Genomic DNA, 57,671 nt, shown 5'->3' with positions numbered 1-57,671 from the left:
TGGTCCGCAACGGGGACCGTCCGGCCGAATCGTCACGACTTTCGGGGCAATTCATGTTCTACTCGCCCCTGCCCACCCGATTCGAAAAGGAGAAGGCCTCATGAGCACATCGCACCTTTCTGCCCTGAAGTCCCGTCACGCGGACCTCGACGCGAAAATTGCGAATGAAGAACGGCGCCCATCGCCCGATGCGGCCCTGCTGGCGCAGATGAAAAAGCAGAAGCTGAAAATCAAGGAAGAGATGCTCGCGTTCGATTGAGCGAGCCCCCGACTGCTACCGCCGGCTGATGCCTTCCATCGCGAAGCGCGTCAGCGCGGGCGGTAGAAAGGCCCCCGGTTGAGCGCTGAAATGTGCGGGGGAACCTCCATTTTGCGAACCACCTGACGGCGCACCGCCTGCGGATCGACCGGCCGGTCGAACGCGACGCCGAACTTGCCGTCGCCGATCCAGACGATCCGCCCCGGCACCGGGCCGATGTTGCGCAGATCGACTTCGACCGCCCCGCCCTGTTCAAGCCCCCTGATCCGGCCCTGCACCTCGGCGAGCATGCCGCCCGCCGACAGGTTGCGGACGCGGACGAGCACCGTGTCGGTCGCCCCCGCGAGTTGCAGCCGCGCCTGCATGAACAGGCTGTCGCGGTCGGCGCTTCGCGACAGCGCCGCCACTTCCTCGTCGACCGATGTGTGTTCGTGGGATTCCATGCGACCCGTTCCCCCTTCGATTCAGGGGACGAATCTAGGCAGCAGCCCTTGCGATATTGTAAATGGCGCCGGCGCCTTCCGGGCCGGCCGCGATCAATCCTCGCGCGAAATGCGCTCGTTGCGCTCGTGGCGCTCCTGCGCTTCCAGCGTCATCGTCGCGATCGGGCGCGCCTGAAGCCGCGCGAGCGAGATGGGTTCGCCGGTGACCGCGCAATAGCCATATTCGCCTTCGTCGATGCGGCGGATCGCGGCGTCGATCTTGGCGATCAGCTTGCGCTGGCGGTCGCGGGTCCGCAGCTCGATCGCCCAGTCGGTCTCGCTCGACGCGCGGTCGGCGAGGTCGGGCTCGCGCAGCGGACCGTCCTGCAGATGCGCCAGCGTCGATTCGGCTTCGGAAAGGATCGACTTCTTCCAGGCGAGCAGGAGGCCGCGGAAATAATCCTGCTGCCGTTCGTTCATGAACGGCTCGTCCTCGTTGGGGACATAATCCGAATCGAGATTGGACCTGGCTTCGCGGAGGGCGTCGGCGCCAACATCGGCAATCTTGGTCGGCATAAGGGGCTCTCGCGTCCTTTCCTGTCGCCTTGCCGCCGAAATGGCGGTCCAAGGAATGCGCCGCGCCTATAACCAGCCGCAGGTTGGGACACAAGCGCCAAGGACCGATAGGCGACCTCGGGTGAAGCGCCGCTGAACCGGTCCGATGCTCTCCGCAAGCCCACCGCGCTCACCCTATTCGAGCGCCCAGCCGTTTACCAATGGACATGATTCGGTAAAAATCCGTGCTGTTTTGGGACAAAGTAGCGCTTTAGAGTTGATTTCGATCCCATTTTCCCGCTCTCGGACAGGCAAACGCGGTTAACGCAATTGCCGTGTTCACAAAGCATTGGCCTTTTGCTCTTAGTGAAAGGCGCAATCGGTGCCGGCGGCAGCGCTGAGGGCACCTGCAACGGGAAAAGAGAGAGAAACCTATGTCTGTCCGAATGGCCCTCGCAAAGCTTTGTGCCTGCACATGCGGCGGCGCGATCATCGGCACCGGCGCGATGCAGGTCGCCGACGTGCCGCGAGCGAAGGCGCAGACGGTGCAGAACTGCTGCACCAAGAAGGTGGTGCGCAAGCGGCACGTGGCGCGCAAGCCGGTGAAGCGCGTCCGCCGCGTGGTCACGACGAAGCGGGTCATCCGCACCGCCACCCCGCAGACGCAGGTGGTGACGCAGACGGTTCCGCTGCCCCCCATCCCCTATGCGCCCTTCCCGCAGCGCGGCGGCTTCGAAGGCGGCGGTGGCGGCGGCGGAGTCACCGTGATCGGCGGCGGCTTCGGCGGCGGTTTCGGTGGCGGCTTCTTCGGGGGTTTCTTCGGCGGCAGCAGCGGCGGCGGGAGCAGCGGCAGCGTCGTCATCACCTCGACGACCACGGGCGGGCTCAGCTCGACCACCAGCAGCACCTCGGGCGGGGTTTCCACTTCGACTGGCGGGGTCAGCACCTCGACCTCGACGGGTGGCGTCAGCACGTCGACCGGCGGCGTTTCGACTTCGACGGGCGGCGTCTCAACCTCGACGGGTGGCGTCTCGACCTCGACGGGCGGGGTCAGCACCTCGACCGGCGGCGTTTCGACCTCGTCGGGCAATGTCAGTTCCTCCTCTTCGAGCAGCAGCAGTTCCTCTTCGTCGAGCAGCAGTTCGTCCTCCTCGTCGTCGAGTTCCTCCTCGTCGGGCGGCGGCAGTTCGTCGAAGGGCGGAAGCTCGCACGGCGGGTCGTCACGCGGCGGCAGCTCGCATGGCAGTTCGTCCCACGGCGGATCGTCGCATGGAAGCTCGTCGAAGGGCGGAAGCTCGCACGGCAGCTCGGGCTGGGGCGGCACGTCGGGCGGTTCGGGCGGTTCGGGCAGCAGCTCGTCGAGCAGCAGTTCCTCCTCTTCGTCGTCTTCCTCGTCGTCGAGCGGTTCGAGCGGCGCGTCGACCTCGACCGGCGGCGCATCCTCGTCGTCGAGCAGTTCTTCCTCCTCGTCGTCCTCGTCGAGCAGCAGTTCGTCGAGCGGCGCGACCTCGTCTGGCGCGACGGGCGGCAGCAGCAGCTTCGGCGGATCGACGGGCAGCTCGTCATCCTCGTCGAGCAGCAGTTCCTCGTCGTCGTCGAGCAGTTCCTCTTCTTCGAGCTCCTCGTCTTCGTCGAGTTCGGGCGGCAGCACGAGCAGCGGGTCGTCGGGCGATCCGACCCCGGTGCCGGCACCGCCGATGATGCTGCTGTTCGGCGCCGCCGCCGCGGCGCTGGTGATGCGCCGCCGTGCGGCCAACCGCGACGGCGACGACAGCGAAGCGGCGTAACGGGCCACTGGCGGCAGACGGCCTCGCGCCGGATGCCGAATGATGGGGGCCGTCCCTTGGGGCGGCCCCCTTTTTCGTGGCGGTCATGATTTCGGCCCCGGGATCGCCCCGCGTCGTCATTGCGAGCGGAGGGGCGAACACGGGCTTGCACCGCCCGCTCCGCGCCGCCATAGCGCGGCCATGCACGATATCCGCCTGATCCGGGACGACCCCGCCGCGTTCGACGCGGGCCTCGCGCGCCGCGGCCTTGCCCCCCTGTCCGAAACCATCCTGGCCGCCGACGCCGCGCTGCGCGCGTTGCAGACCGACATGCAGGCCGCGCTCGCGCGCCGCAACGAGGCGTCGAAGGCGATCGGCCAGGCGATGGCGCAGGGCGACACGGCCACCGCCGAAACGCTGAAGGCAGAGGTCGCGGCGCTGAAGCAGTCGCTCCCCGAACAGGAAGCCGCCGAGCGCGCGCAGCTTGCTGCATTGCAGGACAGCCTCGCCGCGCTTCCCAACCTGCCCGCCGCCGACGTTCCGGAGGGCGAGGACGAAGAAGGCAATGTCGAGATTTCGCGGTGGGGCACCCCGCGCACCTTCGCCTTCACGCCGCGCGAGCATGCCGATTTCGCCCCCGCGCTCGGCCTCGATTTCGAGACTGCGGCGCGGATGTCGGGCGCCCGCTTCGCCTTTCTGAAAGGGTCGATGGCGCGGCTCGAACGCGCGCTCGGCCAGTATATGCTCGACCGGCAGACCGGCGAGGCGGGTTATCGCGAATGCGCGACGCCGCTGCTGGTGCGCGACGAAGCGGCGTTCGGCACCGCGCAGCTTCCCAAGTTCCGCGAGGACCTGTTCCAGACCACCGATGGCCGCTGGCTGATCTCGACGTCGGAGATGAGCCTGACGAACGCGGTGCGCGAGGAGATATTGCCCGAGGCCGACCTGCCGCTGCGCATGACCGCCCTCACCCCCTGCTTCCGGTCGGAGGCGGGCGCGGCGGGGCGCGACACGCGCGGCTATATCCGCCAGCACCAGTTCTGGAAGGTCGAGCTGGTGTCGGTCACCCGCCCGGAGGACAGCGACGCCGAACTCGAACGCAAGACGCGCGCCGCCGAGGCGATCCTCGAGGCGCTCGAGCTGCCCTATCGCCGGATGCTGCTGTGCGCAGGCGACATGGGCTTTTCGGCGCGCAAGACCTATGACCTCGAAGTGTGGCTGCCCGGCCAGGGCGCCTACCGCGAGATTTCGAGCTGTTCCAACTGCGGCGATTTCCAGGCGCGGCGCATGAACACCCGCTTTCGCCGCGAGGGCGCGAAGGGCAACGAGTTCGTCCACACGCTCAACGGCTCGGGGCTGGCGGTCGGGCGCACGCTGGTCGCGATCCTCGAAAATTATCAGCAGGAGGACGGCAGCGTCGATATTCCCGCGGCGCTGTTGCCTTACATGGGTGGGGTCACGCGGCTGACACCCATCACCTGACTACCCTCGTCACCCCGGCCTTGGGCCGGGTGACGAAAAGAGAAAGACACAAAGTGCGCATCCTTCTCACCAACGACGACGGTTATCACGCCCCCGGCATGGCGGTGCTCGAAGCGATCGCACGGCAGCTTTCGGACGACATATGGGTCTGCGCCCCGTCGGAGGAGCAGTCGGGCGCCGGCCATTCACTGACGCTGTCCTATCCGGTGCGCGTCCGCCAGCATGGCGAGCGGCGCTGGTCGTGCACCGGCACCCCGACCGATTCGGTGATGATCGCGATCGGCAAGCTGATGCCCGAAAAGCCCGACCTGATCCTGTCAGGGGTCAACCGCGGCGCCAATCTGGGCGACGACATCACCTATTCGGGCACGGTGTCGGCGGCAATCGAGGGGGCGCTGGCCGGCATCCCGGCGATCGCACTGAGCCAGGTCTATGCGCGCGAGGGCATGGGCGACACCGTTCCCTTCGGCGCGGCCGAAGCGTGGGGGGCGAAGGTGCTGGCGCCGCTGCTCGCGATGCGGATGGCGCCGCGGACGCTGATCAACGTCAACTTCCCGGCCGTCCACGCCGACGCGGTGCGCGGGATCCGCGTCGTCCGGCAGGGCTTCCACGACTATAGCCGCGGCTCGATCGTCGAGGGCATCGATCCGCGCGGCTACACCTATTACTGGTTCGGGCTGCACGGCATCGAGCATTCGCTGGGCGCCGACAGCGACCTCGAGGCGATCGACGCCGGCTATATTTCGGTGACGCCGCTGCAACTCGACCTGACCCACGACGCCTCGCTCGCGGCCTTGCGAAGCGCCTATCAGGGCTGAGCGGAAGCGAGGCGATGGCGATCCGATGCTCGATGCATTGGCGCGATCACTCTTGAATATGACACATCGTATCCCCGCGCAGGCGGGGTCTATGGCTGTGGGGATTCGGGTTTCGGCACGGTTTTCCCTTCCGCCACCCTGACCTTGTTTGGCAATGATCCCTTTTCGACAAGTCACCGTTCCCCGGCGAAAGCCGGGGTCCACGTGGGGCAGCGCCGCCTCGCATGGACCCCGGCTTTCGCCGGGGGACAGTTCCTGATTTGCCTGAAGGACATATGCGCCAACTTGTTTCAGAGCCTGCCCCGGACCCGATCCGAGGGTCCATGGTCCCCCCTCGAATGAAAGGCGGCAAAAAAGGGAAGGTTCGGCCATGGATGCTGAACGAGTTCAGTATGACGGACGAGGCAGCGCGCCGAACGCCGACTCCCCATAGACCATAGAGCGTCTTGACGCCGACGCCGGCTTTGCTTTGCGCTGGGCTCCCGCCTCCGCGGGAGCACACGAGTATTTTCGCGATCCGCTTCGCTGAAACGGGCGTCCCATGCCCTCCGATCGCTCAGTTTCTGTTCCGAAATGAAACAGATGGCTGGTGTTCGCTGCCTGGCTTTGGCAAGGAAGCGGTGTGGGGGCGCTTATTCACCGTATCGGGCCGCTTGTGGGCGCGGCATTGCTGGGCGGCTGTATTCCAGCGGCCATGTCGCCGACGCCGCGCGCGACCGCACCGGTAGCCAGCGCGTCGGCGCCGTCTACCGCGCGTGACGATTTCGAACGGCGCTCGCTGGGCGAGGTCGTTGGCGGCGACGCGCGGCAGACCTGGACGCTGAAACCCGTCACCGCCGACGCGCGCGCGGTCACGGCCGGCACCTATACCGTGCGGCCGGGCGATACGCTGCGCGCGATCGGCGCGATGACGGGCGCGGGTTCGGAGGCGATCGCGATGGAGAACGACCTCGCGCCGCCCTATACGCTGCATCCCGGCCAGACGCTCCGCGTTCCCGCGGGCCTCTATCATCGCGTCGCGGCGGGGGAGACGGGCATCGGTATCGCACAGGCCTATGGCGTCGACTGGGGGGAGATCGTCACGATCAACGCGCTCGGCGAACCCTATATCCTGCGCGTCGGCCAGCGGCTGCGCCTGCCGGCCGAGGCACGGGCCCAATCGCCGCGCGCCGTCGACGTGGCGGCACGCGCGGCATCCTTCACGCTCGACATCGACGACATCGCGACGGGCAGCCAGCCCGCGCTCGCCGAAAGCGGGCGGCCTGCCGCGGCCAGCGCGGTGCCAAAACACCCGGTGACGACGGCAATCGCGGCGCCGGCCGCCTTTTCCGGCCGCTTCCGCTGGCCGCTCGCCGGTCCGGTCATCGCCCGCTTCGGTCCGCTGGCGCCCGGCAAGGTCAACGATGGCATCAACATCGCTGCGGCGCAGGGGACGCCGATCCACGCCGCGGCGGACGGCGTCGTCGCCTATGCCGGCGACGAGATCGCCGTCTATGGCGGCCTGATCCTGATCGACCACGGCGGCGGCTGGATGAGCGCCTATGGCCACGCAGGCGAAATCGCGGTGCAGCGTGGGCAGGCGGTGAAGGCCGGCACCGTGATCGGCCGCGCCGGCGCGAGCGGCCAGGTCCAGTCGCCGCAACTCCATTTCCAGCTCAGGAAGAATCGGTTACCTGTCGATCCGATGAAGCAGTTGCCGCCCCGATAGCCGCCGATGGCCAGACGACTACCCCGGAGCGTCCAGCGCCAGTTCGACGTCCTGCGCCGCGCGACCCGCTGGCCGATCTGGGCCGACCTGGTCACACGGCTGGGTGTCGCCTTCCTGCTGATCGGGATCGCGGTGGCGATCCACTGGGTCGGGCGCGACGGGCTGGTCGATCACGAGGACGGTGCCATCAGCTTCCTCGATGTCGTCTATTTCACGATGATCTCGGTCACCACCACCGGCTTCGGCGACATCACCCCGGTGTCCGACCGGGCGCGGCTGGTCGAGGCGGTGGTGGTCACGCCGATCCGCATCGCCGTGCTCTTCATCTTCGTCGGCACCGCCTATCAATTCGTCCTCAAACGCACATGGGAAAAATGGCGCATGGCCCGCATCCAGGCAAAGCTCACCAACCATATCGTCGTTCTCGGCTTCGGTGTCAGCGGCAGCGAAGCCGTCAAGGAACTGATCGTGCGCGGCACCGATCCGTCGAAGATCGTCGTCATCGACCCGGCGCGCGGGCGCGTCGCCGCCGCCGAGCATATGGGCTGCAACGTGATGGAGGGCGACGCGTCGAACGACGACACGCTGCTGCACATCCGCATCAACGAAGCGAAAAGCGTGCTCGTTTCCGCCGGGCGCGACGACACCTCGATCCTGATCGTGCTCACCGTACGCCATCTCGCGCCGCACGTTCCGATCAGCGTCGTCATCCGCACCCAGGACAATGAACTTCTCGCGCGGCAGGCGGGCGCCAACAACGTCATCAACCCGGTCAGCTTCACCGGCCTGCTGCTCGCGGGGTCGGCCGAGGGCGCGCATGTCGCCGACTATATGGCCGATCTGGCGGCCGCCGGCGGCCGGGTGCAGCTGAGCGAGCGCCGGGTCAGCCCCGAGGAGATCGGCCGCGGCCTCGATACGCTCGCCAGCGGCGGGCGCGGCCTGCGCCTCTATCGCGGCGGCAAGCCCTACGGCTTCTGGGAACCCGAAGCCCAGGCGCTGCAAGCGGGCGACCTGGTGGTCGAGGTCGTCCCCTGCAAGGATAGCGAAGCGCAGGCGTAGCCCGCCCGACGCGCGACAATCCTCGCATACTACTGCGTCGCGGTTTCAATTTACTGCATGACAAGAAGTCTCGTGAACCGCCTGCAACGGCGCCTTGGCGCGCAAAATGCCGACGGAATGTAAAAAGGCGCTTGCTTTTCTCGCGAATGACTCGCAATAGCGCGCCATTATTTCCATCATGGATCAAAAAGGGGGCATGAATGTCATTCTTGCGTTTGCGTGAATCACTGGCGGCAGCGGCGCCGGCCTATCTGGCTCTGGGTTGCTTCGGCCTCGCCGTTTCGCCCGCGGCTGCTCAGGACAGCGGATCGGAAGCGAAGGCGCCGCGGCTCGGCGGGGTCACCGTGACCGACACCGCGATCGACGACGAAGGCTATAAGGTCGACCGTCCGTCCTCGCCGAAATTCACGCAGCCGCTGCGCGACACGCCCCAGACGATCCAGGTGATCGACAAGCAGCTGTTCAACGAACAAGGGGCGACGACGCTGACCGAGGTGCTGCGCAACAGCCCCGGCGTCGGCACCTTCTATGCCGGCGAGAACGGCAATACGACGAGCGGCGACGCGATCCGCATGCGCGGCTTCGACACGTCGAACAGCATCTTCGTCGACGGCATCCGCGATCTGGGCTCGATCTCGCGCGACATCTTCAACACCGAAGCGGTCGAGGTTCAGAAAGGACCGGCAGGCACCGACAATGGCCGCACCGCACCGACGGGCGCGATCAACATGGTGTCGAAGCGGGCGTCGCTCGAAAGCGCGCTGTCGGGCACGCTTTCGGTCGGCGTCGACGGGCAGAAGCGCGTGACGGCCGACGTCAACCAGACGCTGGGCGACCTGAGCAACAGCGCGTTGCGGCTGAATGTCCTGTGGCAGGACAGCGATGTTCCCGGCCGCGATCATGTCGAGAACCAGCGGCTCGGTCTCGCCGCCTCGCTCGGCTTCGGTCTCGAAACCGCGACCCGCGCCTGGCTCAATCTGCTCTATGTCGATCAGGACAATATTCCCGACGGCTATGTCCCGACGATCGCCCTGCCCGGATGGCAGCCCCAGTCCGGACAGGAAGCGCTGGCCGGCCATCCCGTCGATTCAAGGAATTTCTACGGCACGCGCAAGGATCATGACGACGTCAGGGCGCAGATGGCGACATTCATCGTCGAACATGATTTCTCCGATAATGTGCGGCTGTCCAACGTCGCGCGCTGGGGCGAGACCAGGCAGGACTATCTGCTGACCGCATTCATGTCGACGAACGCCAACATCGTCGGCGATCCTGCGAATCCCAACGACCTGTCCGCCTATACGATGACGCGCGGCAACCCCACGATCCGCGACGCACGAAACCGCATCCTGACCGACCAGCTCAACCTGCGGGCCGATTTCGCGACCGGAGCGATCGAGCATAATCTGAGCGTCGGTGCCGAGATCACCAGCGAAAAGCAGATCACCTACGGCCACAGTTCCTCGGGCACCCTGCCGGTCGCCAATCTCTACGATCCCGACTGGAACGACACGAGCAACTACACCCATTCGCGCAACGGCACCGCTTCGCGGGGCAAGACGAATACGCTGGCCTTCTATGCCTTCGACACCGCGAAATTCTTCGACGGGCTCTTGCTGGTGACCGGCGGCATTCGCCTCGATCATTACAAGACGACCTATGTCAGCACGGCCGTCTGCAACAACGGAACCGGCCGCGGCGCCGTGCCCTGCGGTACCGCGCCCGTAGGCTCGATCGTGACCACCGCCGACCTGACGGCCAAGGACACGCTGTTCAACTGGAAGCTGGGAGCGGTGCTGAAGCCCAGCGAGCCCGTCAGCCTCTATGTGAACTATGCGCTGTCGCAGCAGCCCCCGGGCGGCGACAACTTCACCCTGGCCACTGGCAACAGCGCCAACAACCCGGACTTCGCTCCCCAAAAGGCCAAGACGATCGAGGCCGGCGTCAAGCTGGACGCACTGGACGGCGCACTCGCCTTCAACGCGGCGGTGTTCCAGACCAAGGTGCTGAACGAGGTCAACGCCGCCGACCCGTCCGACATCCAGAGCGGATCGAAGCGCGTGCGGGGCTTCGAACTGTCGGTCGTGGGCAACATCACCGACGACTGGTCGATCTCCGCCGGATACGGGCATCAGAAGACCAAGGTCACGAACGGCGGCGCGGTCGCCGTCGACGGCAGCACCGGCCTGACCTACGCCCCCGACGACAGCTTCTCGTCATGGACCAGCTATCGCGCGCCCTTCGGGCTCGAGATTGCCGGCGGCGTCCGCTACACCAGCGGAATGCGGCGCGGAACCGACGGCGCGGCCGGCACGCCGCCCCGCACCCAGGGCTACACGGTCGTCGACGCGCTGCTGGGCTATGCGGTCAACGACAATGTCACGCTGCGGGTGAATGCCTATAACCTGTTCGACAAACATTATGTCGCGGCGATCAACAAGAGCGGCTATCGCTACACGCCGGGGCAGCCGCAAACCTTCCTGTTCAGCGCCGACTTCCGTTTCTAGGTCGGCGCGGAACGGGCCTGGGCGGGGGACGTGGCGCGCCCCCGCCTTCGCCGTTTGAAAGGATCTGGATCGGCATGTTGCTGCATATTCCGAACATCCTGTCGGCCGAGGAGGTGGCGGCGGTCCGCGCCCGGCTCGACGACGCCGAGTGGACCGACGGGCGCGAGACGGTCGGAGCGCAGGGTGCCCGCGTCAAGCGCAACGAGCAATTGCCCGATAACCTGCCGCTGAAGGCCGAACTGGGAGCCACGGTGCTCGCCGCGCTGCAGCGATCGCCGCTGTTCTTCGCCGCCGCGCTGCCGCGCAAGATCCTGCCGCCGCGCTTCAACCGCTATGCGGGCGGCGGCGAATATGGTTTCCACGTCGACGGTGCGGTGATGCGTCTGGGAGAGGGCGAACATCTGCGGTCGGACCTGTCCTGCACCCTCTTCCTCAACGATCCGACCGACTATGAGGGCGGCGCGCTGGTCATCAGCGATACTTATGGCGAGCATCGCGTCGCGCTGCCAGCGGGGGACGCCATTCTCTATCCTTCGAGCAGCCTGCACCGCGTCGAACCGGTGACACGCGGCGCGCGCATCGCATCCTTTTTCTGGATTCAAAGCCTGGTGCGGGACGAAAGCCTGCGGCGAATGCTTCTCGAACTGGATACGGCGATCCAGAAACTCACCCTCGATGGGGCCGATAATGATGCTGTCCTTCAACTCACCTGCGTCTACCACAACCTGCTGCGACGCTGGTCGGAAACCTGAACGCGAGGCCCGAGAGCGCTTCGCCGCCGTGCCCCTGCCCCGGTCCGTCCGCCCGGTCGAGGCGGCCGGAGGGCCCGGCGGCGCCGTGCATCGCTATGGCGAGGCATCGCGCCCCAACCCGATCGCCGCCGGACTGGCGCTGTTGCTGACCGCGGTGCTGATCGCCGCGCTCGTCCACAGCGGGATTCGCCACGCGCACACGAAGGCGACCAGGCTGGCGGTGGTCAACCTGTCGATGGCGCCGCCGCCGCCACCGCCCGCACCCGCCGAGACGCCGCCGCCGCCGCAGCCGCGCGCCACCATGCCGCAGCCGCTGGTCGTGCTGCCCAATCCCCGGCCGTTGCAGATTGCGGTTCCCGACCCCGAACCGGCCGCGCCGATCGCGGTTTCCGTTCCGGCCGCTCCCCCGGCGCCGCCCGCTCCGCCGGCACCGCCGTCGACGATCCAGGCCGACGACCTTGCGACGCGCATGCTGTCGGGGCCTCCGCCGCGCTATCCGACCGAAAGTCGCCGCCACCGCGAGCAGGGAACGGTGCTTCTGTCGGTGACGCTGGGCGTCGACGGATCCGTCGCGGCGATCAGCGTTGCGCGAACCAGCGGCTTTCAGCGCCTGGACGAAGCCGCGCTGCGCGCGGTGCGGAAATGGCGCTGGGCGCCGACCATCCGCAACGGCGAAGCCGTGCGCGTCAAGGGCGTCGTCGAAATCCCCTTCATCCTGCGCGGATAGGGTATCAATCGAGCATCGCGCGCCACGCGCGCGACACATATTCGCGCTCGTCCGCGATCAGGCAGGCAGCGAGCCCGTGGGCGTCGGCCATGTCGAGCGCCGCCGCCGGCCCGGCGACGGTCAGCGCGGTCGCCCAGCCATCGGCCATCATGCAACTGCGATGGATCACCGTCGCCGACGTTATGCCGTTGCGGATCGGCAGACCGGTGCGCGGATCGAAGCTGTGCGAGTAGCGGCGGCCCTCTATCTCCAGACCACGCCGATAATCACCCGACGTCGCCACCGACAGGTCGTGCAGCGCAATGCGCCAGGGCAGCCCGTTCCAACCGGGCGGCGGCTCGACATCGACCCACCATGGATGACCGTTGGGCCTGATCCCCTCGCCCCGCAGTTCGCCCCCCACCTCGATCAGGAAATGGCGTACGCCGGCGTCGCGCAGCCGCTCGGCCGCGAGGTCGACGCCATAGCCCTTGGCGATGCCTGACAAATCGAGCGATGCGCCCTCCTCGCGGCGCAGCTTCCCGGCCTGCCGGTCGAAGGCGATGCCGCCGCGCGGCGCGGCGATCGAGGGGTCCGGGCGCGCCGCCACCGGCCCCGCGCTGCCGAAACCCCACGCCTCGGTCAGGCGCCCCAGTCCCGGATCGAAAGCGCCGCCGCTGGCGTCGGCGATGGCGAGCGCCGCCTCGACGACCTGTAGCAGTTCGGAAGGGACCGCCTGCCACGCCCCGGCCGGGGCGCGGTTGAAGCGCGACAGGTCGGAGTCCGGCTCCCACTGGCTCATCTGCGCGACGACGAGATCGAGCGCGCGCTGGACGACGGCCGCCGCATCGCGCGGCGGCGCGACGGCCTGCAGGCTCCAGTCGGTCCCCATGCTGGTTCCCGAAAAGCGCTCGATCCCCGCCGGCGCATCGCGCTTCGCAAAGGCGGCGGGGGTCAGCGCCCGCGGGATGAGGACGCGGTCGTTCAGGGCGCCATCACCTCGAGCGTCGTGACATAGCTCGCCCGGCGCTGCGGCTGGGCCGGCGCCGCGCCCTCTTCGCCCTGCTCGGCACGCGGCGTGGTGACGTTGACCCAATAGAGGCCCGCCTCGGGCCACGTCACCGTGACGCGGCCGTCGGCACCGGTCGTCAGGTCGATCTGACCGAGCTGGTCGCGATAGCGGATGCCGCCGGGGATCACGGTCACCGTCAGGCCCGCCGCGGGCTTGCCGTCGAGCAGGAACTGGAAGGTCGCCGCCTCGCCCGCATAAAGGTCGTTCGGATGCGTCACCGGGACCAGTTCGATCCCCTTGCCGGTCGTCTGGAACACCGTCGTCGTCGGTTCGCCGACGGTGACGAAAATCTCGTTGCGGTTGTTCGATTCCGCCGTCCGCACATTGGTCGCGCCGGCGGGCAGCCGCTCGGCAAGGTTGGCGGTGGTGGTGCCGCGCGGCAGGCGCTCGGTCTTGCCGTTCAGGTCATAGCTGCCCATCAGCGCGTCCGACGCGGTTCCGATCTTCCACGTCCCCTTCTGCGTCAGATGGACGTCGAACGTGCTGCGATAGCGGCCGGTCGAACCATGCTCGATCTGCGCCTCGCTGCCGTCGGGCGCCCAGGCCTTGATCCCGTCGAGCCGCAGCGGCTGGTGCTCGAAATAGAAGAGGTCGTTCGACACCGCCGCATCGACCGTGACCCAGACGTCATCGCCCGACAGCACGGTCGCCGACGGCATCATCCACTGCCGATGCGCGCTTGCCGGCGTCACGGCCAGCGCCGACAAGGCGATCGTCGCCGCCAGTCCCAGGATTCGCTTCTTCATCGTTCGCCCTTTCGTATCAACGGAATGAGATGGAGACGGCGCCCAGCTCGCTGGTGCCCGCGGCGCGGCCGCCCGCGCCCGCCTTCGCCGGCCAGGTGAAGGGGATGCGCAGCAGCTCGCGCCCCCCGACCTCGCGCGCCGCCTCTATGACCAGCGTATATTGCCCCGGCACCGTCGCGCCGAGCTGCGCGCGCGAAAAGCTGACCTTGTGCGTCCCGGGTGCACGCGTCGCGCCAGTGACGCCGTTCGCGGGAAAGGTCATCGAGCGGCCCGACACGCGCCACCACTGGCGAACGTCGCGGAGCCATTTCGTGCCCTCGCCATTCTTCATGTCGTAATCGTACCAGACCGCGACCGTCTTGGCCGGGGCCCCCTCCTTCTCCACCCAGATGGCGACATAGGGCCGATGATATTCGGCGACCTTGAGCCGCGGGATGGTGACGGTCACGTCCATCGTGCCCGGCGCGGCGGCCAGCGCCGGGGCCGCGAGTACGGCTGACAGCGTTCCGCCGATCAGGATCGTCCGCATGGGTGAAGTCATGGCTGTTGCCCTCCTAGTGAATAGAGACGATGGCGATTGCGGCGGGGATCGCAAGCCCGGCCGCGACGATCGGCCAGGTCGATCTGCGCTTGGCCGCGTGAAGCTGAAGCAGGAACAGCCCGGTGATCGCGAAGACCAGGCAGGCGAAGGCGAAGATGTCGATGAACAGGCTCCACGCGCCGCCCGAATTGCGCCCCTTGTGCAGGTCGTTGAGGTAGGAGATCCAGCCGCGGTCGGTAATCTCCGCGCTGACAGCACCGGTGGCGCGGTCGATCGCGACCCAGGCGTCGCCGCCCGGACGCGGCGCGGGCAGATAGACTTCGCCGTCCGACCATTCGGCATCGGCCGACACCTTGACGGGGAAATGCGCCTCGACCCACGCGGCGACGGACGGGGGCAGCGGCGCCTTTTCATCCGCCTCGCCGGCGGGGGCCGCCCTGGCGAGCTGATCGAGCAGCGGGGGGGGCAATTGCGCCGTCCGCGCCGACACCTGCGGCGCCGCCTCGATATCGGCGGCATGGTTCAGCGTGAAGCCGGTGACCGCGAACAGCAGCAGCCCGATCAGACAGATCGCCGAGCTCATCCAGTGCCACGTGTGAAGCTGTTTCAGCCAAAAAGCCTTGCGCCCGCGCTTCGGACCGGCTTGACGTGACGATGATCGGGACATGATAGGCGAAAGGTTCCGTTGCACAGCGCGATGGCAGTCGCCCTATCCAGAACGATTCTCAATAGCAACAGAGAGATTGTCGCAAATCCTCTCAAATTCCGCGAAATGAGGCCGGTCAACTTCGATAGCTGTCCGCTGCTGGCGGCCGGAAGGATCACCGTCTTTGTGAGGAGCCGTAGGCGTCGGAGCGACCTCCAGCCATCGGCTTGCCTTGCCGATGGCCGGAGATCGCTTGCCCGGCCGGCGTCGGAGGACGGCTTCGGTCAGCCCCCGATCGTTGCAGCCTGACGCCGCGAATTCTGCGGCGGCGTTTCGGGCTCGGCCGGCAATTCGGCCGCAGGCCGGACGGTCATCCCCAGCGCCGCGGCGACGCCGGCCCCATAGGCGGGGTCGCAGCGGGTGCAATTGTCGATGTGCCGCTGCTTGATGAAGGCCGGCGCATCGCCCATCGCCCGCGCCGTATTGTCGAACAGCACCTGCTGTTGCTCCGGGCGCATCTGCTGGAACAGCTTGCGCGGCTGGGTGAAATAATCATCGTCGTCGTCGCGGAAATTCCAGTGCGCCGCGTCGCCGCTGATGCGCAGCGGCGGTTCGCCATAGTCGGGCTGCTGCTGCCACTGGCCGAAGCTGTTCGGCTCGTAATGCGGGCGGCTGCCGTAATTGCCGTCGACCCGTCCCGCGCCGTCGCGCTGGTTGCTCATCACCGGGCAGCGCGCGGCGTTGACCGGAATCTGGTGATAGTTGACCCCGAGCCGGTAACGCTGGGCATCGGCATAGTTGAACAGGCGCGCCTGCAGCATCCGGTCGGGCGACACGCCGATTCCCGGCACCAGGTTTGACGGCGCGAAAGCGCTCTGTTCGACATCGGCGAAGAAATTGTCCGGATTGCGGTTGAGTTCGAACTCACCGACCTCGATCAGCGGATAGTCCGCCTTGTACCACACTTTGGTCAGGTCGAAGGGGTGGAAGCGATAGGTCTCGGCATCGGCCTCCGGCATGATCTGGACATACATCGTCCATTTCGGGAAATCGCCGCGCTCGATCGCCTCGTACAGGTCGCGCTGGTGCGATTCGCGGTCGCCGCCGACCAGCGCCGCCGCCTCCGCATCGGTCAGGTTCGCGATGCCCTGCTGGGTCCTGAAGTGGAACTTGACCCAGAAGCGCTCGCCCGCCTCGTTCCAGAAGCTGTAGGTGTGGCTGCCGAAACCGTGCATGTGGCGATAGCTTTTCGGGATGCCGCGGTCGGACATCACGACGGTCACCTGGTGGAACGCCTCGGGCAGCAGCGTCCAGAAATCCCAGTTGTTGGTGGCGCTGCGCATGTTGGTGCGCGGGTCGCGCTTCACCGCCTTGTTGAGGTCGGGGAATTTGCGCGGGTCGCGCAGGAAGAAGACCGGGGTGTTGTTCCCCACCATGTCCCAATTGCCTTCCTCGGTGTAGAATTTCAGCGCGAAGCCGCGGATGTCGCGCTCGGCGTCGGCCGCGCCGCGCTCGCCCGCGACGGTGGTGAAGCGCGCGAACATCTCGGTCTTCTTGCCCACTTCGCTGAAGATTTTCGCGCGGGTGTAGCGGCTGATGTCGTGAGTCACGGTGAAGGTGCCGAAGGCGCCCGAACCCTTGGCGTGCATGCGCCGCTCCGGGATCACCTCACGCACGAAATTGGCGAGTTTCTCGTTGAGCCACACGTCCTGGGCGAGCAACGGGCCGCGCGGGCCGGCGGTCAGGCTGTCCTGATTGTCGGGCACGGGCGCGCCGAATGCCGTCGTCAGATGGGAAACCGGGCACTGGCCGGCGTCGGGATGCGTCTTGGTCATGGCAGTTCCTCCTCTCGAAATGGCGATACCCCCTGTTAGACCGGCAAGCTCAATTCATCAGCTTCATAAAAATCGTCATTCTCATCGAAAAAGTCGATCAAGATTGATCGCAACGCAAGGTAAGGCTGATGAACCCGGGCAGTTCCTTCGAACTATCCGCGCAGGATTTTCGCCATGGCCTTCCCGCGGGCCAGTTCGTCGACGAGCTTGTCGAGATAACGGATCTCCCGCATCGTCGACTCCTGAATCTCTTCGACACGAACGCCGCAAATCACGCCCGTAACCAACAACCGCAAGGGATTCATTCGAGGCGCCTGGGCGAAGAAATCCTCGAAGCTCGTCTGCTTCGCCAGTTGATCGTCCAGCGCCTTCTGGCTGTATCCTGTCAGCCAACGGATGATCTCATCCACCTCGGCCCTGGTGCGCCCCTTCTTCTCCGCCTTGGCGATATAGTGGGGATAAACGCTCGCGACGCTGACCGAATCGATGCGATGCTTCGCCATGCGTCCTCCTCCCTCCGCACGAAACGCGCGCCGGCTGCGCCGACCTGCCGATCATAGCATGAAAAGGGAGGCTTGACCGCTATGGTGAACTCGGCCCGCTCTATGTCGACCTCGACGCCGCCGCACCAGACGCGGAACGGTCGAATGGCCGGAAGCGGGCTTCGTCCGCGTCCGGCCACGATGCGGGATTTGCGTGCGGCCGTCGGCGCGCCGAATGCGAGCGCCTATCGGAACTTGAAACTCATGTTGACGCCATAGGTCGCGGGCATGCCGGCAAACCGGATCACCGCATCTCCGCGCCGCGCCGCCGTATGCCAGTAATATTCGTCGGTCACATTCTGCGCATAGAGGCTCGCCGTCCATTTCCCATCAGCGTCGCCGATTCCGGCGCGCAGATCGAGCAGTCCATAGTCGTCTATGAATAGCCGCGCGTCGGGCCTGAAATCGCCGTAGGTCGAGCTGCGATAGCTATAGTTGGCGCCAAGGAACGCCTGCTTTGCTCCCCCGATGGCCCAGCGATATTCGAGGTCGGCGTTGAGCTGCCATTTCGGCGTGTAGGGAAAGCGATAGCCGTCGAAGTCGGTGACCGCGCCGAACGCCGAATAGTTGGTGAAGGACCGCGTCACCTTACTGTCGATATAGGTCGCGCCGAAGTTGGCGCGCAGGCCGTCGACGGGGGTGACCACAAGCTGCAGTTCGGCGCCCTTGATCCGCGACTTGGGCACGTTGACCAGCGCTTCGAGCGGACCGAACACGGGAACGATCGTGCGCCCCTTCAGCTGCTTGTCGAGATAGTCATAATAGAAGAGCGCCCCGTTGAGTTGCACGCGGCGGTCGAGCAACGCCGATTTGAAGCCGATTTCATAAGCCGTGACCTGTTCCTGCCGCACCGGAGTATATTGCGAGAAGCGATTGCCGGCGAGCGTCGCGAACGAGCCGCTCTTGTAGCCGCGACTGACGCTCGCATAGAAAAGCTGGCCGCCCGACGGCTTCCACTGGAGCACGCCGCGCCACGATATATTGTCTTCGGGCAGGCTGCCTTCGAACAGCGCGGGTTGCCCGGCATCGTTGAAGGTCACGCAGCCGCCGAGCGGGATCGTGCCCGACGGCAGACCGAAAATCAGCTCGAACCCCCTGGCATAGGTGCCGTTGCCGGCATTCAGCGTGCAGCCGGCGAAATCGACCTTGGTGTCGGTGTAGCGGATGCCGCCGATCAGCGTCAGCGTATCGACGATCGGCACGCTGACGTCGGCGAACGCGGCGATGCTGCGATACCGCGTGTCGCCCAGCTGCGGCACAAGCTCGATCGACGGAAAGCCGAAGCGGTCGAACACATGGGCCGACGACTGGTCGTCGAGCCGCTGGGTCAGCAGTTCATGGGTCTTGCCCCACTCGTAATTGCCGCCGACGATCCACGAGCCGTCGCCCATGAGCGACCCGGCAAGCCGCAACTCCTGGCTGAAGGCCCTGATGTCGCCTTCGAGGAAGACGTCGGTCAGCCGCAGCGCGGTGCCGTCCGACTCCTGGCCGTAAGCTTCCTTGAAGCGGCTATAGGCCGAGATCGAGGTGAGCGTGATGTCGTCGCTAAGGTCCACTTCGCCGCGCAGCGCGGCCTGCACCTGCCAATTGTCCTTCTTCAGCGCAAAGCTGTCTCCCCAGTCGGCCGCGCGATTGCTGGCCGGCGCGGTCGGGTAGGCGACCAGCCGGGGATCGAAGAAGCCGGCCGATTGCTGAAACGGCGTGACGAGTTGCGGCGCCTGGGTGTCGCCATGATCCTGGTTGGCGTTGATCATCAGGTTCACGCGCACCGTATCGACCGGACGCCAGGCGAGCTGGAGGCGGCCCTGCGTGAAGGCGCGCTGGCCCAGGCTCGCGTTGCGGGTATAGCTTTTCTGCCAGTCCCCGCCGCCCTCGTGGCGAAGCGAGATGCGGGCGGCCAATGTCTCCGACAAGGGGCCGCTGGCATAGCCTTCGGCGCTGAAACGGTTGAAGCGGCCATAGGAGAGCGCAAGGCCCGCCTCGGGCGACCAGGTCGGCTTTGCCGCGATATAGTTGATCGCGCCCCCCGTTGCGTTGGAACCGAACAGCGTGCCTTGCGGGCCCTTGAGGACCTCGACCCGCTCAAGATCGAAGGATGCCCCGGCGGTCATCACCGAATAGGGGATCGGAACCTCGTCGGTGTAGACGGTGACCGTCGGCTTGGCCGCGAGGCTGCTGTCGAAGAAGCCGATACCGCGCAGGAAATAGACGGGGGTTCCGAAACCGCTGTCGATCGCATTGAATCCGGGGGTGACCTTTGCCAGCCCCGCGACGTCTGTCACGCCCTGCGCCTGCAGATCGCCGCCCGACACCGCGGTGATCGACAACGGAACGCTGTTGACGCTCTCACTGCGCTTCTGCGCGGTGACGATGATATCGGTCGTGCCCGGGCTTTCGGTTTCGGCCGGCGCGCCGCTTTCCTGCGCAGCCGCCTGCGTGGCGAAGCCGGCCAGGACGATCGCTGCCAACGACGGCGACCAACGCCTCTTGCTATGCGTCATCGATTCCCTCCCATTATAGCGATGCGCGTCCGGTCCGGTTTCGAATCCACCGCTCATCATTTTGTTACCGTCCGGTCGGTAATAAAACATAATAAGCTTGTCAATGGCGACAATATAGCACCATCTATTGACCATCTAGTCGTCGTGGACCTATGCGTCGGCCAAAGGTTCGGCATCGGTCGCAAGGCAGACCGCGCAGGACCGGCACAGGGGACAAGGAAAGCAAGCGATCGATGGCGGAAGCAGCAAGACAGAAACGGACCGGTGCAGCGACGGCGGCGCGCAGCGACGCTCGGACCAAGGCGGGCCAGAAAGGCGGGCGCAAGCGGGGCACCGTCAACAAGGAGCTGATCATGACGATCGCCTCCGCGATGTTCCGCGAGCGCGGCTACGACCGCACCAGCCTCGACGACATCGCCACGGGCCTTTCGATCACCAAGCCCAGCCTCTACTATCACTTCGCGAGCAAGGAAGAGATATTGCTCGAGTGCATCTCGCGCGGATACATTCTTTTCCAGCAGAAAATCGCCGATCGCGACGATGTCCGCCTGTCCGGACGCGAACGCGTGCGGATTTTCGTCGAGGCCTATGTCGACCTTCTCCAGGACACGGTCCTGTCGATGATCGTCGCCGACGAGCGCGTGATGAGCGAGGCCGGAAAGGCGAAATCGCGCAACTACAAGCGCATGCTCAACCGCGACCTTCTCGAACGGATTGAGGTCGGCCGCAAGGACGGATCGCTGGCATTCGACGACGCCCGCATCGTCGCGTTCGGGATCTTCGGCATGATCAACTGGATGACGCACTGGCAATCGGCCGCCCTCCAGATTGCGCCGGAAACGGTCTCCGAGCAATTCGTCAGCCTGATCCTCGACGGCATCGGCACATCCGCCCGCCGGACCTAGAACTCTCCGCCGCCATCGCCGGAATCCTCCAGCCAATCGCCGCCTCTCGACGGCGCATTGACAGCTGCTCCATGCATATCTATTGAAGTTACCGTCCAGTAGGTAACTAAGGGTATGTCATGGCTGATTTCCAGTATCTCATCACGAATATCGACGAGGGGGTCGGCATCCTTCAGCTCCACCATCCCGAGAAGCGGAACGCCCTCGGCTGGGAACTGCACGAAGAGATCATCGCCGCCCTGAGGGCCTGGGAGAATGACGACGCAGTCTCCTGCGTCCTGTTCATCGGCAACGAGGACTATTTCTGCTCAGGCTGGCGCGTCGACATCCTGAACACCACCGACGATGACGGCCGCCGCCGTTTCAACGACCTCGCGCTTGCGTTGATGAAAGCGATCTATGATTTCGGAAAGCCGTCGGTCGCTGCGGTCGCGGGCGTCGCCCCGGGCTATGGCATGGACGTCGCCAACATGTGTGACATCACGGTCGCGTCGGAAAATGCGCTTTTCGGATCGACGCAGGTCAAATATGCTATGAACGGCTTCTATCATGGCCTGATGTCGCGCGTCGGCAAGCAGCACGCCCGGCGTCTTTACTATACCGGCGACCCGATCGACGCGCACGAAGCGCTGCGCATCGGTCTCGTCAGCGAGGTGACGCCCGTCGGCGAACTGCGAAGCCGTTCGCTTACCCTGGCGAAACAGATCGCCGAAATGGGGCCGGAGCTCGCGAAAATCTTCAAGGGCGTCGCGCTGCGCGCGTCGAACATGGATCATCTGGGCGCGCTTCAATACGAGCTGACGGTCACGCAGGACCTGCTCCAGCGCGGTATCTTCCGCGAACGCATCGCGCGGGGCTTCGATCGCCTGAAGGCGGGGGATAGCGTGGCGATCGAGCGTGCGCATTTTCCGCAATAATCCGATCCGGACATCTCCGACGGCGCGGGCGCTGAATGAAGCGATGCACCGCACGCACGAACACCTGAATTACATCACAAGCCTGGGAGCAGAAACATGGCAAAGCACGGCACGATGCGCAGCGAGGTGAAGGGCGGGGTCGCCACCCTCTTCCTCGACCGGCCCGACAAGAAGAATGCGCTCAGCACGGAGCTGTTCGAGGACCTCGTCGAAACGCTGAGCGCGTGGCGGCGCGACGACAGTGTCGCGGCGGTCGTCATCACCGGCACGGAGGATTATTTCTCGGCCGGCCTCGACCTCGACACGATGAACTGGAAGAGCGAGGAGGAGCGTCTTCGCTGGTACGACGCGACCTATTACGGCTATCTCGAACTGCTCGAATATCCGAAACCGACGATCGCGGCGGTTGCCGGCCCGACCTTCGGCGGCGGCTGCGACATCGCGGTCTTCTGCGACATCCGCATATCGAGCCCGAATGCGAGATTCGGCTTTCCCCAGATTCGGTTCGGCCTGACGCCGTTCGTCGATCCGCTGCAGCGCATCGTCGGCCAGAGCCAGGCGAAGCTCCTCGTCCTCACCGGCCGCCGCATCGACGCACCCGAAGCGCTGCGGATCGGGCTGATCGATGAAATCGCGCCCGAAGGTCGGTTGCTTGCGACGGCGCAGGGCATGGCGGCCGAGATCGCCTCAACCACGGTGCCGACGGTCGTGCGCACCACCGAAATGCTGCGCCGGAGCTGGGCGATGGATCCGATGGCAGCCTATGTCTACGGCCACGTCCAATATCGCGACGTGCACTGGAATCCGGAGATTTCGGATCGCATGCTCGCCGCGCGCGCCAAGGTCGGCGCGGGGTCGCGCTGACCGGCCCGATGACGGACCTTCCTCCCCTGCCCTCCGTCGATCTGCGCGGATCGACCATCGTGGTCGTCGGGGCCAGTCGCGGAATCGGCCGGCAATATGCCGTCGATCTCGCGCAGGCGGGCGCCAATCTGGTGCTCACCGGCCGGGGTGCGGGCATCGCGCCGGTCGCCGAGGCGATCCGGGATGATGGCGGCGCGGCTGTGTCGGTGCAATGCGACATCCGCGATCCGGCGCCGTTCGTCGACGCCGCGCTGTCGGAGTTCGGTGCGATCGACGGGCTGGTGGTCAACGCCGGGATCGTCCGCGACCGCAGCTTCGCGAAAATGAGCACCGAGGAATGGTCGGAGGTGATCGACGTCCATCTCGGCGGCAGCTTCGCCTGCGCGCAGGCGGTGTGGGAGGTGATGGCGGCGCAGCGCCGCGGATCGATCGTGCTGACCACATCGGGCGCGGGCCTGCACGGCGCCTTCGGTCAGGCCAATTACGCGGCGGCCAAGGGCGGCATCATCGGCCTGACAAAGACGCTCGCGATCGAGGGTCAGCGGCTCGGCATCCGCGCCAACGCCATCGCTCCGATGGCGCTGACCGAGATGACCGGCACTGTTTTCAACGACCGGATGAAGGCAAAACTGCGGCCCGAACAGATATCACCCTTCCTGATGGCTCTCCTCGATCCGCGGTCGACGCTGACTGGAGAGATCGTCGAATGCGGCGGCGGCTGGGGCGCGATGATGCGTTGGCAGCGGTCGACAGGCGCCGTCTGGGCCCACGGGTCGGTCGATACGACCGCACTGGCCTTCGGGGCCGAATTCGACCTGCCCGCTACCACGGCGGATTCGCTGGGAGCCGCGCTCGGCGACCCGCGGACGATGCACAAGATGTGATAAGGAGAGCGACATGGCTGCAAAACCCGACCTCGAAGGCACCGAACTGACCTGGCCCGCCCTGGCCCCCGAAGAACGCTATCGCCGCTGCGCATGGGAGGGTCTGCTCATCATCCAGCGCACCGACGAGCATGTCTGGGAAAACCAGGGACCCGAAGCGTGGCTGCGCTTCTCCGACGAGACGCGGCCCGGCTGGTCCGGTCCGATCGGCCGCAAGCTGGCCGAGGATCATCCGGACGATTTCACCGCCGACATTCCCGGCGCGCTCAAGCTCATGGCCGCCTATGGCGCCGAGGTCTGGGGCAGCGGCTATCGCGGGGTGACCCATATCCGGCAGATCGACGAGACCGAAGGCCGTCTGACGATCACCGATCACGGCTGTCCGCAATGGCGCGCCTTCTCGGCAGAGATGCGCGGCCGGTTCCCGTGCAACAAGGCGTGCGGCCGCGAAATGGACAGCGTCGTCAAGGCAGGCCTCGGCGAAGATTTCGAGGTGGAGACCACCCACGGGCGACCGCTCGGTGACGACGATTGCGTGTGGCGCGTACGGAGGAAGGAAAAGGCATAGTGGAGTTCGCTAGTCCCCCTCCCCCAAGCGTCACGCTCGAACGCCGCGAAGACGGCAGCATCATCGCCCGCTCGCCGCTGCCGCTCGGTCCCGTGCCGCAGTCGCTCGCGCATCTGTTCGACGAACAGGCGGCACGAATGCCGGACGCGATCTTCATGCGGCAGCGCGCCGTCGACGGTAGCTGGCGCAGTATCCGCTATGGCGAAGCGCGGCGCGCCGCCGACGGCCTGGCGCAATGGCTGATCGATCGGGGGCTCGGCTTCGGCGACACCGTGTCCTTCCTTTCCGAACCGTCCATCGAGCACGGCATCGCCGCGATCGGCGTTCAGCGCAGCGGCGCCGCGATCGCGCCGGTCAGCGTCGCCTATTCGCTGCTGTCGCAGGATCATGCCCAGCTTCACCAGTGCGTGTCCGTGGTCGGCGCGAAGGTGGTGATCGTCGACGATGCGGAGCGCTACGCCGCCGCGCTGCGCGCGGTCGCCCCGCTCGGCGTCACCATCGTCGCGGCATCGGGCCGTGTCGACGGCCTCGACATCGTGCCGTGGGCCGAGGTAATCGCGACCGCTCCCCGCCACGGCGTGACCGAGCGGATGAACGCCATCCGGCCCGACCATATCGCCCGCATCATCTATACCTCCGGATCGACCGGATCGCCCAAGGCGACGCCGCAGCCGCACGCCAACCTCAACATCACCATCGCGCAGAACCGGGCGCTCGGCCTGCTCGATTTCGGCGGCGAAGCGCCGCAGATCCTCGAAGCGATGCCGTTCAGCCACATCATGGCGGGCAACTTCAACTTCAACAACACAATCGCCGCCGGCGGAACCGTGTGGATCGACGACGGCAAGCCGACGCCCGAACTGTTCGGCAGGACGATCGCGAACCTGCGCGACGTCGCCCCTTCCTATTTCATCACCGTGCCGCTCGGCTACACGATGCTGTGCCAGGCGCTCGAGGCCGATGCGCAGCTCAACCGCCATTTCTTCTCGCGCCTCAAGTTCCTCGGCTTCGGGGGCGCCGTCCTGTCCGAAGATGTCCGCGACCGGCTCATCGCCCTGTCGATCGAGGCGCGCGGCGCGGCGGTGCCGATCTTCTCCTTCTATGGGGCAACCGAATATCTGTTCGGCACGCTCAAATATTGGGCCGGCGGCGGAACCGACGTCATCGGCCTCCCCCTCCCCGCGACCGATCTCAAGCTGGTGCCGACGGGCGACCGCTATGAACTGCGGGTCAAGGGGCCGACGCTGATGCCGCGGAGCGGCTACATCGGTGCACCCGCCGCCTCCGCATCGCTGTTCGACGAAGAAGGCTATTTCCACACCGGCGACGCCGTGCGCTTCGCCGACCCGGACGAGCCGCGCGCGGGTCTGGTGTTCGCCGGCCGCCTGTCGGAGGATTTCAAGCTCGATTCCGGAACCTATGTCACTGTCGAGGCGCTGCGGCAGGCCCTGCTTGCGGCGTGCGGCGACCTGGTTTCCGAAGCGGTCGTCTGCGGCCTCAACCAGCCCTATCCCGCAGCCTTGCTCTGGTTGAAGAATCCGGGCGCCGCGGTCGGCGTGCGCGAACGGATCGCGGACGCGATCCGCGCCTTCAACAGGACGCAGGGCGGAACCGCCCGCCGCATCGGCGCTGCGCTGATCCTTGAGGAACCCGCATCCTTCGAAGCCGGCGAGATCACGGTCAAAGGCAACATCGCACAGCGCGTCGTGCGCGAACGGCGCGCCCGCGACGTCGCGCGCCTTTATGCCGACGCACCGGACGATGCCGTGATGCTCTTCGACGATGCCGGGCGGCCGGCGCCCAAGACTGTCGCGGCACGCTGATGCTCTGGCAGCTTCCGCCTTCGGTCGCCGCCTTCCAGGCCCTGTTCGAGGGTACGGCATCCGGAATCGCTACCTGGCTCCGCGACGACGTCGCGTTGCGCCCGCCGGATTATGGCAAGACATGGACGGGCAAGGAGCTGGTGTGCCGCCTCCTCGGCTTCGCATCCGAAGAATTCGGCGGCCTCGTTTATACCGACGCATGGAGCAACGGCGACCGTTACGCGCTGCGCTTCGAGGGGGAGATCGACCGCAAGCCTTTCCAGGGCATCGATGTCGTCCATCTGGACCGCGCCGGGAATATCGCGCTGATCGAGATATTCGCGCGTCCGCCGGCAGCGATGCTGGCTCTGCGCGACCGCATGAGCCTTCATGTCCGGAACGACCCCGTGGCTTCGCGACTCATGGGTCTCGCGGCGTGACGCATCGCACGCCGGGGGACTGGGGAGCGTTGCGGTTCGCGGATCCTTTTTGCGAGCATATCGGCGGGATGCAGATGCTTTATACCGGCGACGCGGCCGAGCCGGTCCGCTTCGGGCTGGAAATCGAACCGCGGCACTGCAACCGCCTCGGCTTCTGTCACGGCGGTCTTTTGTCGACCTTCCTCGACATCGCGCTCGGCGTCTGCGCGATCGAGGTGTGCGGTCACGACTGGGGCGGGCCGACGATCAACCTGAGCATCGACTTTCTGCAGGGCGCACCGCAAGGCGACTGGATCGAAAGCCGGGTCACGCTCGAACACACCAGCCGCAGCCTGATGTTCGCCACCGGTTCGGTCGTCGGCAGCCCGGGCAAGATCGCGCTGGCGTCGGCGCTGTTCAAGCAACCGCGACCCAGGCCCGAAAAATAACCGCCGGCGGCTACTTCCCCTGTGCGGCCAGGACGCGCAGGATGTTGCCGCTCCACATCTTCTCGATATCGGCGTCCGAATAGCCCGCCTGCTTCAGCCGTTCGGTGACCTTCGGCAGCGCCGAAATATCCTCGATCCCCTTCAGCCCGCCGCCGCCGTCCCAGTCAGCGCCGAAGCAGACATGATCGACGCCGCCGACCGCGATCGCGCGCAGCACCATTTTCATATAATCCTCGAAGTCCGCCGCCCACATCGTTTCGGTCTTGTCGAGTTCGCGCCACTGGCGCGTCAGTTCGGCCTGCGCTTCGGGGGCCAGTTCGCCGATCCGCTCATAGTCGGCGAACAGCTTCGCGCGCGCCGGCGACATCTTCATCTCCGACATGTAGATGGTCGAGATGCACATCGCGCCGCCCTTCGCCGCGAGCGCCTTCAACCGCCCTTCGTCGAGGTTGCGCGGATGGTCGTGCGCCGAGCGCAGGCTCGAATGCGAAAGCAGGATCGGATATTTCGACAGCGCGAGCAGTTGATCGAACGTCGCGTCGGACGAATGGCTCGCGTCGATGACGATACCGAGCCGGTTCATCTCGGCCACCCACTTTTCGCCGAGCGGGCTGAGGCCGTTCCAGCGCGGCTTGTCGGTCGCGCTGTCGGCGAACTGGTTGTTGAGCCCGTGCACCGGCCCCGCGAGACGCACGCCCTTGTCGTAGAACTCGCTGAGCAGCGACAGGTCCTCGCCCAGCGGATAGCAGTTCTCGATCGACTTGAAGGCGATCAGCTTGCCTTCCTTGTCGAGCCGCCGCGCATCGTCGGCGGTGCGCGCCGCGCCGATGGCGCCGCTGTTGGCGGCGATCATCCGGTCGATGCTGTCCGAACGCTTGCGAGCGTGCGCGAGCGCGGCGGCATAGCCTGCGGCGGTCAGCGGTCCCTGATCGGTGTAGATGGCGAAGAAGCCGCCATCGAGATGGCCGTCCTTCATCCGCGGGATGTCGAGTTGCGACAGGTCGGTCGCGAGGATGTGGCGGTCGGCGAAATTCCATCCCTGCCGATCGAAATGGAGCGGCGTGTCGAGGTGGGTGTCGAGCACGAGCATCCGGCTGTGCAGCGGTGCCTCGGCGGCCTTCGGCTTGTCGCCGCCGGTCGAACAGGCAGCGAGCGCGGTCGCGCCGAGCAGAATGGCGATGCGTTTCACTTCTTGTCCTCCACAGGCTTCAGGTCGAGGTCGTGATAGTCCCAACTGAAATCGGCGATCTGGCTGACCGCTTTCATCGTCACCCCCGTCACCTTGCCCCCGGCATCGAGCGCGAAGGTGACATAGGCGGGCTCTATCGCCGGATCGTCGAAATCGGTGACGAAGCTGTCATACTGCCAATGCTTGAGGCGCCCCGCCATCCGCGGCGTCGAGGTGAAGTCGACGGTCAGCCCCTTCGCACCCGCCCCGATCACGACGTCGCCATACCAGGGATCGCGATAGCGCCCCGCATAGCCCGCGAGCGGCAGCGACGGGCCCGATTTGGCGGGTGACGCCTTCGCCTGCTTGAGGAACTCGACGCCGCCCGCAAGCCGCGCCTGATACCAATCCTCCCACTTGGTGGTCCAGCCATAGTCGGGCTGGTCCAGATAATGATCGAGCAGTTCATAGGTCAGGCCGAGCAGCATACCGCTGTCCTCGCTGTTCATCATGATCGCGAAGCCGACATTCCTGTCGGGAATCATCACGACGCGGGTGATCGATCCGAAGACGCCGCCGCCGTGCTGGATGATGCGGTGGCCGCGATAGTCCTGCACCTGCCAGCCGAGCGCATAGGCCTGCTGCGTCGGCTGCGCGGGTTTCAGCGTATCGGGCAGCGGGGTGATCGGCATCGGTGTCACCGGCGCCCACATCTCGGCCGCCTGCTTATCGCTGAACAATCGCCTGCCGTCGGGAAGCGCGCCGTGCGCGAGCTGAATCTTGAGCCACGCCGCCATATCCTCGGCGCTGAGCGCGAGCCCGCCCGCGGGCGCGCCGTTGCGGCCGAGCTCGTCGCGCTCGTCGAGCGCCTGCTGCGGCCCGATCCCGCGCAGCACGCCCGACAGGCGCGCGTGCGGCCAGCTCCGGTTCGCGATGCGGAAGCGGTCTTCGCTGTCGCTCGTCGCATTCTTCATGCCGCCCGCGCGCAGCACGCGCTCGCGGATGAAATCCTCCCAGGTCTGACCAGTGACCTCCTCGATCAACTGCCCCGCGACCGCATAGAGGATATTGTCATAGGCATAGGCCGAACGGAAGCTCGTCCGGGGCTTGAGGAACGCGACGCGTTCGGCGGTCTGCCTGCGGGTCAGGCTGGTGCGCGGCACGAACATCAGGTCGCCCTGCCCCAGTCCCAGTCCGCTGCGGTGGACGAGCAGGTCGCGGATCGTGATCTCGCGCGTTACCCACGGGTCGTACATCCGGAACCACGGCATATGCTCGATCACCGGGTCGTCCCACCCGATCCGACCTTCGTCGACGAGCACCGCGAGCGCCGCGGCGGTCATCGCCTTGCCGGTCGATCCGGTCTGGAAGATCGTCTGACCGTCGATGGGCGCGCTCTCGCCGAGCTTGCGAACGCCCCAGCCGCGCGCGAGCGTGGTCCTGCCGTCCTCGACGATCGCGATCGAGACGCCGGGCGCGCCGACCTTCTGCCGCAGCACCTCGACGCTTTCGCCAATGTCGGCGGGCGGGTCGGCCCAGACGGGCGCGGCCGCCGACAGCAGCAGCGACAGGGCAAGCAGGCGAACGGGTTTCATGGCAAGACCTCCCTTCGAGGAGCGGACGACGGACGCAGCAAGCGCCAGGTGCCGAGAGTGATGAGCGGCACGACAAAGACAGCGAGGAACAGCCAGGCAAGGAGGCGGTATCCGCTGGCGATGAGCTCGACGAGGCCGATCTCGCCCGCGACGAACATGCAGCCGGTCAGGATCACCGCGCCGATCAGCGCCCGCGCGCCGGCGCCGAGCGCAGGCCGCCCCCGGCTCTCGACCGCGCCCGAGATGCGTTCGTTGATCGCGTGCACCGCGCCCGCGCCGCTTTCGAGCAGCGCCGCAAGGATCATCAGCTGGAACAGGATGTGAAAGCCCGGCACCTTCATCTGGCGCAGCAGGAAATCGGACGGCAGCGTCTCTGCCCCGATCGCGGGATAGAAGGCGATCATCGCGACGAAGAAGAGGATCGCCGGCAGCATCGACAGCGGCCCCGCGATCAGCCCCGCAACGACCGCGTCGCGCTGGCTGGTCAGATGCCGCAGCACCGGCAGGATAACCACCGCGCCGACGATATTGTAGCTCGCATAGGTGATGCCCCCCGCCATCCAGCCTGCCGATGGCGGCGGCGCGGCGGCGAACCCCTGCCCGATCAGCCCGCCGAAGCTGGCGAGCGCAAGGATCAGGAACAGGCCGTAGACGGTATAGAGAAGGATCGAGACATATTTGAACATCTGCTCGACGGCGCCCGTCCCCCAGGCGGTGACCGCGACGATCGCCACCGCCAGCAGCGCCGATCCCGCCCATTCGGGCCAGCCGAAGGTGGCGGCGCCGATCGCCGCCGCCGCCGCGCCGAACACTGCGAGGATCAAGATGACGAAGACGATATAGGCCGCTTCGAACGCGACCCAGGCGGGGCCGAGAAGCCCCTTGAAGAAGGCGCGATAATCATATGCGCCAAGCTGGCGCGCGAGCGCGAAGGTCAAGACGGCGACGACGCTCCAGATGCCGGTCGCGAGCAGCATTGCGGCGAGCCCGCCCCACGGCCCCGAGGGCACGAAATATTCGGCAAGCTCGCGCCCCGTCGCATAGCCGCCGCCGATGATGACGGCTTTCAGCGCGAAGCCGGGGAGCAGGAAGCGCTGGAACCGGTTGGGGTTCGCCGCGCCCGCCGTCATGCGAGAATGGCGTCCACGAGCGCGGCGAAGCCCGGACCGCCGCGGATCGGGTCGGCGACCGGCAACCCGAGCCGGTTGCGCTCGGCCGCCATCAGCGCTTCGGCGCCGTCGGCGTCGAAGATCGAGGTGTTGAGGCTGACACCGCCGCAGCGGATCGCGGGATTGGTGCGGCTGCCGAGCCGGACTGTCAGGTCGATCACCTCCTCGATGCTCGGCAGGGCGAAATTCTCCATTCCCAGGATCACCTTGCGGGTCGGGTCGTGGCAGACGACGAACACGTCGGGCTGGCTGCCGTGCAGCAGGCCGAGCGACACCGCGGCATAGGCGGGGTTGAAGATCGATCCCTGCCCCTCGATCAGGTCCCAATGGTCGTCGGGCGCGTCGGGGCTGAGCATTTCCGCCGCCCCGGCCTCGAAATCCGAAACCACCGCGTCCATCGGCACGCCGCCGCCGGCGATCATGATGCCGGTCTGGCCGGTCGCGCGAAAGTCGGCGTCGATGCCGCGTTCGCGAAACGCCCGATGCAGCGCCAGCGCAGTATATTTCTTGCCGAGCGCGCAATCGGTGCCGACGGTGAGCAGCCGCTTGCCGCTGCGCTTGCGCCCGTTGCCGATGGGGATCGTCGGCGGCGGGGTGCGGACGTCGATCAGCCGCCGCCCGGTCCGCCGGGCGGCCTCGACGAGCGCGGGAACGCTCGTCAGCCTGGTGTGCAGGCCGCTGACGATGTCGAGCCCGGCCTCCATCGCGTCGACCAGCACCGCCACCCACGTATCGCCGATGACGCCCCCCTGGTTCGCAACGCCGATCACCAGCGACCGGGCCCCGGCCGCGCGGGCATCGGCGGGCGACAGGCGCGGCAGGCCGGTGCTGACCGTGCAGCCGGGCGCCGACCATTCGCCGACGCAGCGGTCCGCGGCCCAGTCGGCGAGGCCGAAGGCGGTCTTGGCGTAGCCCGCCTCGGTCGTATCGCCGAGGAACAGGAGATAGGGTTGCGGCAGTGTCAGGCTGTCGGCCAGCCTGCCGAGGGGGGCATTCATCTTTTTCACTCCGTTCGCGTCAAAAGGCCATGTCGAGCGCGACGCCGATCGTCCGGGGCTGCAACGGCGAGATGGCGAGGAAACTCGGCCGGTTGAGTCCGTCGGCCATCGTCGTGCGCGCCATCTCGCCCTTGTTGTCGAGCAGATTGCGCGCATAGGCCCGCAGCGTCCAGTGGTCGTCGAACACCAGCGACGCGTTGAGATCGACCGACGTATAGGGTCTGGCGCGCGCGACGAGCGGGTCGCTCTCGACCAGCGAGAGTCGGCTGCTCGCATGGCGGATGCCCGCGCCGAAGCTGCCCCGCGTGCCGCCGCCGAGCCCGAATTCATAGTCGGCGCGCAGCGCGCCGCTGAACCTGGGCACCGCGGGCAGGCGGTCGCCGTCGACGCCGCTGATCTCGGGCACATCCTCGCTGAGCCCGGCGTCCGTGTAGCTGCCCGTCGCGGTGATCGTCAGCCCCGGCACGGGACGGAACGCGATATTGCCTTCGAAACCCTTGCTGGTCGCCTTGCCGCCGTTCGCGCCGCCCGACACGCCGCCGAAGGCGCGCGTGACCTGGATGTCGGTCCAGTCCATCCAGAACCCCGCGACGTCGATCGTCACCGCCCGGTCGGCTAGGTCGGCCTTCAGCCCGACCTCGTAATTGGTCATGCGGTCGGCATCGACGCTCGGCGGGACGTTGGGGACGATGACGTTCGGGCCGCCGGGGCGATAGCCGGTCGCGACGCGCGCATAGAGCATCGCATCCGGGGTGATGTGGAACTGCGGGCTGACCGAGAAGGTCCACACGCTCTCGGCCGAGGTGCCCGGATCGTCGGCGGACGGGACGATCGCGCCCGAACTGATCTGGCGGAAGGTCTGCTCGTTGCGCGCCCAGCGCAACCCGGCGGTGATTTCGAACCGGTCGCTGAACTTGAAGGTGCCGTTCCCGAAGACCGCATATTCCTTGTAGGTCGCGGGCAGGCCCACGGTCGCGAGCGGATCGAGCGAAGCGATCAGATTGCCGTCCATGTCATAGGAATGCACGAGCTGCGCATTGCTGGTTTTCTCGTCGGTGTAGAAGCCGCCGATCATCCATTCGAAGCGGCCGCCGCTCGGCGAGGCGAGCCGCAGTTCCTGGGTCCATTTGCGGAGCCCGAGGTCGAGATAGAAAGGCGTGATGCCGGCGTCGATCGGCGGATCGGTGATGAACGGGAAGAGCACGCCGAAGGCATAGCTCGCGTCCTGAAGCTGGCGGCTCTGCGTCTTGCTGTAGGTCGTCGCCGAGGTCAGCGTCGCGGCGCCGAAATCATAGTCGATCGTCGCCGAATAATAATCGAGGTCGATGTCGTAGGATTCGGGGACGTAATTGTTGTACGAGCGCCCGTCGCCGAGCCGCACGCCGGTGAGGTCGGCGGCATAAATCCCGTTGCCCTCGGAATCGAGCGATTGCCAGATGCCCGCCAGCTTCACGCTGAGTTCGGCCGCCGGCTGCCACAACAGCGCGACGCGGCCGCCGCGCTGCTCATAATCATTCTGATCCTTCAGCGCGGCATTGTTGACGCTGCCGACCCATCCCGGGGTGCTGCGCCAGGCGAAGCTGCCGGTGACCGCCAGCTGGTCCTCGACGACCGGGATGTTGACGAACGCCTGCCCGCCCCAGCCGAGACCGTCGCCGCCCTTGATGCCAAAGCCTTCGATCCCGGCGCGCACGCGGAACGCCCGCGTGTCCGGCTGGACGGTGACATATTTGACGAGCCCGCCGATCGAGCTCGCGCCGTAGAGCGTCCCCTGCGGCCCCTTGAGCACCTCGATGCGTTCGAGGTCATATGGCATCAGGTCGATCGTGAACTGCCCGGCGCGGTTGTAGAGCGCGCTCGATCCGACCGGCGCGTCGTCGAGATAGATGCCGACGGTCTGACCCGCGTTGAGCGGCGCGACGCCGCGCAGGGTGATCGTCGTCTGGCCGGGCGTGCCGCTGTTGCTGACGTTCATCCCGGGAACATAGCCCGCATAGTCGACGAGCGAGGCCGAGCCCTGCTCCTGCAGTTCCTCGCCCGCGACGACGCTGATCGCGATCGGCACGTCCTGCACGTTCTGCACGCGCTTCTGTGCGGTGACGACGATCTCGCCGCTGCTTCCGGTCGCCGCTGCCTCCTGCGCGTGCGCAGGGAAAGCGGTCGTCAGAGCGATCAGGCTGGCCGCAACAAAATGCCTCTTTTTCATTGTCTTACCCCCAGACTTGGGCGAGCAGGCGGCGAAAGTTGCCCCCGAGCACGGCCCCGATGTTGTCGTTGGAATAGCCCCGGCGGATCAGTTCCTCGGTCAGGTCGAAGACCTTGCGCGGATGGTCGAACCCGTCGATGTCGATCTTGTCGCGAAAGGCGTAGCTGCCCTTGTAGCCCGCCTTCAGCAGCGCATATTCGTCGGGCTTCATGTCGTCATAGCCGTTGAGGTCGGCGTCCGATCCGATGCCGACATGCTCGACCCCGGCCAGCTTCGCGACATGGTCGACATGGTCCGCCATATGCCCGACGTCGGTCGGGTCGGTCGCGCGCACGAACATCCGCACGCCGGTGATCCCCATCACCCCGCCCTTCGCCGCGAGCGCGCGGATCGCCTCGTCGGCCTTGGCGCGCGGATGGCCGGCGATCGCGCGGGCATTGCTGTGGGTGATCGCGATCGGCCCCCGCGCGATCGCAATCGCGTCGAGGGTCGTCCGGTCGCCGCAATGCGACACGTCGACGAGCATGCGCTCCGTCTCCATCGCCGCGATGATCGCCGCGCCATAGTCGCTGACGCCGCCGTCGACGCGATCGGTGCTGCCCGACCCGATCACGTTCTGGCTGTTGTAGGTGAGCTGCGCGCAGCGCAGGCCGAGGCGGCGGAAGGTCGCGACATCCTCGACCGCCTCGAACTGGTCGGCGTTCTGGATGCCCATGATGACGGCGCATTTGCCGTCCCTCTTCGCCCGGTCGAGATCGTCGGCGGTGTCGACGAGCGTGAAGACGTGACTGTTGCGCCCGACGAAACCCTGCCAGCCGGCCATATATTCGAGCGCCTGCGCCTTCGCGCCGGGGCCGCCAAGGCCATAGGCGTTGTGAAAGCCGGTGATGCCGCTGGCGCGAAATTCGGCGGCTTCGGCATCGGTCAGGCGATGCGCGACATAGGCGGGCGAGGTCGTGATCTTGAGCGGCGCCAGCATGTCGATGACCAGCGACGAAGCGACGAGGTCGACCGCACGGCGCGAATAGGCGCGCGCCGGATCGGCCGCGAAGGCATAGGTGCCCCTGTTGATCATCGGCGCGGACAAAGCGGCACCGACCGCGCCCGCGATGGCCGCGCGGCGCGTTACCCGGAATGATCGCGTCATTCCATCCTCCACCCAGGAAATTTCGATTTCTAGACTATTGTCCTAATCAGAAAATTGTCAACCCGTTTAGGACATAAATTTGTCAGCCACCCCAAATGCCGGCGGGACAATGGATCATGCCGCCGCGATATTCGACGCCGGGATCGCGGTCGCGCGCGAGGAAGGTCGGCCCGTCGAGGTCGACGATGTCGCAAAGCTGCCCGACGAGGTAGGCGGGCGCCATCGACAGGCTGGTGCCCATCATGTTGCCGACCATCACGTCGAGGCCGAGCGTCCGCGCCTGCCGCGCGATCGCAAGCCCTTCGGTCAGCCCGCCGCACTTGTCGAGCTTGATGTTCACGACGTCGAAACGCCCGACGAGCGACGCGGTGTCGGCGAGCGACAGCGCGCTTTCGTCGGCGACGAAGGGGAGCGGCCGCTTGATACCGTCGAGATCGGCCTCGCGTCCGCGCGGCAGCGGCTGTTCGAGTTGCGCGACGCGCATCTCGACAAGCACCGGCAACAGGTCGGCGAGCGTCCGGATGTCATAGCCCTGGTTCGCATCGACACCGATCCAGGCGTCGGGACGCGCGGCGCGGATCGCGGAGACGCGCGCGATATCGTCGGCCAGATCGCCGGTCAGCTTGACCTTCACCGGCGCCTGCGCGTCGATTGCCAGCGCCGCCTTTGCCATGACCTCCGGATCGTCGGCGCCGAGCGTCAGGGTCGAGCGCAGCGCCTTCGGCGGGTCGAGGCCGGCGAGGTCCCAGACCGGCCGGCTCTGCTGCTTCGCCTCCAGGTCCCAGAAGGCGCAGTCGAGCGCGTTGCGCGCACCGCCCGGCGGCAGGAGATGCTGCAGGTCGCCGCGCGTCGCGCCACCCTCGATCGCCTCGCGCGCGCGCATCGCCTCGCCAAGCATATGATCGATGTCGTCGCCCAGATAATAGACGCCGGCACCCTCGCCGCGCCCGACATGCGTCCCGTCCGACAGTTCGGCGACGAGCAGCGCGGTCTCGGTGAAGACATGGCCCGAAATGCGGAACGGCTGGTGATAGGGAAAGCGCTCGACCCGCAGGTCGAGCGCCAGGGTGGGTGCAGGCTGCGTCGCCATCAATAGACCATCCCGAAGCCATAGAGATGGAAGGCGAGCGTCACCCAGGCGAGGACCAGCCCCGCGAGGACCAGCAGCACCGCGCCGAGCTTCATCGTCCAGCGGCGCTTGCCCTGGATGCTGAGCCACAGGTGCCACGCCGCCGCCGCCAGCAGGCCGAAGGCGGCGACCGGCGTCAGGATGCGCAGCAGGTGGATCAACCAGTCGAGCGGGCCGCCGATGCTGCCGATATCGGCCGAGAAGACGGCAACGAGCCCCGCCCAGCCGATGACCGCGGCCAGCACCAGCCACGCGAAGACGCGCGACAGGCGATAGGCGCGCAGCGCTTTGCCTTCGAGCACGAAATTCGCGGCGAAGCTGCGCCGGACCAACGCGCGCACCGGCCAGGCGAACGCCGCAAGCAGCGTGATGCCGAGCGCGAAGATGAGCGCCGGGTTGAGCCATGCCGCGTTGACGCCGGCGGGTGCGGGCTCGAACACCATGAAGGGCGATCCGGCATCGAGGCTCCAGCGCACGACGCGGCCGTCCTTCACCTCTGCGGCGAGACGTTCGCCCGTGTTCGTGTCGCGCCACACGAAAGGCTCGACCTCGACCCAGTCGCGCGCGCCGGCACTCAGGCCGTCGAGCCCCGGCACCGTGATCTTTCCATCCTCGGTCAGTGACACGGCGGGCTGGCCGAGCAGGCCGAACAGGCTCATGAAATTGGTGAAGGAACCGCGGCTGCTGACATAATGGCCGACCATCATCTCCGCATGCTGCCGCGCGGTCTTCGCGTCGACCTGCCCCGGCTTCTCCGCGCCCGGCAGGTAGCGATCGGCGAATTTATGGAACAGCGCGCTGCGGATCGCGCCCGCCGCGCCTTCCTTGCCCGGGCTGTTCATCGAAATGAAGACGCCGATGTCGGCATCGGGGAACAGCCACAGATAGGAATGGAACCAGACGGTATCGCCGCCATGCGCGATCGCACGGTGACCGTTGACCCATTGTTCGTAGAAGCCGAGCGCCATGCTGTTGAGCGGGCCGACACCGGGCGCCTTGAAATCGTGCATCATCTTCGCGGTTTCGGGCTTCAGCAGACCCGCGCCGTCATTGAGGTGCGCGATCATGAACTTGCCCATGTCGGCGCCGCTCGCCGACAGGCTGCCCGCCGGCGCCGGAATGACCATCTCGAACGGCCGCGCCTTTTGCGTGACGTCGGGATAGCCGCCCGCCATGTCGGGCGCGAGCGCCTTCGGAAGCGGCTGGCGGAACGTCGCATGCGTCATGCCGAGCGGCCTGAAGATATGGTTGTCGATATAATCGTCGAACGGCTCGCCGCTGACGCGCTCGACGATATAGCCCGCGAGCGCGGTGGCATAGTTCGAATAGGCGGGCGTCGTGCCGGGCGCGAAGACGCGTTGCGGCAGCGCGAGCGGCATCTGCCGCTTGAGCGTCATCACCGCTTTCGGATCGTTGCTGATCAGATGGCGGACCGATTCCTCGAAGCCCGCCGTATGCGTCATGATGTTGCGCAGCGTGATCGGCTTGCCCTCGAAGGGCGGAATCCTGAAGTCGAGATAGGCGTTCACATCCTTGTCGAGGTCGAGCTTGCCCGCCTCGACCTGCTGCATCACCGCGGTCCAGGTGAAGAGCTTCGACACCGATCCCGGTCGGAAAAGCGTTGTCTCCGGCAGGACGGGCTTGCGCTTGGCGACGTCGGCATAGCCATAGCCCTTTTCGAGCACGACCTGATCGCCGCGCACGACCACAACCACCGCGCCCGGAATGCGCGCGCGTTCGAGCGCGTAGGGCAGGAAGCCGTCAAGGAAGGCTTCGAGATCGGCCGGACTGAGCGTAGCCGCCTGCGCGGGCTTCGCCGCCGGCAGCGGCACCGCCTCGACCTTCTTGACGGTCGGCGCCGGGACCGGCCCCTGTGCGGCGAGCGGCACTGCGGCGAGCGCGGCGAGCCCGATCATGGCCTTTCGGATGAAACGCATCGCTTTCCCCCTTTTTTTGGCGCGCCCTCTGAAACCTTGCAGCGAGCCGCGCGACCCCTTACCAAGGAGCCAACACCTACTGGCCCATTGGGGACATAATGATCCTGATTGGAAAATTGTCAAACATGGAATGGAAAAACTGATGGCGGACCGTTCGAACCCGCCGACGCTCGGCGCGGTGATGCGCGGAATTCGCTCGCGAAACGGCTGGACGCTCAAGGAAATGAGCGCGAAATCAGGTATCCCCGTGTCGACGCTGTCGAAGGTCGAGCACGACCGGCTGACCTTGAGCTATGACAAGCTTCAGCAGCTCAGCCAGCGACTCAACATCCGCATGTCGGATCTTTTCGCCGAGGGCGAGGAAGAGAGCGCGCCGCGCGTCACGGGCCGCCGCAGCATCGGCACGAAGGAAAAGGCGGTGCGCGTCACGACCGACAATTACGATTATCACTATCTTTGCACCGATCTGCGGCAAAAGCGGATGCTCCCCATCATCACCCGCATCCGCGCGCGCAGCGCCAGCGAGTTCGGCGAACTCGTCCGCCATCAGGGGGAGGAGTTCATCTTCGTCATCGAGGGGCGGATCGAGGTGCACAGCGAATTCTACGATCCGGTCACGCTCGAACAGGGTCAGGGCATCTATATCGATTCGACGATGGGGCATGCCTATGTCGTCGGTGAAGGTTGCGAGGAGGCGCTCGTCCTCGGCGTCTGCTCGAGCGCCGACGACGGGCTGATGGATTCGCTGATGAGCCTGCACGGCTAGAACGCCGTGCGTTGATCCGCATCGTCCCAAATCCGGTGAGGCAGATACGGGTTCGATGCTCTATGGCCTGCGAAGACACAGGCTTGTCGCGCGCAGGCGTGTCGGATTTCCGGTTGAAATCCCGGTCGTTATTGTATGAAGGAGACATGGTTCGCCTATGCCGTCCCTTTCGACGCCGGGCGATCCCAGCGCCGCCACGGCCGTCTCCTGTTGCAATGACGCGACTGCAAATCCGGGAATGACCATGACCGACACCACGCCCCGCCACATTCTCCTTGCCACCGACCTCAGCTGTCGCTGCGACCGCGCGCTGGACCGCGCCGTGCAGTTGGCGGGCGAATGGGGCGCGGAGCTTACCGCCGCGACGGTGATCGAACCCGAACCCGCGGACCTTCTCGACCCCCGTCCCTCCTCCTGGCGCCGGCAGGCGACGCCCGCCGAGCGGATGCACTGGCGCCTGGCGCGCGATGTCGCCAGCGTCGCGGACGATATCGGCGTGGTGGTCGAAACCGGCGATCCCGCCACGAAGCTGGTCGAGATCGCCGAACATGAACATTGCGACCTGATCGTCACCGGCATCGCGCGCGACGAGACGCTGGGGCGGATGATCCTGGGCAACACCGTCAGCCGCCTCGTGCGCCGGGCTGCGGTGCCGGTGCTGGTCGTGCGCGACCGCCCGGCCGGACCCTATCGCCGGATCGTGATCGCCACCGATTTTTCCGAAGCCGCGCTCCAGGCGACGCTCGTCGCTTCGGCCTTTTTTCCCGCAGCAGCGCTGACCCTTTTTCATGGATATGACGTGCCCTACACCGGCTATCTCACCGACCGCGACTTCACGTCGGAATCGCGAGCCAAGGCCGACGAAGCGAGGGCGATGCTGCGAGCCGAGAGCCGCATCGACGCCGCGCTGCTCGAACGGCTGGACGTCGTCGTCGAACGCGGCACGCCCGAAATGCTGATCAGCGACCATGTCGAGGACCATCACGGCGACCTGACCGTCGTCGGGAGCCAGGGGCACGGCATCCTGTTCGACGCGTTCATCGGCAGCATGGACAAGCGGCTGCTCGATACGCTCGAAGGCGATCTCCTGATCGTTCCGGGCGCGGCGGGGGCCGGTTAGACGCGTCGGCGCCGCCGCGCCCGATCACCCGCACCGCAAAAAACTCAACTCACGCCTTGCTCCGCCGCGCCAACGTCTACCATAAGGGGGGACGCCCTCGGGCAGCGCACCAGGCGATGGAGATCTTCCCCCTACCTTATGCACGACCCCCGCTTCCTCCTGGCCGTCGTCGCGCTTCCATTTCTGGGCAGCGCGATCGCGGCATTCCTGCCGGCCCGCGGCCGGAACCTCGCCTCGACGCTGGCGGGGGTGATCGCGCTTGCCGGCGCCATGATCATCGCGGCCTATTATCCGCTCGTTGAGCGCGGCGAGGTCGTGCGCCACGAACTGGCGTGGCTGCCGACGCTCGGGCTCAACCTGACGCTTCGGCTCGACGGCTTCACCTGGCTGTTCGCGACGCTCGTCCTCGGCATCGGGGCGCTCGTCATCCTCTATGCGCGCTACTACATGTCGCCGGACGATCCGGTACCGCGCTTCTTCGCCTTCCTCCAGGCGTTCATGGGGTCGATGCTCGGCATCGTCCTGTCGGGCAACCTGATCCAGATCGCCTTCTTCTGGGAATTGACCAGCCTCTTTTCCTTCCTGCTGATCGGATATTGGCACCATAATCAAAGCGCGCGCGACGGCGCGCGCATGGCGCTGATCGTCACCGGCGCGGGCGGCGTGTGCCTGCTCGTCGGGCTGCTGCTGCTCGGGCGGATGGCGGGAAGCTACGACGTCGATGCGGTGCTTGCGGCGCGCGATGCCATCCACGCCGACAAGGCCTATCTTCCGGCCCTGATCCTGATCCTGATCGGCGCGTTCACCAAGAGCGCGCAGGTCCCTTTCCACTTCTGGCTGCCGCATGCCATGGCCGCCCCGACGCCCGTATCCGCCTATCTGCATTCGGCGACGATGGTGAAGGCGGGCATCTTTCTGCTCACCCTGCTCTGGCCGGTCCTCTCGGGCACCGACAGCTGGTATCTGATCGTCACCACGACCGGCCTCGCGACGCTGCTGGTCGGCGCCTGGGCGGCGATATTCCAGCAGGATCTGAAGGGCCTGCTCGCCTATTCGACGATCAGCCACCTCGGCCTCATCACGCTGCTGCTGGGTCTGGGCAGTCCGCTCGCGGCGGTGGCGGCGATCTTTCACACCGTCAATCACGCCACCTTCAAGGCGTCGTTGTTCATGGCCACCGGGATCATCGACCATGAAACGGGAACGCGCGACCTGCGCCGGCTGAGCGGCCTCGTCCGCTTCATGCCGATCACCGCCACGCTCGCGATGGTCGCGGCGGCGGCGATGGCGGGCGTACCGCTGCTCAACGGCTTCCTGTCGAAGGAGATGTTCCTCGCCGAAGCGCTCGAAGCGCACAGCGGCACGATCATCGACGTGGCGCTGCCCTATCTCGCGACGCTGGCCAGCGCGTTCAGCGTCTTCTATTCGGTGCGCTTCATCCACCAGACCTTCTTCGGACCGCCGCCGGTCGACCTGCCGCACCAACCGGCCGAAGCGCCGCACTGGATACGCCTGCCGATCGAGATACTGGTGCTCGCTTGCCTGCTCGTCGGGATCGTCCCGGCGCTCACCATCGGGCCGTTTCTCGCCAGCGCCGTCCAGTCGGTGCTGGGGGACCAAACGCCGACCTACAGCCTGGCGATATGGCACGGGTTCACCCTGCCGCTGGCGATGAGCTTCATCGCGCTGATCGCCGGTACGGCGCTCTATATACTGTTCCGCGAGCGGCTGAACGCCGTCGAGCGATCGCCGCTGATCGGCCGGCTGAAGGGACGCCGGACCTTCGAGGCGGTGCTCGCGGCGATCGTCAATGCGGCGCGCGGCCTGCACGAGCGGCTCGGCACCCGGCGCCTGCAGGTACAGCTGCGGTTGATCGTCGTCACCGCGCTGCTGCTCGGCACCCTTCCCTTCCTGCGGCTCGGCTATAGCCGGGGGCCGCTGCAGGATACGCTGATCGATCCGGTCTTCGGGCTGCTGTGGCTGTGCGGCGGCGCCTGCGCCATCGCGGCAGCGTGGCAGGCGAAATTCCATCGGCTGGTCGCGCTCGTCCTGGTCGGGGCGGCCGGGCTTGCCGTCTGCATCAGTTTCATCTGGCTGTCGGCGCCCGACCTCGGGCTGACGCAACTGCTCGTCGAGATCGTCACCCTCGTCCTGCTTCTGCTCAGCTTGCGCTGGCTGCCGCAGCGCCGCCCCGCCATATGGCCCGAAGAACGCAAGCCGCCGATGGTCCTGATCCGGCGCGGCGGCGACCTGCTGCTCGCGATCGCCGGCGGGACGGGCGCGGCCGCGCTTGCCTATGCGATGATGACCCGCCCGATGCCGGACAGCATCTCGCGCTATTTCGTCGAGAACGCCTATTCGGGTGGCGGCGGAACCAATGTTGTCAACGTCATCCTCGTCGATTTCCGCGGGTTCGACACGCTGGGAGAGATCACCGTCCTGTCCATCGTCGCGCTGACCGTCTTCACCCTGCTGCGCCGGTTCCGTCCCGCGCCGGAAAGCATCGAGATACCCGACCAGCAGCGGCGGCAGAATGCGTTCGACGAAGCGAGCAAGGATCATGCGATGGGCGATACGCTCGTCCATTATCTCTTCGTCCCGCGCATCATCATGCAATGGCTGTTCCCGGTCGTCCTGACCTTTGCCCTCTATCTGCTGATGCGCGGCCACGACCTGCCCGGCGGCGGCTTCGCCGCGGGCATCGCCACGTCGATCGCCTTCCTCCTCCTCTACATGGCGAACGGCACGCGACTGGTCGAAGCGAGCCTGAGCGTCCAGCCGGTGCGCTGGATCAGCGCCGGACTGGTCTGCGCGGTTGCGACCGGCCTTGCCGCCTGGTTGTTCGGCTACCCCTTCCTGACCAGCCATTCGCGCTATCTGACGCTGCCGCTGATCGGCGATATTCCGCTGGCGAGCGCGTTGCTGTTCGATATCGGCGTGTTCGCGGTGGTCGTCGGCACCACGCTGCTGATGCTGATCGCCATCGCGCACCAGTCGATCCGTTCGCCGCGCGCGCGCAAGCCGGTTCAGCCCGCGGCGGCCGAGCCGGGCACGGGGGGAGGCGCCTGATGGAAATCCTCCTTTCGCTCGCCATCGGGGTGCTGACGGCGTCGGGCCTGTGGCTGCTGTTCCGGCCGCGCACCTTTCAGGTGATCCTCGGCCTGTCGCTCCTTTCCTATGCGGTCAACCTGTTCATCGTGGCGGCCGGTCGGCTGCGCAGCGACGCGCCGCCGATCATCGGCAAGGATCCGACATCCGCCGATCCCGCGCTCTACGCCGATCCGCTGCCGCAGGCGCTGGTGCTGACGGCGATCGTCATCTCGTTCGCGACGACCGCGCTGCTGCTGGTGGTGCTCCTCGCCTCGCGCGGCCTGACCGGCACCGACCATGTCGATGGCGAGGACGGCGAAGCATGACCGGCTGGCTCCATCACCTGATCATCACGCCGATCCTGCTGCCGTTGCTGGCCAGCGCGCTGATGCTCGCCTTCGACGAGCGGCGGCGCGTCCTGAAACGGTGGCTGAGCCTGATCGCATCCGCGCTGCTGATCGCCAATGCCGCGGCGCTGCTGTGGTTCACCAGCGACGCGGGCAATGCGGGCACCGACAGCCCCCATGTCTATCTGCTCGGCAACTGGGCGGCGCCCTTCGGAATCGTGCTGGTGGTCGACCGCCTGTCGGCGACGATGCTCCTGCTCGCCAACGTGCTCGGCTTCACCTCGCTATTCTATGCGCTGGCGCGCTGGGACCGGTCGGGACCGCGCTTCCACGCGCTGTTCCTGCTGTTGCTGATGGGTGTGAACGGCGCGTTCCTGACCGGCGACATCTTCAACCTCTTCGTCTTCTTCGAAGTGCTGCTCGCCGCCTCCTATGGCCTGATTCTGCACGGCGCGGGGACCGAGCGAACCAGCGCTAGCCTGCATTACATCACCATCAACATCGCGGCCTCGCTGCTCTTCCTGATCGGCGTGGCGCTGATCTATTCGGTCACCGGCACGCTCAACATGGCCGACATCGCCACCCGCGTCGCGCGCACCGACCCCGGCGACATCGCGCTGCTGGAGGCCGGCGCGGCGATCCTGGGGGTCGCCTTTCTGATCAAGGCGGGCGTCTGGCCGCTGAGCTTCTGGCTCCCGCGCACCTATGCCGCCGCAGCGCCGCCGGTCGCCGCGCTGTTCGCGATCATGACCAAGGTCGGCGTCTACGTCATCCTCCGCCTCTCCTTCCTGCTGTTCGGCGAAGCATCGGGCGACGTCGCCGGCTTCGCCAACGACGGACTGCTCTATGGCGGTCTCGCCACCATGACCTTCGGCGTCATCGGCATCCTGTCCGCCCGCCAGCTCACGCGGGTCGTCGGGCACTATGTGCTGGTTTCGTCGGGCACGCTGCTCGCCGGGCTCGGCATCGGCGGCCAGTCGCTCATCGCCGCGCTGCTCTTCTATCTCGTCAGCTCGACGCTCGCGATCAGCGCGCTCTACCTCATCATCGAACCCGTCGAACGCAACGCCGACGAGGACGACATGATCGAAGGCATCGCCGAGCCCGTGTTCGACGACGAATATGTCGGCGCGATCGAGGAAGAGGAGGACGAGACGGGCGTCGTCATTCCCGGCACGATCGCCATCCTCGGCGGCGGCTTCATCTTCTGCGCGCTGCTGCTCGCCGGGTTGCCGCCGCTGTCGGGTTTCATCGCCAAATTCGCCATCATCGATGCGCTGCTGCGCGCGGGTGCGGTCGGACCGATGAACTGGACGCTGATCGGACTGCTCATCGTGTCCGGCCTCGCGACGATGATCGTGATGACCCGCGCCGGCATCGACCTGCTGTGGACGCCGGGCGAGGACGCCCCGTCGCGCCTCAGCCTGGTCGAGGTCGCGCCCATCGCGCTGCTGCTCGCCGTCTGTCTGGCGCTGATGCTGTGGGCCGGGCCGGTCATGGCCTATCTCGAGGCGACATCGGCCGCGCTGCACGATCCGGCCGGCTATCTTTCCGCCGTCGCCGGCGCGCCTCCGGCGGGGAGCGCGCAGCCATGAGGCGGCTCGTCCCCTACCCGCTGCTGGCGCTCGCGCTGTTCGCAATGTGGACGCTGCTGACCGGCTTCTCGCCCGGGCACATCCTGCTCGGCGCTCTGGTCGCGCTGATCGTGTCGCGGTCGATGCTGTCGCTCAAGCCCGAACCGCCGCGCGTGCGGGTCGGATGGGCGATGGTCCGGCTCGCCGGAATCGTGCTGGTGGACATCGTCCGTTCCAACATCGCGGTGGGGAAGATCATCCTGTTCAACCCGCCGCACCGTCATTCGGACTTCATCGAACTGCCGACCGAGCTGCGCAGCCCCTATGCACTGGCCGTGCTCGCACTCATCATCACAGCGACGCCGGGGTCGCTGTGGGTACAGCACGACGCGAACCGGCACGTCATCCTGATCCATATCCTCGATCTGGTCGACGAGGCCGAATGGGTTCGGCAGATCCGGCAGCGTTACGAGCGGCTTCTGATGGAGATATTCGAATGAACGCGCTGTTCCTGGCGCTGGTGATCACCGCCGCGCAGATCGTGCTGGGCCTCGCGATGGGATGCGCCGCCTTTCGCATGCTGCGCGGTCCGCGCGCGCAGGATCGGGTCCTCGGGCTCGACACGCTCTACCTGACGGGGATGCTGCTGCTGCTCACCTATGGTATCCAGACCGGCCGCACCCTCTATTTCGAGGCGGCGCTGGTCATCGCGCTGCTGGGATTCGTCGGCACCGTCGCGCTCGGCAAGTTCCTGATGCGGGGAGAAGTCATCGAATGATGCAGGCACCCGATCTGCCGACCTGGGCCGCGATCATCGTCGGCCTTCTGGTCCTAGGCGGCGCGATCATCACGCTGGTGGGCGCGTTCGGCCTGATACGCCTGAAGACCTTCTATGCGCGCGTCCACGCCACGACGCTGGGCGCGACCGCGGGCATGGCGGCGATCCTGCTCGGCTCGATGCTGTGCTTCTCGATCACGCAGGGCCGGCCGGTCGTCCATGAGATATTGATCGCGCTGTTCGTCACCCTGACGACGCCGGTCACGCTGATCCTGCTCGCCCGCGCGGCGATCTATCGCGATCGCAGCGAAAAGCTCCCGCAGCTTCCGACCCGCAGCGAGCCGGAGCGCGCCGAATAACGTCCGTGCCGTACCAAATCGTCGATCATGGAGATTGTGGTGCCGCTTAGGTGACTCGAACACCTGACCCCATCATTACGAATGATGTGCTCTACCAACTGAGCTAAAGCGGCAACGAGGGGCGCCTCTACCAGCGTGTCGGGGCGAAGACAAGCGCCGTTGCGCAGATTCTCCCGTCGAACGGCAGGCGGCATATCATGCGATCCTGCGCACCCATCCGGTAACGGAATTTCCTGCCATTTTCCATTCTAAAACAAAAGATTGAGCCCAGCTATTTCGAAGTGAACGGCTTTCCAGCGGCCTTGCGGCGAAGATATGGCGCACCCACGCCATCGTCGGCTCGCCGCAATCGACGGATGTTTCGTTGCTCGCCGCCCTTCGCTCACGGCCGGGGCGGGATGCCGGATTCATGCTTGACATTCGCCAGCTCAAATTATTATCCGAGTGGATAAATAAATGGGAGGATGCGGATGAAGAGCATATTCGTGGCGTTGATGGGATCGACGCTGCTCGCGAGCGGCGCCCATGCGCAGGACACCGCTCCCCTGTCCGCTTCGGAGAACGGAAGCGTCGCCGGCGACGAGATCGTCGTGACGGCCCAGAAACGCGAACAGTCGTTGCAGGACGTTCCACTGTCGGTCGCGGTGCTGAGCGGCGAGCAGTTGAGCAACCGGAACATTACCGAAATCTCGCAGTTGCAGACGACGACCCCGAACTTCTCATTCCAGGGCAGCAACAACCCGCGCGGTGCCGGCCTGGCGATCCGCGGCATCGGCACGAACAATTTCTCGTCGGCGATCGAGGGCTCGGTCGGCATCGTCATCGACGGTGTGCCGATCGGGCGGCAGGGCGCGGGGATGACCGACCTGTTCGACATCCAGCGGATTGAAGTGCTGCGCGGTCCGCAGGGCACCTTGTTCGGCAAGAATGCCTCGGCCGGCGTCCTCAACATCGTGACCACCGATCCCAGCTACAGCTGGGGCGGCAAGGTCCAGGCGACCTACGGCGAGTTCGACGAATTCGTGCTGCGCGGAACGGTCACCGGCGGCCTGACCTCGAATCTGGCGTTTCGCGCATCGGCCTATCGCACGAAACGAGACGGCTATATTCGCAACCGATTCGACGACAGCCGCCTCAACGATCGCGACGAGTGGGGCGGTCGCGCGAAGCTGTTGTGGGAACCCGCCGACAATATCCGCGTGCTCGTCGCGGGCGACTATTCGTCGCGCGACGCCGCCTGCTGCATGTGGACGATCCGCAGTTTCGGCAACAATGCCGATATCCGCAACCGGGTGACCGCCGCGGGCATCGTTCCCGGCCCCGACAACCGGGAGGTTGCGCTCGACGGCCGCACGTTCATCCGCCAGGAAACCTATGGCGGATCGGTGCAGGTCGATATCGAGGGCACCGGGGGCATCACGGTGACGTCGATCACCGGCCTGCGCTGGTGGGATGCGACCGACAACAACGACGCCGACCAACGGCCGACCCCCGTTCTCAACATCAACAATGGCGACAGCCGTCAGCGCCAGTTCACGCAGGAACTGCGCCTGATCTCTCCGTCCGGCGAGCCGTTCGAGTGGGTCGGCGGCCTGTTCCTCTTCAACCAGGATTATGAACTCGGCAATTCGCAGCAGGGCACGTTCGACCAGCCTCTGCCGCCCGGCGTCCAGTTGTCGCGCGCGATCTTCGTCGAGAACGATACCCAGAATTTCGCCGCCTTCGCCGATGCGACCTATCATCTGAGCGATCAGTTCAACGTCTTCGGCGGACTGCGCTACACGGTCGAGCGGCTGAACACGCATTTTCGGCGCTTCGCCAATCCGGGTACCATCCTGCTCGGACCCAATGTCGACCAGAAGATGAAGCGCGTCGACGGCGCATGGACGTGGCGCATGGGGGCGCAATTCCGTCCGACCGAAGAGGTGACGCTCTATGGCAGCGTCGCGCGCGGCTTCAAGGGCGGCGGCTTCAATGCGCTGCAGGACTCGACCGTGCTGCGCACCGTCGAACCCGAGATTCCGACGTCGTACGAATTCGGCGCCAAGACCGAGTTGTTCGATCGCCGGGTGCGCTTCAACATCGCCTTCTTCAGCACCGATTTCGACGATTTCCAGGCGCAGGCGATCGGCGTTTCGGACACCGGTACCCTGGTGTTCGACGTGATCAATGCCGGCTCGCTGCGCACGCGCGGGATCGAGGCCGACGTCGACATCAATATGGGATCGGGCCTGCGTCTGATGGGCGGCGCGGCCTATACCAGGGCGAAATATACCGACTTCGCGGGCGCGCCCTGTTATTTCGGACAGACGGTGGCCCAGGGCTGCATCGTCTCGGGCGGGCAGGCACGGCAGGATCTGACCGGCAAGGAACTGGCGATGGCGCCCAAGTTCACGGCGAACGCGTCCGCGCGTTACGAAACCGAGGTTTCGGCGGCGGGCGCGAGCGTTTTCGGCCAGCTTTCCTTTGCCTATCGCGGCAGCACCTTCACCGCGCTCGACCTCGATCCAAAATCGGTGCAGAAGGCTTATGGCCTGCTCGATGCCCAAATCGGCTTCGCATTGCCGGGCGACCGCCTGCGAGCGTGGATCTGGGGCAAGAATCTGACCGACAAGAGCTTCGTCGAACTGATCTACGACACGCCTCTCGACACCGGCGGGCAATCGCAGTTCTTCCCGTCGACCGCGGCGCGGCAGTTCGGGGCCACGGTGGAGTATAGATTCTGATGATGGAACTCGATCGCCGCAGCCTGCTCGCCAGCCTTGCCGTCGCCGGAGCCGGCGGGGTCTCCACACTGGCACTGGCGCGGTCGAAGGACAGCGCCGCGCGGCGCCGTCCGCCGAATTTCATCGTCGTCCTCGCCGACGATCTCGGGTACGGCGACATCGGGGCCAATGGCTCGCGCGCGATCCGCACGCCCAATATCGACCGGCTTGCCGCCGACGGGCTGCTGATGACCGATGCCTATGCCTCGGCGAATATCTGCACCCCGTCGCGCGCCGGCCTGCTGACCGGGCGTTATCCGATCCGCACCGGGCTGGCGTGGCAAGTGATCCAGGCGGACGACACGAACGGCCTGCCGCCCGAAGAGGTCACGATTCCCGAAGTGCTCGGCGACGACTATGCATCGGCGCTGATCGGCAAATGGCATCTTGGGCACACCCCACCCTATTGGCCGCCGACCGTGCAGGGATTCGACCTGTTCTTCGGCCTTCCCTATAGCCACGACATGAAGCCGCTGTCGCTCTATACCGCGGGCGAGGGCGTGGAATTCACCCAGGAAGACGTCGACATGGTGGCCCTGACGCAGCGATTCTTCGCGCGGGCCGGCGAGTTCGTCGACGCCAATCGCGATCGCCCCTTTTTCCTGATGCTCGCGCTGACCGCGCCGCATATTCCGCTTCACCCGACGAAGGAACACGCCGGGCACTCGCCGGCCGGCGACTATGGCGACGTCGTCGAAGAGGTCGATGCCGAACTCGGCCGCCTGCGCGAACAGATCGAACGGCTCGACCTTCAGAACGATACCTATGTCATCGTCACGTCGGACAATGGACCATGGTTCGAAGGATCGACCGGCGAACTGCGCGATCGCAAGGGCGGCGCGGGATGGGACGGCGGCTATCGCGTTCCGTTCATCGCCTGGGGCCCCGGCCGCATCCCGGCCGGCAGTCGCAGCAGCGCGATCACGATGAATTTCGACCTGTTGCCGACCTTCGCCGCACTCGCCGGCAAACCGCTGCCGAAGGATCTCGTTCTCGACGGCAAGGATATCAGCGCGGTTCTGCTCGACGGCGCGCCGAGCCCACACGAAGCACTGGCCCTGTTCGACAACGAGAAGGTCGCGGCGATCCGCACCGATCGCTGGAAATTCGTCGCGCGCAGCTATTATCGGGGATATGATCTGCCGCTGGCACGGATCGGTGCCAATCTGTTGTTCGACGTGCGCAGCGATCCCGGCGAGGATTATAATCTGGCGACGCGCCATCCCGAGGTCGTGAAGGCCATGCGCGCGCGCTTCGAGCAATATCGTCAGACATATGAGCCGCTCGGACGGAAAAAGGAGCCCGATCGGCTTCCGGGCGGCAAAGCCCTCCCCTGAGCCGTTTCTCCATTATTGCTTATGTCCGATTGTCGCTGGTATTGGCAGCGCGGTCGAACGATAATGATTCAAGGTCTGAGGCAAGCAGGTTGCAGTCGAAACCGGGACGGAAAAGAAAAACCCAGGATCGCGGAGTCGCGACCCGGCAGCGGATCGTCGAAGAAGCCCTGCAGCTTTTCTCCCGCCATGGCTTCGACGGTGTCGGAGTCCGTGAAATAGCCGAAAGCGTCGGCGTCCAGCACGGGCTGATCAAATATCATTTCGGCACAAAGGACGAATTGTGGCGCGAGGCGGTTCGTCTGCTCTTCACCCGCATGAGCGAGATATTGGAGCCCGAGCCCGGCGAAGCCGACCTTCCCCCCGCCAAGGCTTTCGAAATCTCGTTGCGGCGCTATGTCCGCTATTGCGCCGAGCACCCCGAGCATGCGCGGCTGATGGTTCAGGAATCCTTCCGCGACAATGAGCGACTGGCATGGGCATCGGAAAGCTTCATCCGCCCCAGCCACGACCGGATCTTCCCACGATGGGACATCCTGATGCGCGACGGCACGATGCCGCGGGTCGACCCGGCGCTGATGGTCTATGCGCTGACGGGGGCCGCCCAGTCGATCTTCAACCTCGCTGCCGAAGCGAAATTGACGCACGGCATCGACGCATGCTCGAACGAGACGATCGAGGCCTATTCCGACGCGATCATCGCCCTGTTCCTTCCCGGCCTCGCAAAGCGCGAAGAAGCATCCGGAAAATAATTATCCGATTGGATAAAAATTAGAGACAGACGGACCCTGGTGCGATAGATGCTCCCCATAAAAGGGAGAGAGCAGCGATGGCCGATGGCAGCGTTGGAGCGGGGCAACACCGGGATCTTGCGGACCGATCATCCCTGCCCACCGGCGCGGTCGTCGCTTACGGGTCGGGCGATCTGGCGTTCAACCTCTATTTCACCTTCTGCTCGCTGTTCTTGCTCTATTTCTACACCGACGTCCTTGGCATTTCCGCCTCGGTCGGCGGATTGATCATCATGGCGGCGCTCATGTGGGAGGGGATTACCGATCCCGCGATGGGCGTGATCGCGAGCCGGACGCGGAGCCGGTTCGGCAGCTATCGCCCCTATCTGCTGTTCGGCGCACCGCTCCTCGCCCTCGCTTTCGTCTCCATGTTCCTGCCGCTGGGCCTTTCGGGCAACGCACTCGCCTTCTTCTGCCTTGCGACGCACATCCTGTTCCGCACGGTCTACACCGTCGTGAACATTCCCTTCGTCGCCCTGTCGGCCCGCATGAGCGCGGACTCGCTCGTCCGGTCGCGACTGGCGGGAGCGCGCATGCTGTTCGCGATCATCACCGGCCTGTTCCTCGCTGCGGCGACGCTGCCGCTCGTAGCCCGCTTCGGCGGCGGCCGCGAAGGCTTCCTGTGGGTCGCAACGCTCTATGCGTTCATCGCCACGCTGGTGCTGCTCAACTGCTTCAAGCGCACCCAGGAAACGATCGGCGAAGCGCCCGACGCGCATCCGACCTTTTCCGCGATGCTTCGCGCGGTCGGGTCGAACCGCGTATTCCTGCTCCTGCTCGGCGCAACCCTCGTCGGCTCGATCGGTTATGCGATGGGCGGCAAGGCGCTGCTCTATTACATGAAATATTATGCGGGATCCGAGGAGACGATCACTATCGGCCTGACGGTCTCGCTCGCCGCGGCGGCCCTGTCGATGCTCCCCTGGGTCAAGGTGACGCAGCGCATCGGCAAGCGCGCGGTGTGGTTGAGCGGCATCGCGATCAGTGCGACCGCCAACATCCTGATCTTCGCCATCGCGCCGAAGGCGGGGCCGATGCTTTACGGCTTGCTGGCGTTCAGCGGCGTCGGGAACGCAGCCTTCGTGCTGACTTTCTGGTCGATGCTGCCCGATACCGTCGAGGTAGGCGAATGGCAGACCGGCCTCCGCGCAGAGGGGGCACTCGTCGGCTTTCTCGCCTTCACGCAGAAGGTCGCGCTCGGCGTCGGAACGGGCCTGATCGGCATATTGCTCGACGTCATCGGCTATGTCCCCAACGCGCCGCAAGCCCCCGACACGCTGACGAGCATCCGCGGACTGGCAACGCTCGTCCCCGCGGCGCTGGCGGTCGGCGCCGGGCTGTTCATCTATTTCTACCCGCTCGACACGCGGACCCACGCGCGGCTCGTCCGGGCGATCGGATGGCGTAATGCACGCCGCCGCGGCCGGGCTTCATCCACCCCCGACAATGGACAGACGACATGACCGACCAGCAGCATGATTTCTCCCCGCGGCGCGGCGCCTCCGAGGAATGGATCGCCGAGACGATCGATGCGATCATGGAGCATGCAACGCTGGCGGAGAAAGTCGGCATGCTGTCCGGCCGCGGCTTTTTCCGGGAGTTCGCCGCCGACGACAAGCTATGGGGCGCGCGGCCCTATCGCGCCGGGAGCGGAATCGAACGCCTCGGTGTCCCGCCGCTGTGGTTCACCGACGGGCCGCGCGGCGTCGCGCGCGGGCAGAGCACCTGCTTCCCCTGCACCATGGCGCGCGGCGCGACCTTCGACACCGACCTCGAAATGCGGATCGGCGAGGCAATGGGGAAGGAAATCCGCGCGCAGGGCTGCGACCTTTCGGGCGCGGTCTGCATCAATATCCTTCGCCACCCCGCCTGGGGCCGGGCGCAGGAAACCTATGGCGAGGACCCGCACCATCTGGGCGCCATGGGAAGCGCGCTGGGGCTTGGCATCCAGACCCAGAATGTGATGGCGACGGTCAAGCATTTCGCACTCAACTCGATGGAGAACGCACGGTTCAAGGTCGATGTGCGGGTCGGCGAGCGTGCGCTTCACGAAGTCTATCTGCCGCATTTCAAGATGGCGCTCGACGCCGGCGTGGCGAGCGTGATGAGCGCCTACAACAAGTTCGACGGCGAATATTGCGGCCAGCATCACGGCTTGCTGACGGACATCCTGCGTGGCGAATGGGGTTTCGCGGGCTTCGTGCATTCCGACTGGGTGATGGGCCTTTACAAGCCCTATGCCGTCGCGGCGGGGCTCGACATCGAAAATCCCGAACCGCAGATTCTGGGCGAAAAGCTGATCGCCGCGGTCGAGGCGGGGCATGTCGCGCCCTTCGTGATCGACCGCGCCTGCCGCAACATCCTGCGCACGCAATATCGCTTCGCCTGCGCGCCCGATCCGCTGACCGCCTATCCCGCCGAACTGGTCGCGTCCGCGGAGCATGTCGCGCTGGCACGCGAGGCGGCGGAGAAGTCGATCGTGCTGCTCGAGAACAACGGCGTCCTGCCGCTCGACCGCAGCCGGGTCCGCCGTCTCGCCGTGCTCGGCCGGCTGGCGTCGCTCGAGAACACCGGCGACATGGGGTCGAGCCGCGTTCGCGCTCCCCATGTGGTCACGCCGATCGAGGCGCTGCGCGCGATGCTGGGCGCCGACGCCATCGCGGTCGGCGACGAGGATGACATCGACGCGGCGGTCGCGGCGGCGCGCGATGCCGACGCCGCGCTGATCGTCGCAGGCTACAATGCACGCGAAGAAGGCGAATATATACCGGGCGACATCACGCTGGGCCAGGAAAGCGATGCAAGCGGCAGGCGCCCGGCGATCGGAGGGGATCGGCTGTCGCTCGACCTGCCCGCGCGGCAGATTGCGCTGATCGAAGCCGTCGCCGCGACCGGAACGCCCGTGGTCGTCGCGATCGTCGCGGGATCGGCGGTGCTGGTGGAAGGCTGGCGCGCGCAGGCGGGGGCGATCCTCCAGACCTTCTATTCGGGGATGGAGGGCGGCGCCGCGCTCGCCGATATCCTGTTCGGCGACGTCAATCCGTCGGGTCGCCTTCCCTTCACGGTGGCGCGCGATCCCGCCGATTATCCCTTCTTCGACCGCGATGCGGACAGGATCGTCTACGATCATTGGCACGGTTATGCGAAGCTGATGCGCGACGGGATCGAGCCGCGCTATCCCTTCGGGCACGGCCTCAGCTACACGCGTTTCGCCCGCCGCGCCCTGCGCGTCTCGGCATCCGACCGGGCGGTGCATGTTTCCGTCACCGTCGCCAATGTCGGCGACCGTCCCGGCGACGACAGCATCCTGTGCCATGTCCGGTATCCGGGCAGCGTCGAGCGCTGGCCGCAGGCGCTGAAGGCCTTCAAGCGCGTTTCCCTCCATCCCGGCGAAACGCGGACGATCGCGATGGCCATCGATCTCGACGATCTGCGCTACCGTGACGAGACCACGCACGGCTGGAAGCTCGAATCGGGCCCCCATGAAATCTGCATATCCGGGGGCGTCGAGCCCGATCTCAGCGTATCGGTTCGGTTCTAGTCCACTCGAAAGGCGATTACCGAACGGCCTATGCCGGCCGCCGGAACCTGGCCGAAGGAAAGGGCGGAAAACCGCGCAACCTTACACTGGCATCTGGGCGATGGGTGCCTTCTTTTAGGCAGAGGGGCCTGCTTGAAGCCCCGCATGCGCGGGCCGGCCGCTGTGGCCGGCCCATCGGTTCAGAAAGCCGCGATCCCCGTTATGGCACGGCCGAGAATGAGGGCATGCATGTCGTGCGTGCCTTCATAGGTGTTCACGGTTTCGAGATTCACCATGTGGCGGATGACATGATATTCGCCGGCGATCCCATTGCCCCCGTGCATGTCGCGGGCGGTGCGGGCTATGTCGAGTGCTTTGCCGACATTGTTGCGTTTGACGATCGAGATGGTTTCGGGAGCCATGCCGCCTTCGTCGAGCAGGCGGCCGACGCGCAGGCTGGCCTGGAGGCCGAGCGCGATCTCGCTCGCCATGTCGGCGAGCTTCTTCTGGAAGAGCTGGGTCGCGGCGAGCGGCCGCCCGAACTGGTGCCGTTCCAGCCCGTAATTGCGCGCGGCGGCATAGCAGAATTCGGCCGCCCCCAGCGCGCCCCACGAAATGCCGTAGCGCGCCCGGTTGAGACAGCCGAAGGGCCCCTTGAGCCCCTGAACGCCGGGGAGGAGCGCATCGTCGGGAACGAAGACGTCGTCCATCAGGACCATGCCGGTGATCGAGGCGCGGAGCGACAGCTTGCCCTCGATCTTCGGCGCCGAGAGGCCGGCCATGCCCTTTTCGAGCAGGAAGCCGCGCACCGCGCCGCCATGCGCATCGGACTTCGCCCAGACGACGAAGACGTCGGCGATCGGCGCGTTCGAAATCCAGGTCTTGCTGCCGCTGAGCCGGAAGCCGCCGTCGACCTTGCGCGCGCGCGTCCGCATCCCGGCGGGATCGGACCCCGCGTCAGGCTCGGTCAGCCCGAAGCAGCCGATCAGTTCGCCGCGCGCGAGGCCGGGCAGATAACGCTGCCGCTGCTCCTCGCTGCCATAGACGAGGATCGGATACATGACGAGGCTCGACTGGACGCTCATCATCGAGCGATAGCCCGAATCGATGCGTTCGATTTCGCGCGCGACCAGCCCGTAGCTGACGTAGGAGGCGCCGGCGCCACCATATCCGGCGGGCACCGTCACGCCGAGCAGCCCCTGCTCGCCCATTTCACGGAAGATCTCCGGATCGGTCCGCTCCTCGGCGAAGGCGTCGACGACGCGCGGCAGCAGGCGATCGGTGGCGAAGGCGCGCGCGGCGTCGCGGATCATCCGTTCCTCTTCCTCCAGCTGGGCATCGAGCCCCAAAGCGTCTTCCCAGTCGAACGGTCGGATATCAGCCATCGAACATACTCCTTCCGGCGTCCCTTGACGCCCGATTTTCATTCTATCAATGTCATTAAAATCATTATTCGATCGCATTCAGGAATGAAAGATGCTCGACCGCCGCCCGCTCGAAATTTTCCTCGCGATTGCCGAGGAGCGCAGTTTCGTCCGCGCGGCCGACCGCCTCGGCATCGCCCAGCCGGTCGTAAGCCGCCAGCTCCAGCGACTGGAGGGAAACCTCGGCGCGCGCCTGTTTCACCGCGGCAGCCGGTCCAAGGTCACGCTGACGCGGGCGGGCGAGCTGTTTCACGACGAAGCGCGCGACGCGCTCGCCGGGCTCCTGCGCGCCGAACAGCTCGGACGCAATGTCGCGCGAGGGGCGACGGGGCCGCTTCGCATCGGCTATGTCTTTTCGGGCGCGATGACCGCGTTGCTGAGCGACATGGTTCGCGGCCTGCGCGCAGCGTTTCCCGATCTGGAGATCGAGCCGCGGCTGATCGAAACGCCCGCGCAGCTTCGCGAGCTGGCCGAAGGCCGTATCGACGTCGCGATCGTCCGCCCCCGCCCGTCGTGGCCGCGCGGCGCGGCGGTGCTGGCCCGTCACCACGAGCCGATGCTGCTCGGGCTCGGGACGACGCATCCGCTCGCCCGCCACGACAGCATCGCTATCGGCGATCTGGTGCCCGAATGCTTTCTGACGCCGCAGTTCGACGTCGAGGACGAACTCGCCGAGACCGTGCGGCGTCTGCTCCGCAAGGCCGAGGGCCGCCCCCGGATCAGGGCCACGGGCGACTTCATCACCGCGGCCGCGCTCGCCGCCGCGGGCGAAGGCGTCATCCTCGCGCCCGCGTCGCTCGCGCATCTGGTGATCGACGGCCTGACCTTCCGGCCGATCTCCGGGCATGCCGAGCGGCTCGAACTCGCCGTCGTCGGGCGGCCCGAACTGCCGGCCGCGCAGCGCGAGGCGATCATCGCCGCCCTGTCGGCATCGCGGACCGACTGCCGGATCTGACCTTCAGGAACACAGCGGGCAGCCATCGCGCGCAGCGGCACCATACCGAGCCGCTTTATCTTGACATCGATCGTGCATCGTCGCAAAATACGCATATCAGATACCTATTTTATTCCGAGGCATCCGCCGATCTTTGCGGCGACAGATGGAGGTCGTGATATGGCAAGCAATCCCGTCGAAACGGCCGACCCGGTCGACGCAGCGGAGACCCCCGCTCTCGTCGACCATATCATCGAGCGCTATCACCGCGTGCACAGCCGGGAGCTTCCCGATCTCATCCAGATGGCACAGCGCGTCGAGCAGGCGCATCAGGGCCACCCGGCGGTCCCTGCGGGGCTTGCCGCGTTGCTGAAACAGATGCTCGGCGAGCTGACCATCCATATGCAGAAGGAGGAACTGGTCCTTTTTCCGCAGATGAAGAAAGGCGGACGTCCCGAAATCGGCACGCCGATCATGGTGATGATGGCCGAGCATGACGATCACGGCGCCTTCCTGCGGGCGGTCGATGGCCTCACGCAGGGCCTGCAGATTCCGGAGGGCGGCTGCGGGACCTGGCGGGCCCTGTATGCGGGCCTGGCCAAGCTGTCGGCCGATCTGACCGACCATATCCATATCGAGAACGACATCCTGTTCCCCCGTTTCCTGGGGTCCGGGGCCTGACGACGGCGCGGCCGCAATCCGGAGCGCGCGCAGACCGCCCCGGATTGCTTCCCCCGGATCAGGTCGGGATATATACCCTTCAGGCAAGTAGGGAGTTGTTCCCCGGCGAAAGCC

50 protein-coding genes and 1 tRNA gene are annotated in these 57,671 nt (G+C 66.2%); 31 read left to right on the top strand and 20 right to left on the bottom strand.

Annotated features, from left to right (window positions below; genetic code table 11):
* Positions 1–100 precede the first annotated feature (100 nt).
* Complete coding sequence (locus SGR02S_RS19520) at positions 101–259, top strand: YdcH family protein (protein ID WP_076074740.1); 159 nt, start codon at positions 101–103, stop codon at positions 257–259.
* 50 nt (positions 260–309) lie between these two features.
* Here SGR02S_RS19520 and SGR02S_RS04960 read toward each other — a convergent pair whose 3' ends face one another.
* The 3 genes from SGR02S_RS04960 to SGR02S_RS19515 all read right to left on the bottom strand — a co-directional run bounded on the left by SGR02S_RS04960 (position 310) and on the right by SGR02S_RS19515 (position 3,031).
* Positions 310–702: a PilZ domain-containing protein gene (locus tag SGR02S_RS04960; protein WP_067106277.1), complete on the bottom strand. Its 393-nt coding sequence runs from the start codon at positions 700–702 to the stop codon at positions 310–312.
* A 93-nt stretch (positions 703–795) separates the two neighbouring features.
* Positions 796–1,257, bottom strand: a complete 462-nt coding sequence (gene dksA / locus SGR02S_RS04955; RefSeq protein ID WP_067106274.1) for an RNA polymerase-binding protein DksA — start codon at positions 1,255–1,257, stop codon at positions 796–798.
* Positions 1,258–1,939: 682 nt separating this feature from the next.
* Positions 1,940–3,031: a hypothetical protein gene (locus SGR02S_RS19515; RefSeq protein ID WP_176573065.1), complete on the bottom strand. Its 1,092-nt coding sequence runs from the start codon at positions 3,029–3,031 to the stop codon at positions 1,940–1,942.
* 172 nt (positions 3,032–3,203) lie between these two features.
* Here SGR02S_RS19515 and serS point away from each other — a divergent pair, with 172 nt between their 5' ends.
* From serS to SGR02S_RS04910, 7 genes are all read left to right on the top strand, one after another.
* Positions 3,204–4,484, top strand: coding sequence for a serine--tRNA ligase (serS, locus tag SGR02S_RS04940; RefSeq protein WP_067106272.1), 1,281 nt, complete (start codon positions 3,204–3,206; stop codon positions 4,482–4,484).
* A gap of 53 nt (positions 4,485–4,537) precedes the next feature.
* Complete coding sequence (surE, locus tag SGR02S_RS04935) at positions 4,538–5,302, top strand: 5'/3'-nucleotidase SurE (RefSeq protein WP_067106270.1); 765 nt, start codon at positions 4,538–4,540, stop codon at positions 5,300–5,302.
* Positions 5,303–5,996: 694 nt separating this feature from the next.
* Positions 5,997–7,010: a LysM peptidoglycan-binding domain-containing M23 family metallopeptidase gene (locus tag SGR02S_RS04930; RefSeq protein ID WP_067106268.1), complete on the top strand. Its 1,014-nt coding sequence runs from the start codon at positions 5,997–5,999 to the stop codon at positions 7,008–7,010.
* Between the two features lie 6 nt (positions 7,011–7,016).
* Positions 7,017–8,069 (top strand): potassium channel family protein, encoded by a 1,053-nt coding sequence (locus tag SGR02S_RS04925; protein WP_067106266.1) that lies wholly within the window; start codon positions 7,017–7,019, stop codon positions 8,067–8,069.
* Positions 8,070–8,269: 200 nt separating this feature from the next.
* Positions 8,270–10,576 carry a catecholate siderophore receptor Fiu gene (locus SGR02S_RS04920; RefSeq protein WP_067106264.1) on the top strand — a complete coding sequence of 769 codons (2,307 nt, stop codon included), beginning with the start codon at positions 8,270–8,272 and terminating at the stop codon, positions 10,574–10,576.
* 74 nt (positions 10,577–10,650) lie between these two features.
* Complete coding sequence (locus tag SGR02S_RS04915; RefSeq protein WP_067106262.1) at positions 10,651–11,328, top strand: Fe2+-dependent dioxygenase; 678 nt, start codon at positions 10,651–10,653, stop codon at positions 11,326–11,328.
* Positions 11,329–11,356: 28 nt separating this feature from the next.
* Entirely contained in the window at positions 11,357–12,055 is a 699-nt protein-coding gene (locus tag SGR02S_RS04910; protein ID WP_234002604.1) for an energy transducer TonB, read from the top strand.
* Between the two features lie 4 nt (positions 12,056–12,059).
* Here the strand turns inward: SGR02S_RS04910 and SGR02S_RS04905 are convergent, their stop codons facing one another.
* From SGR02S_RS04905 to SGR02S_RS04875, 7 genes are all read right to left on the bottom strand, one after another.
* Entirely contained in the window at positions 12,060–12,926 is an 867-nt protein-coding gene (locus tag SGR02S_RS04905) for an FAD:protein FMN transferase (RefSeq protein WP_076074725.1), read from the bottom strand.
* A gap of 92 nt (positions 12,927–13,018) precedes the next feature.
* Positions 13,019–13,852, bottom strand: coding sequence for a DUF4198 domain-containing protein (locus SGR02S_RS04900; protein ID WP_067106260.1), 834 nt, complete (start codon positions 13,850–13,852; stop codon positions 13,019–13,021).
* A 16-nt stretch (positions 13,853–13,868) separates the two neighbouring features.
* Positions 13,869–14,393 (bottom strand): DUF2271 domain-containing protein, encoded by a 525-nt coding sequence (locus SGR02S_RS04895; protein WP_067106258.1) that lies wholly within the window; start codon positions 14,391–14,393, stop codon positions 13,869–13,871.
* 13 nt (positions 14,394–14,406) lie between these two features.
* Entirely contained in the window at positions 14,407–15,060 is a 654-nt protein-coding gene (locus SGR02S_RS04890) for a PepSY-associated TM helix domain-containing protein (protein ID WP_067106256.1), read from the bottom strand.
* Positions 15,061–15,323: 263 nt separating this feature from the next.
* The gene (locus SGR02S_RS04885; protein WP_067106253.1) at positions 15,324–16,874 is read right to left on the bottom strand and encodes a catalase; all 1,551 of its coding nucleotides are present in this window, start codon (positions 16,872–16,874) and stop codon (positions 15,324–15,326) included.
* Between the two features lie 152 nt (positions 16,875–17,026).
* Positions 17,027–17,377, bottom strand: coding sequence for a DUF2200 domain-containing protein (locus SGR02S_RS04880; RefSeq protein WP_067106251.1), 351 nt, complete (start codon positions 17,375–17,377; stop codon positions 17,027–17,029).
* A gap of 224 nt (positions 17,378–17,601) precedes the next feature.
* Positions 17,602–19,917 carry a TonB-dependent receptor gene (locus SGR02S_RS04875; protein ID WP_169799642.1) on the bottom strand — a complete coding sequence of 772 codons (2,316 nt, stop codon included), beginning with the start codon at positions 19,915–19,917 and terminating at the stop codon, positions 17,602–17,604.
* A gap of 353 nt (positions 19,918–20,270) precedes the next feature.
* Between SGR02S_RS04875 and SGR02S_RS04870 the strand changes: the two genes are divergently transcribed.
* From SGR02S_RS04870 to SGR02S_RS20215, 8 genes are all read left to right on the top strand, one after another.
* The gene (locus SGR02S_RS04870) at positions 20,271–20,822 is read left to right on the top strand and encodes a TetR/AcrR family transcriptional regulator (protein ID WP_169799641.1); all 552 of its coding nucleotides are present in this window, start codon (positions 20,271–20,273) and stop codon (positions 20,820–20,822) included.
* A 119-nt stretch (positions 20,823–20,941) separates the two neighbouring features.
* Positions 20,942–21,739 (top strand): enoyl-CoA hydratase/isomerase family protein, encoded by a 798-nt coding sequence (locus tag SGR02S_RS04865; RefSeq protein ID WP_067106246.1) that lies wholly within the window; start codon positions 20,942–20,944, stop codon positions 21,737–21,739.
* A 96-nt stretch (positions 21,740–21,835) separates the two neighbouring features.
* Positions 21,836–22,603, top strand: a complete 768-nt coding sequence (locus SGR02S_RS04860) for an enoyl-CoA hydratase/isomerase family protein (protein ID WP_067106244.1) — start codon at positions 21,836–21,838, stop codon at positions 22,601–22,603.
* Between the two features lie 8 nt (positions 22,604–22,611).
* Positions 22,612–23,487 (top strand): SDR family NAD(P)-dependent oxidoreductase, encoded by an 876-nt coding sequence (locus SGR02S_RS04855; protein ID WP_067106242.1) that lies wholly within the window; start codon positions 22,612–22,614, stop codon positions 23,485–23,487.
* Between the two features lie 13 nt (positions 23,488–23,500).
* On the top strand, positions 23,501–24,055 hold the full coding sequence (locus tag SGR02S_RS04850; protein ID WP_067106240.1) for a hypothetical protein: 555 nt from the start codon (positions 23,501–23,503) through the stop codon (positions 24,053–24,055).
* Positions 24,055–25,878, top strand: coding sequence for an AMP-binding protein (locus SGR02S_RS04845; protein ID WP_067106238.1), 1,824 nt, complete (start codon positions 24,055–24,057; stop codon positions 25,876–25,878). Before SGR02S_RS04850 ends, SGR02S_RS04845 begins: the two co-directional genes overlap by 1 nt.
* Entirely contained in the window at positions 25,878–26,297 is a 420-nt protein-coding gene (locus SGR02S_RS20220) for a hypothetical protein (protein WP_067106236.1), read from the top strand. The genes SGR02S_RS04845 and SGR02S_RS20220 overlap by 1 nt, the downstream gene beginning before the upstream one ends.
* A gap of 68 nt (positions 26,298–26,365) precedes the next feature.
* Positions 26,366–26,725, top strand: coding sequence for a PaaI family thioesterase (locus SGR02S_RS20215; RefSeq protein ID WP_169799640.1), 360 nt, complete (start codon positions 26,366–26,368; stop codon positions 26,723–26,725).
* 10 nt (positions 26,726–26,735) lie between these two features.
* On the opposite strand, the gene SGR02S_RS04830 is transcribed toward SGR02S_RS20215, so the two are convergent.
* The 8 genes from SGR02S_RS04830 to SGR02S_RS04795 all read right to left on the bottom strand — a co-directional run bounded on the left by SGR02S_RS04830 (position 26,736) and on the right by SGR02S_RS04795 (position 38,074).
* Positions 26,736–27,914 carry a dipeptidase gene (locus tag SGR02S_RS04830; protein ID WP_067106232.1) on the bottom strand — a complete coding sequence of 393 codons (1,179 nt, stop codon included), beginning with the start codon at positions 27,912–27,914 and terminating at the stop codon, positions 26,736–26,738.
* Positions 27,911–29,488, bottom strand: coding sequence for a serine hydrolase (locus SGR02S_RS04825; protein ID WP_067106230.1), 1,578 nt, complete (start codon positions 29,486–29,488; stop codon positions 27,911–27,913). Before SGR02S_RS04825 ends, SGR02S_RS04830 begins: the two co-directional genes overlap by 4 nt.
* A complete protein-coding gene (locus SGR02S_RS04820; protein WP_067106227.1) occupies positions 29,485–30,618 on the bottom strand; it encodes a YkvI family membrane protein in 1,134 nt (377 codons plus the stop codon). The genes SGR02S_RS04825 and SGR02S_RS04820 overlap by 4 nt, the downstream gene beginning before the upstream one ends.
* Positions 30,615–31,655 carry an N-acetyltransferase DgcN family protein gene (locus SGR02S_RS04815; protein ID WP_067106225.1) on the bottom strand — a complete coding sequence of 347 codons (1,041 nt, stop codon included), beginning with the start codon at positions 31,653–31,655 and terminating at the stop codon, positions 30,615–30,617. The genes SGR02S_RS04820 and SGR02S_RS04815 overlap by 4 nt, the downstream gene beginning before the upstream one ends.
* A 19-nt stretch (positions 31,656–31,674) precedes the next feature.
* Positions 31,675–33,861 (bottom strand): TonB-dependent receptor, encoded by a 2,187-nt coding sequence (locus tag SGR02S_RS04810; RefSeq protein WP_067106223.1) that lies wholly within the window; start codon positions 33,859–33,861, stop codon positions 31,675–31,677.
* 4 nt (positions 33,862–33,865) lie between these two features.
* The gene (locus SGR02S_RS04805) at positions 33,866–35,008 is read right to left on the bottom strand and encodes a dipeptidase (protein ID WP_067106221.1); all 1,143 of its coding nucleotides are present in this window, start codon (positions 35,006–35,008) and stop codon (positions 33,866–33,868) included.
* A gap of 82 nt (positions 35,009–35,090) precedes the next feature.
* Entirely contained in the window at positions 35,091–36,098 is a 1,008-nt protein-coding gene (locus tag SGR02S_RS04800) for a dipeptide epimerase (protein WP_067106219.1), read from the bottom strand.
* Entirely contained in the window at positions 36,098–38,074 is a 1,977-nt protein-coding gene (locus tag SGR02S_RS04795) for a serine hydrolase domain-containing protein (protein WP_067106218.1), read from the bottom strand. Before SGR02S_RS04795 ends, SGR02S_RS04800 begins: the two co-directional genes overlap by 1 nt.
* Before the next feature lie 142 nt (positions 38,075–38,216).
* Here SGR02S_RS04795 and SGR02S_RS04790 point away from each other — a divergent pair, with 142 nt between their 5' ends.
* The 8 genes from SGR02S_RS04790 (at position 38,217) to mnhG (ending at position 46,108) form a co-directional block, all read left to right on the top strand.
* Complete coding sequence (locus SGR02S_RS04790; protein WP_067106306.1) at positions 38,217–38,840, top strand: helix-turn-helix domain-containing protein; 624 nt, start codon at positions 38,217–38,219, stop codon at positions 38,838–38,840.
* Positions 38,841–39,084: 244 nt separating this feature from the next.
* Complete coding sequence (locus SGR02S_RS04785; protein WP_067106216.1) at positions 39,085–39,960, top strand: universal stress protein; 876 nt, start codon at positions 39,085–39,087, stop codon at positions 39,958–39,960.
* 138 nt (positions 39,961–40,098) lie between these two features.
* A complete protein-coding gene (locus tag SGR02S_RS04780) occupies positions 40,099–43,029 on the top strand; it encodes a monovalent cation/H+ antiporter subunit A (RefSeq protein WP_067106214.1) in 2,931 nt (976 codons plus the stop codon).
* Positions 43,029–43,376 (top strand): Na+/H+ antiporter subunit C, encoded by a 348-nt coding sequence (locus tag SGR02S_RS04775; protein WP_067106211.1) that lies wholly within the window; start codon positions 43,029–43,031, stop codon positions 43,374–43,376. The genes SGR02S_RS04780 and SGR02S_RS04775 overlap by 1 nt, the downstream gene beginning before the upstream one ends.
* The gene (locus tag SGR02S_RS04770) at positions 43,373–44,992 is read left to right on the top strand and encodes a monovalent cation/H+ antiporter subunit D (RefSeq protein WP_067106209.1); all 1,620 of its coding nucleotides are present in this window, start codon (positions 43,373–43,375) and stop codon (positions 44,990–44,992) included. The genes SGR02S_RS04775 and SGR02S_RS04770 overlap by 4 nt, the downstream gene beginning before the upstream one ends.
* Positions 44,989–45,471, top strand: a complete 483-nt coding sequence (locus SGR02S_RS04765; protein ID WP_067106207.1) for a Na+/H+ antiporter subunit E — start codon at positions 44,989–44,991, stop codon at positions 45,469–45,471. The genes SGR02S_RS04770 and SGR02S_RS04765 overlap by 4 nt, the downstream gene beginning before the upstream one ends.
* Positions 45,468–45,749 carry a K+/H+ antiporter subunit F gene (locus SGR02S_RS04760; RefSeq protein WP_067106205.1) on the top strand — a complete coding sequence of 94 codons (282 nt, stop codon included), beginning with the start codon at positions 45,468–45,470 and terminating at the stop codon, positions 45,747–45,749. The genes SGR02S_RS04765 and SGR02S_RS04760 overlap by 4 nt, the downstream gene beginning before the upstream one ends.
* A complete protein-coding gene (gene mnhG / locus SGR02S_RS04755; RefSeq protein ID WP_174521637.1) occupies positions 45,746–46,108 on the top strand; it encodes a monovalent cation/H(+) antiporter subunit G in 363 nt (120 codons plus the stop codon). Before SGR02S_RS04760 ends, mnhG begins: the two co-directional genes overlap by 4 nt.
* Before the next feature lie 37 nt (positions 46,109–46,145).
* On the opposite strand, the gene SGR02S_RS04750 is transcribed toward mnhG, so the two are convergent.
* Positions 46,146–46,221 (bottom strand) — tRNA-Thr (locus tag SGR02S_RS04750).
* 357 nt (positions 46,222–46,578) lie between these two features.
* On the opposite strand from SGR02S_RS04750, the gene SGR02S_RS04745 reads away from it, so the two are divergent.
* The 5 genes from SGR02S_RS04745 (at position 46,579) to SGR02S_RS04725 (ending at position 54,539) form a co-directional block, all read left to right on the top strand.
* Complete coding sequence (locus SGR02S_RS04745) at positions 46,579–48,834, top strand: TonB-dependent receptor (protein WP_169799639.1); 2,256 nt, start codon at positions 46,579–46,581, stop codon at positions 48,832–48,834.
* Entirely contained in the window at positions 48,834–50,210 is a 1,377-nt protein-coding gene (locus tag SGR02S_RS04740; protein WP_255211388.1) for a sulfatase family protein, read from the top strand. Before SGR02S_RS04745 ends, SGR02S_RS04740 begins: the two co-directional genes overlap by 1 nt.
* 89 nt (positions 50,211–50,299) lie before the next feature.
* Positions 50,300–50,959, top strand: a complete 660-nt coding sequence (locus SGR02S_RS04735; RefSeq protein WP_067106201.1) for a TetR/AcrR family transcriptional regulator — start codon at positions 50,300–50,302, stop codon at positions 50,957–50,959.
* Positions 50,960–51,036: 77 nt separating this feature from the next.
* Positions 51,037–52,461, top strand: a complete 1,425-nt coding sequence (locus SGR02S_RS04730) for an MFS transporter (protein WP_067106199.1) — start codon at positions 51,037–51,039, stop codon at positions 52,459–52,461.
* The gene (locus SGR02S_RS04725) at positions 52,458–54,539 is read left to right on the top strand and encodes a beta-glucosidase family protein (RefSeq protein WP_067106197.1); all 2,082 of its coding nucleotides are present in this window, start codon (positions 52,458–52,460) and stop codon (positions 54,537–54,539) included. Before SGR02S_RS04730 ends, SGR02S_RS04725 begins: the two co-directional genes overlap by 4 nt.
* A gap of 179 nt (positions 54,540–54,718) precedes the next feature.
* Here the strand turns inward: SGR02S_RS04725 and SGR02S_RS04720 are convergent, their stop codons facing one another.
* A complete protein-coding gene (locus tag SGR02S_RS04720) occupies positions 54,719–55,903 on the bottom strand; it encodes an acyl-CoA dehydrogenase (RefSeq protein WP_067106195.1) in 1,185 nt (394 codons plus the stop codon).
* Positions 55,904–55,994: 91 nt separating this feature from the next.
* On the opposite strand from SGR02S_RS04720, the gene SGR02S_RS04715 reads away from it, so the two are divergent.
* Together SGR02S_RS04715 and SGR02S_RS04710 are read left to right on the top strand one after the other, a co-directional pair.
* A complete protein-coding gene (locus tag SGR02S_RS04715; RefSeq protein ID WP_067106193.1) occupies positions 55,995–56,897 on the top strand; it encodes a LysR family transcriptional regulator in 903 nt (300 codons plus the stop codon).
* 60 nt (positions 56,898–56,957) lie between these two features.
* Entirely contained in the window at positions 56,958–57,557 is a 600-nt protein-coding gene (locus tag SGR02S_RS04710; protein WP_255211387.1) for a hemerythrin domain-containing protein, read from the top strand.
* Positions 57,558–57,671 lie beyond the last annotated feature (114 nt).

The sequence above is a fragment of the Sphingopyxis granuli NBRC 100800 genome (assembly GCF_001591045.1).
In the GTDB taxonomy this organism is placed as follows: Bacteria; Pseudomonadota; Alphaproteobacteria; order Sphingomonadales; family Sphingomonadaceae; genus Sphingopyxis; species Sphingopyxis granuli.
Note: the sequence above shows the minus strand (reverse complement) of the source record. Positions and strands in the feature narration are given on the sequence as shown.

Excerpts from the sequence above, each read along its gene's own strand:
- SGR02S_RS04745 (WP_169799639.1), top strand. The coding sequence starts at position 46,579 with ATGAAGAGCATATTCGTGGCGTTGATGGGATCGACGCTGCTCGCGAGC.
- dksA (WP_067106274.1), bottom strand. The coding sequence starts at position 1,257 with ATGCCGACCAAGATTGCCGATGTTGGCGCCGACGCCCTCCGCGAAGCC.
- SGR02S_RS04825 (WP_067106230.1), bottom strand. The coding sequence starts at position 29,488 with ATGAAACCCGTTCGCCTGCTTGCCCTGTCGCTGCTGCTGTCGGCGGCC.
- SGR02S_RS04900 (WP_067106260.1), bottom strand. The coding sequence starts at position 13,852 with ATGAAGAAGCGAATCCTGGGACTGGCGGCGACGATCGCCTTGTCGGCG.
- SGR02S_RS04880 (WP_067106251.1), bottom strand. The coding sequence starts at position 17,377 with ATGGCGAAGCATCGCATCGATTCGGTCAGCGTCGCGAGCGTTTATCCC.
- SGR02S_RS04920 (WP_067106264.1), top strand. The coding sequence starts at position 8,270 with ATGTCATTCTTGCGTTTGCGTGAATCACTGGCGGCAGCGGCGCCGGCC.
- SGR02S_RS04765 (WP_067106207.1), top strand. The coding sequence starts at position 44,989 with ATGAGGCGGCTCGTCCCCTACCCGCTGCTGGCGCTCGCGCTGTTCGCA.
- SGR02S_RS04925 (WP_067106266.1), top strand. The coding sequence starts at position 7,017 with ATGGCCAGACGACTACCCCGGAGCGTCCAGCGCCAGTTCGACGTCCTG.
- serS (WP_067106272.1), top strand. The coding sequence starts at position 3,204 with ATGCACGATATCCGCCTGATCCGGGACGACCCCGCCGCGTTCGACGCG.
- SGR02S_RS04780 (WP_067106214.1), top strand. The coding sequence starts at position 40,099 with ATGCACGACCCCCGCTTCCTCCTGGCCGTCGTCGCGCTTCCATTTCTG.
- SGR02S_RS04860 (WP_067106244.1), top strand. The coding sequence starts at position 21,836 with ATGGCAAAGCACGGCACGATGCGCAGCGAGGTGAAGGGCGGGGTCGCC.
- SGR02S_RS04870 (WP_169799641.1), top strand. The coding sequence starts at position 20,271 with ATGACGATCGCCTCCGCGATGTTCCGCGAGCGCGGCTACGACCGCACC.
- SGR02S_RS04805 (WP_067106221.1), bottom strand. The coding sequence starts at position 35,008 with ATGACGCGATCATTCCGGGTAACGCGCCGCGCGGCCATCGCGGGCGCG.
- SGR02S_RS20220 (WP_067106236.1), top strand. The coding sequence starts at position 25,878 with ATGCTCTGGCAGCTTCCGCCTTCGGTCGCCGCCTTCCAGGCCCTGTTC.
- SGR02S_RS04740 (WP_255211388.1), top strand. The coding sequence starts at position 48,834 with ATGATGGAACTCGATCGCCGCAGCCTGCTCGCCAGCCTTGCCGTCGCC.
- SGR02S_RS04730 (WP_067106199.1), top strand. The coding sequence starts at position 51,037 with ATGGCCGATGGCAGCGTTGGAGCGGGGCAACACCGGGATCTTGCGGAC.
- SGR02S_RS04760 (WP_067106205.1), top strand. The coding sequence starts at position 45,468 with ATGAACGCGCTGTTCCTGGCGCTGGTGATCACCGCCGCGCAGATCGTG.
- SGR02S_RS04915 (WP_067106262.1), top strand. The coding sequence starts at position 10,651 with ATGTTGCTGCATATTCCGAACATCCTGTCGGCCGAGGAGGTGGCGGCG.
- SGR02S_RS04930 (WP_067106268.1), top strand. The coding sequence starts at position 5,997 with ATGTCGCCGACGCCGCGCGCGACCGCACCGGTAGCCAGCGCGTCGGCG.
- SGR02S_RS04795 (WP_067106218.1), bottom strand. The coding sequence starts at position 38,074 with ATGCGTTTCATCCGAAAGGCCATGATCGGGCTCGCCGCGCTCGCCGCA.
- SGR02S_RS04895 (WP_067106258.1), bottom strand. The coding sequence starts at position 14,393 with ATGACTTCACCCATGCGGACGATCCTGATCGGCGGAACGCTGTCAGCC.
- mnhG (WP_174521637.1), top strand. The coding sequence starts at position 45,746 with ATGATGCAGGCACCCGATCTGCCGACCTGGGCCGCGATCATCGTCGGC.
- SGR02S_RS04810 (WP_067106223.1), bottom strand. The coding sequence starts at position 33,861 with ATGAAAAAGAGGCATTTTGTTGCGGCCAGCCTGATCGCTCTGACGACC.
- SGR02S_RS04865 (WP_067106246.1), top strand. The coding sequence starts at position 20,942 with ATGGCTGATTTCCAGTATCTCATCACGAATATCGACGAGGGGGTCGGC.
- SGR02S_RS04725 (WP_067106197.1), top strand. The coding sequence starts at position 52,458 with ATGACCGACCAGCAGCATGATTTCTCCCCGCGGCGCGGCGCCTCCGAG.
- SGR02S_RS04960 (WP_067106277.1), bottom strand. The coding sequence starts at position 702 with ATGGAATCCCACGAACACACATCGGTCGACGAGGAAGTGGCGGCGCTG.
- SGR02S_RS04885 (WP_067106253.1), bottom strand. The coding sequence starts at position 16,874 with ATGACCAAGACGCATCCCGACGCCGGCCAGTGCCCGGTTTCCCATCTG.
- SGR02S_RS19520 (WP_076074740.1), top strand. The coding sequence starts at position 101 with ATGAGCACATCGCACCTTTCTGCCCTGAAGTCCCGTCACGCGGACCTC.
- SGR02S_RS04770 (WP_067106209.1), top strand. The coding sequence starts at position 43,373 with ATGACCGGCTGGCTCCATCACCTGATCATCACGCCGATCCTGCTGCCG.
- SGR02S_RS04875 (WP_169799642.1), bottom strand. The coding sequence starts at position 19,917 with ATGACGCATAGCAAGAGGCGTTGGTCGCCGTCGTTGGCAGCGATCGTC.
- SGR02S_RS04850 (WP_067106240.1), top strand. The coding sequence starts at position 23,501 with ATGGCTGCAAAACCCGACCTCGAAGGCACCGAACTGACCTGGCCCGCC.
- SGR02S_RS04775 (WP_067106211.1), top strand. The coding sequence starts at position 43,029 with ATGGAAATCCTCCTTTCGCTCGCCATCGGGGTGCTGACGGCGTCGGGC.
- SGR02S_RS04790 (WP_067106306.1), top strand. The coding sequence starts at position 38,217 with ATGGCGGACCGTTCGAACCCGCCGACGCTCGGCGCGGTGATGCGCGGA.
- SGR02S_RS04715 (WP_067106193.1), top strand. The coding sequence starts at position 55,995 with ATGCTCGACCGCCGCCCGCTCGAAATTTTCCTCGCGATTGCCGAGGAG.
- SGR02S_RS04820 (WP_067106227.1), bottom strand. The coding sequence starts at position 30,618 with ATGACGGCGGGCGCGGCGAACCCCAACCGGTTCCAGCGCTTCCTGCTC.
- SGR02S_RS04785 (WP_067106216.1), top strand. The coding sequence starts at position 39,085 with ATGACCGACACCACGCCCCGCCACATTCTCCTTGCCACCGACCTCAGC.
- SGR02S_RS20215 (WP_169799640.1), top strand. The coding sequence starts at position 26,366 with ATGCAGATGCTTTATACCGGCGACGCGGCCGAGCCGGTCCGCTTCGGG.
- SGR02S_RS04720 (WP_067106195.1), bottom strand. The coding sequence starts at position 55,903 with ATGGCTGATATCCGACCGTTCGACTGGGAAGACGCTTTGGGGCTCGAT.
- SGR02S_RS04815 (WP_067106225.1), bottom strand. The coding sequence starts at position 31,655 with ATGAATGCCCCCCTCGGCAGGCTGGCCGACAGCCTGACACTGCCGCAA.
- SGR02S_RS04905 (WP_076074725.1), bottom strand. The coding sequence starts at position 12,926 with ATGGGGACCGACTGGAGCCTGCAGGCCGTCGCGCCGCCGCGCGATGCG.
- SGR02S_RS04890 (WP_067106256.1), bottom strand. The coding sequence starts at position 15,060 with ATGTCCCGATCATCGTCACGTCAAGCCGGTCCGAAGCGCGGGCGCAAG.
- SGR02S_RS04800 (WP_067106219.1), bottom strand. The coding sequence starts at position 36,098 with ATGGCGACGCAGCCTGCACCCACCCTGGCGCTCGACCTGCGGGTCGAG.
- SGR02S_RS04855 (WP_067106242.1), top strand. The coding sequence starts at position 22,612 with ATGACGGACCTTCCTCCCCTGCCCTCCGTCGATCTGCGCGGATCGACC.